This is a genomic window from Lysinibacillus sp. IITD104 (assembly GCF_036698265.2).
Lineage (GTDB): Bacteria > Bacillota > Bacilli > Bacillales_A > Planococcaceae > Lysinibacillus > Lysinibacillus boronitolerans.
Map to the genome: position 1 here is coordinate 1147839 of NZ_JBAHYH020000001.1, position 57671 is coordinate 1205509.

The following is a 57671-nucleotide window of genomic DNA, read 5'->3' on the forward strand; positions in this document are numbered from 1 at the left end:
AAAGAACAACGGGAAGTAGCTCAGCTTGGTAGAGCACTTGGTTTGGGACCAAGGGGTCGCAGGTTCGAATCCTGTCTTCCCGACCATTTCCAAAAATTATGGGGCCTTAGCTCAGCTGGGAGAGCGCCTGCCTTGCACGCAGGAGGTCAGCGGTTCGATCCCGCTAGGCTCCACCATAAGTAAATTAACCAGTATAAAGATCCTGGCGGCGTAGCTCAGCTGGCTAGAGCGTACGGTTCATACCCGTAAGGTCGGGGGTTCGATCCCCTCTGCCGCCATCTTAAAGGACCTTTAGCTCAGTTGGTTAGAGCAGACGGCTCATAACCGTCCGGTCGCAGGTTCGAGTCCTGCAAGGTCCACCATTTATATATTGTAACGGAGGTATACCCAAGTCTGGCTGAAGGGATCGGTCTTGAAAACCGACAGGCGGGTAACACCGCGCGGGGGTTCGAATCCCTCTACCTCCTCCAGTTTTAAATTTTTATAAATGGTGCTTTAAAAACTCGAAACATATAAAATTATCGCGGGGTGGAGCAGTGGTAGCTCGTCGGGCTCATAACCCGAAGGTCGTTGGTTCAAATCCGGCCCCCGCAACCAAAAGGTCCCGTGGTGTAGCGGTTAACATGCCTGCCTGTCACGCAGGAGATCGCCGGTTCGATCCCGGTCGGGACCGCCATTTTTAAAATCAAAGTCATGAGAAGCAAAAGAGTGAGTAAGCTTAGCATGGACGAAATGGGTCAGTAGCTCAGTTGGTAGAGCATTAGATTGAAGCTCTAAGTGTCGGCGGTTCGATTCCGTCCTGACCCACCATTTATGCGGGTGTAGTTTAATGGTAAAACCTCAGCCTTCCAAGCTGATGTCGTGGGTTCGATTCCCATCACCCGCTCCAAGGGCCTATAGCTCAGCTGGTTAGAGCGCACGCCTGATAAGCGTGAGGTCGATGGTTCGAGTCCATTTAGGCCCACCATTATTCCGAAGTAGCTCAGTTGGTAGTAGCACCTGACTGTTAATCAGGTTGTCGCAGGTTCGAGTCCTGCCTTCGGAGCCATTTTTTATTTTGGGGAAGTACTCAAGAGGCTGAAGAGGCGCCCCTGCTAAGGGTGTAGGTCGGGTAACCGGCGCGAGGGTTCAAATCCCTCCTTCTCCGCCATGGCCCGTTGGTCAAGTGGTTAAGACACCGCCCTTTCACGGCGGTAACACGGGTTCGAATCCCGTACGGGTCATACTAAGTGCAGTAGATGAATTTACATCTACTGCACTTTTTAATTTACTGGATACTTAGATTAATAACATACCTCTATTAAATGAAAGCCTACACAGATTAATCATTCTGTGTAGGCTTGTTGTTTTTCAAATTAGCGATTAAATTTTTCGTCCTTTTCCATATGGAATGCAAAGAGGTGTACCAAATATGGGATCTGCCTTCATTTGGCAATCAAGGTCAAACACATGACTAACTAAATCAGTTGTCATAATTTCTTCTGGTTTCCCTTGACGATAGACACCGCGGTCACGCACTGTAATAATATGATCGGCATAGCGACATGCAAGATTAATATCATGCAATACCATAATAATTGTTCGCTTTTGCTGTTGGTTTAAGTCATATAGTAAATCTAATACGTCTATTTGATGGGTTAAATCTAAGTATGTCGTAGGCTCGTCTAAAAGAATGATATCTGTATCTTGAGCAAGTGTCATAGCAATCCAAGCACGTTGACGTTGTCCTCCTGATAGCTCATCCACTGGTCTATCTTGTAAATGCTCGGTACCTGTAGCTTTTAAAGCGTTTAAAACGATTTCTTCATCCTTTTCAGTCCATTGTTGACGCCAATTTTGGTAAGGATAGCGGCCTTGTTTTACAAGTTGTAAGACAGTTAAGCCTTCTGGTGCAACAGGAGATTGGGGAAGAATAGAGAGGTTTTTAGCCACTTGCTTAGTTGATAATTTAAAAATATCCTCACCATTTAATAAAACGGAGCCTTTTTTAGGTTTTAATAATCGAGCAATGGAGCGCAAGAGTGTGGATTTACCACAGCCATTCGCTCCAATTAATACAGTAATTTCATTCAAAGGAATAGATAAATTGAGATCTTCGATAATATTGAAATCACCATAACTTAATGTTAGGGATTTGGTTAATAAAGATTCAGTCATGTAGTATAGACTCCTTTATTTATTTGGGTTTCTAAATAATAAATAGATAAAATAAGGTGCACCGATGGCAGCAGTAAAGACGCCTGCGGGTACTTCTAATGGGCTAAATGCTGTGCGACCTATAATATCTGCAACCATTACAAGTAATGCACCAATTGCTGCGGATGCTGGAATAAGTACCCCGAATGATGAACCAACGATGCGTCGTGCAATATGAGGAGCCATTAATCCTACAAACCCAATGGCGCCAGCAAATGCTATAGCACTCGCTACAAGACTGGAACATAATAGAATTAAATAAAGGCGTGTTTTTTGGACAGATTGCCCTAGGCTTGATGCTGTATCATCACCTAATTCTTGAACATTTAACTGTCGTGTAATAAATAAAGTGATAAGTAGAAGCATGATGATCAAAGGAACAACGATTTGTACTTGATCCCAATCTGCACTTTTGACACTCCCCGTAATCCACTTATTCGCTTCACTTGCTTGATAAATTGGGCCGATAATCATTAGCATTGTAGTAATTGCTTGCATGAATGCCGACACGCTAATACCAATTAAGACAAGACGATGTGGTGTGACACCATCTTTCCAAGCAAATAGGTAAACTATACATCCGACGATAGTAGCCCCTGTAAATCCTGCTAATGGCAACCATTCTATACTAACAGTTAAAGAGTGATTGGAATCACTGAAAATGGCTAAGAAACCAACAACCGCTGCCCCACCACCAGCAGATATGCCGATTATATCAGGTGAGGCAAGTGGATTTTTAATGATTCCTTGTAAAACTGCACCTGCTACGGCTAATGCCATTCCAGCAAACAAAGCCATGAAAATTCGAGGCATTCGAAAATCAATAATGATCAGTTGATCAAAATCTGAGCCGTAACCAAAAAAAGCTTGTAAAACTTTTAATGGATTGATGAATGAATCACCAAATGATGCACTAAGAAAGAAAACAGCAAGAGCTAGTAGGCAAATCACTATTAATTTTTTTATAGCTTGTACATCTAATAAAAATGAAATTTTTTGTTGAAGTAGACGAATTGTTTTTACATGTTTCATTATTTTTTTCCACCTTTTCGCGCAAGGTAAATAAAGAATGGTGTGCCAATCATAGCTGTCATGACTCCTACTGGAACTTCTTGAGGCATGATAATATAACGAGCCGCAACATCAGCAAGCAATAAAAGGATCCCCCCAAGTAAAGCAGCCATAGGAATAAGCCATCGATGATCGGTGCCGACAAACTTGCGCGCAAAATGGGGAACGACAATCCCTATAAAACCAATGGGGCCAGCAATTGCAACTGCTCCACCAGCTAAAAAAATAACAATAAGACCTACTAATATCTTCATAAGTCCTAAACGTAAACCAAGACCTCTTGCTACATCATCACCTAGAGCGAGAATATTCATTTTAGGGGAAATGATGAGAGCAGCAATCCATCCAATTACTAAATAAGGTAGAACAGAAAGTAGAATTTCAAGTTTTCTACCTTGTACAGAGCCTGCTAACCAAAACAAAACTTGATCAAGCTCTGCTTCATTTGTAGCGAGTAAACCTTGTGTAAATGATGCAAATAGGGCACTAATGGCAGCACCAGCTAAAGTTATTTTTACTGGAGTAACAGCATCTCTACCTGAGAAACTAATCCCATAAACGGATAATGCAGCGATTGCTGCACCAAGAAATGCAATCCATGCAAAAGATTGCAAGCTTGAAATGTGGAAAAAAATCATAGCAAAAACAACAGCAAAGCCTGCTCCTGCATTAATGCCCAAAATTCCAGGAGAGGCTAATGGATTTTTCGTTAAGGTCTGCATAAGCACGCCTGTAATGGCTAACGAAGCACCAACGCAACTGGCTATAAGAGCTCTTGGAATTCGAACATTTTGAATAATAAGATGCTCATTTGAATTGTTAAATTGTTTAAAAGATTCATACGTAGTTTGAATAGAGGTATTTGCATAACCGTACACAATACTGATCCCCATACAAAGAAGTAATAGTATAACTCCTACTAATAAAGCAATCATCTTGGAATAATTATTTTGTAATATCATATTTAACGTGTACTCTTTTCTTGGGAAATTATTAAATTAGTTATTGACATTGATAGATACATCCAATACGATTAATATCGTTCTTAGACAAATGAAAGTGATTTTCATTCTCGTCTAATATGCTTAAACATTTTATCATATACAATGGAGGAAGAAAAGGTGCAAAAAGCATTTCAAAAACTATTAGTTTTGCTGGCTGTGGTTGCTATTTTTGTTCTGGCAGCTTGCGGTAATTCTAAGGATAATACCAAAGAAGAAAGTACAAAAGAAAGCAATGCTTACAGTGTTGACCATGCAATGGGGACAACTGAAGTAAAAGACACACCAAAACGTATTGTTGTTTTAACTAATGAGGGAACAGAAGCATTATTAGCTCTAGGTATTAAACCAGTAGGTGCGGTACAATCTTGGACAGGCGATCCATGGTATGATCACATTAAGGATCAAATGGAAGGTGTGGAGGTTGTCGGTATTGAACATGAAATTAATATCGAAAAAATAGCTTCTTTGAAGCCAGATTTAATCATTGGCAATAAATTACGACAAGAAAAAGATTATGCTAAACTTAGCAAAATTGCTCCAACTGTATTTTCTGATACATTACGCGGTGACTGGAAAGAGAATTTTAAATTATACGCAAAAGCAGTAAATCAAGAAACAAAAGGTGAAGAAGTGCTAAAAGCTTACGAAGATAAGCTACAAGCACTGAAAGAAGAACTTGGAGAACAAACAAACCAAGAAGTTTCATTTGTACGCTTTATGGCCGATAAATCTCGTATCTATTACACAGATTCATTCTCAGGTGTGATTTTTGATGCTTTAGGATTTAAACGTGTTGCAGCGCAAGCAGATTTATTTAAAGATAATGCAAAACTAGGAAACTTAGCGATTGAAGTAGGGAAAGAAGCGATCCCTCAAATGGATGGGGATGTTATTTTCTACTTCACGTACATGCCAACAGGTGATGACTCAGCATTAGCAACTGAACAAGAGTGGACACAAGACCCACTATGGAAAAACCTAACGGCTGTCCAAAAAGGCAATGCACATAAAGTGGATGATGTCATTTGGAATACGGCTGGAGGCATTTTAGCTGCGAATATTATGCTAGATCAAGTGGAAGAAATCTTTGTTAAATAATTTTCTCATAAACTATACATTTATCGGTGTTCGATGAATGTATAGTTTTTTTTACTTCCTAATATATACTCTCCTGGTACTTTAAAGTTAGATAGACTATGATGTAGATATTGACCGTAAATTGAGGGGGATATCGATGAACGAAAAATTAAGGTGGGTTTATAATCAGCATTATTTAGAGCAAGACAATGTAAAACAAGCAACAGCAATACTTCCCTATTTCTCACTGGACCAAGTAAAGAGGGTTAGTCAGTTTCAGCGTACATATGATCAATTTGAGAAGACACCTCTCCATCAACTTGATGCACTTGCTTCATGTATGGATGTAGAAAAGATCTTCGTTAAAGATGAATCTTATCGATTTGGTTTAAATGCCTTTAAAGTTTTAGGCGGTATTTATGCAATTGCGCAATATGTTGCCAATAAGCTTGGGAGGAATATAGAGGAGCTATCGTTTGATCAGTTAAAATCTCCAGAAGTAAGAGCGCAAGTAGGCAATTTAACATTTATTTCAACGACAGATGGTAATCATGGTCGTGGTGTGGCATGGGCAGCCAGAGAACTGGGTTTTCAAGCGCGAATATATATGCCAGCTGGCAGCGCGGCTGAGCGTCTACAGCATATTAAAAATGAAGGGGCTTTTGCTGAAATTACGACAATGAATTATGACGATACTGTTCGTTATACCTCACAGCTTGCACTAGAAAATGGTTGGGTATTGATTCAGGATACAATGTGGGAGGGCTATGAAGAAATTCCATTATGGATTATGCAAGGGTACACAACCCTTGTACAGGAGATTGTTGAACAGATTCAGCAAGCCCCAACACATGTATTTTTGCAAGCTGGTGTTGGGTCCTTTGCAGGATCGGTTGTAGCATTTTTACAACAATTCTATGAGCAGGAAATTACATTTGTCTTGGTTGAGCCACATGTCGCTAATTGCTATTATGAAAGCTTTAAGAAAAATACAGATCAATTTGTCACTGTTGGTGGGGAGATGCAAACTATAATGGCAGGTCTTGCTTGTGGTGAACCGAATCCACAGGCTTGGCAAATCTTAAAAGCCTACACAAAAATAAGTATCTCCTGTGAGGAAGAAATAGTAGCAACAGGTATGCGCGTTCTAGGAAATCCTTTAGCTACAGACACTCGCATTATAGCAGGTGAATCAGGAGCGGCGCCATTTGGTTGCTTTTATGAAATAATGGTAAATGATCAATATCAAGAATTAAAACAAGCCTTGCACCTAAATGAACAGGCGAGGGTGCTGTTTATTAATACAGAGGGTGATACAGATAAAGAGAGTTATCAACAAATAGTATGGCATGGGAAATATGCGAATCAATAGCAAACTAGTGATTTACTAGTTTGCTATTTTTACTTTTGTAAAAGGAATTGAAAGTATAATTAAGTTTAATTAAATTTTTTTATTTTGCTCTTGACCTTAACGTTGCGTCAAAGCTTACAGTAGCATTAGTGGAGGTGATGAGATGGAATATACCATTCAGGAGCTTGCTCAACTATCGGGTGTTAGTACAAGAACATTGCGTTATTATGATGAAATTGGATTGCTGAAACCAGCAAGAACCAATGAGGCAGGTTATCGATTTTATGGCCAATGGGAGGTCGATATGTTGCAGCAGATTTTATTTTACCGTGCTTTGGATATGAAATTAGCGACAATTCAGGCTATTATTCAAGCACCAAACTTTCAGCATGCTGAGGCGCTCAAAACACATAGAGCTGCTTTGCTTCAACGCAAAGAGCAGTTGGAAACGATCTTACAGACAATAGAAAAAACAATACAATCCATTGAGGAGGAACAACCAATGTCTAATGAAGAAAAATTTAAAGGCTTTAAAGAAAAGTTAATTGAGAATAACGAAAAGCAGTACGGCAAAGAAATCCGTGAGAAATATGGGAATGAAACAGTGGATGCATCCAATGCTAAGCTTATGAACATGACGGAGCAACAATATGAAGCGATGCAACAGCTAGAACAGCAAATGTTTGAACGCTTAGCAGAGGCAATGAAACTTGGAGATCCTACAAGTGACATTGCAATGGAAGTTGCAGAGTTGCATAAACGCTGGCTGAACTTTACGTGGAAAGAGTATTCCAAGGAGGCACATGCAGGGCTGGCACAGATGTATATTGCTGATGATCGTTTTACAGCTTATTATGATGAGCGTGGTGAAACAGGAGCAGCGCAATTTTTACATGACGCGATTATAGCTTATACAAGTTAATAGATAGGTCTTCCTTATGCTGACATGTTTTAGAAATCGTAAATTAGGAAAAAATGAAAGCATGAGGAGGAGATTATTGTGAATCAACAAGTAATGCAACAATTAAAAAGACAACTAGAGCAAGAATTACAAGAAATAGAACAACGAATAGAGCAATCAGAGCGACCACAAGCGACAGAACTATCAAATTATGATAATCATCCAGCTGACAATGCTAGTGATTTAACGGATCAGCTTACAGAAATGGCTATCGATGAGCATCGTGGTGATAATGCTGAAGAAATAAAAGAAGCTCTTCAGGCAATGGCAGACGGTACATATGGCAAGTGTGCAGTCTGTGGTAAAGAAATTCCGATTGGTCGCTTAGAGGCAATGCCACAAGCTCTGACATGTGTGGAGCATGCAGAAAAGAAAGAAGACAATTTACGCCCAGTGGAAGAAGATGTTCTTTCTTCAACACCAAAATCAGATGATTTTATTGAGCTGGAGGAATTCGGCTCTTCTGATACACCACAGGATAAAATTTAGTAAGTTTTTCCTCGCAGAAGCAGTATAATAACTGTAGAGGTGAGGATATGAAGATTATTGATTTACATTGTGATGCGCTTTTAAAGTTAACTACTCTTGAAACGGCCAATTTTGCTGATGATGTGCGAATACATGCTAATCAAAAAAGATTGCAATTAGGGCAAGTAGAGGCTCAAGTGTTCGCTATCTTTATTGACCCAACAATCCCACAAAGTCTACAATTTCTTGAGGTCATGCGCCAAATCGAAGCGTTCCATACTCACGTATTACAAACAGAGGGCATGGTGCATATTACAGATTGGGCACAGTTAGATCGATTAGCTCCACACGAAATAGGAGCCATTTTAAGCCTAGAGGGCTGTAGTGCCATTGGCGAAGATTTAACAAAGCTGACAGCTGTACTTGATGCAGGGGTGAAATTAGTAGGTTTAACGTGGAATGAAGAAAATGCTGTGGCCCATGGTGCTGAACAGGATGCAACTCTTGGATTGAAGCCATTTGGTAAAGAAGTTATACAATTATTAAATGAACGCGATATTATTATTGATGTGTCCCATCTAAATGAGCAAAGCTTTTGGGATGTCTTGCCGCTTGCGAAGCATATTATTGCAAGTCATAGTAATGCACGTGCACTATGTGACCATCCGCGTAACTTAACAGATGCACAGGCAAAGGCACTTGTAGAGGCTGGAGGACATATCCATGTAGTTTATTTCCCACTCTTTATTGGCGAAGATGCAACACTAGACCATCTAGTGGGGCATGTAGCGCATTTAGCGAAACTGGTAGGCGTGGAGCATATAGGATTAGGCTCCGATTTTGATGGGATTGATAGGACTGTCAGTGGCTTAGCACATGCAGGAGAGGCACAAAATTTACTAGAGGCATTACGTACACGCTTTTCAGATGAAGAAGTGTATGGTATTGCAAGCCAAAATTTCCGATGCTATGTAAAAAAAGCAGCAACCCGTTAAGGCTGCTGCATCTTAATAAAAGAAATAATGAATTAATAAACCGATTCCTAATAGGAAGCCGAAGAATGTATTTGTTTGCGCTGTATATTTCATCGCAGGCATTACCTCTTTGGCTTCTTTTTTGTCTCGGAAAATTTGAATGGCACGTAATGGTTTTGGAATGCTTAGGAAGATGATTAATGCCCAAAACGTAATGCCATCAACGGCTACAAGAGCAATCACCCATAAATAGGAGACGATAAAAAAGCCTGATAATACGGAAATTGCATTGTCTCGTCCTACCAAAATAGCCAAGGTTTTTCGTCCGCCTTCTGTATCGCCAACAATATCACGTATATTGTTCGATAGCATAATGGCACCGACTAAAATCATGCTTGGTACAGAAAGCAAGACAGCATCCAATGTTACTGTAAGCGCTTGAATATAGAAGGCAATTAATACAATGCCCATCCCCATTACTGCGCCAGAAACAATTTCACCAAATGGCGAATAGGCGATTGGGTACGGTCCACCTGTATATAAAAAGCCAATAAGCATACAAACAAGTCCGACAGCAGCTAACCACCAAGATGTGGAGGCACATATGTAAATGCCAAGAAGCATGGCAATAGCATAAAAGCTTAATGCAATCATCATAATTGTTTTTGGCTGTACACCATGACGGACAATTGTTCCGCCAATCCCGACGGAATGCTCGTTATCTAATCCTAATTTGTAATCATAATATTCATTGAACATATTCGTTGCTGCTTGTATAAGCATACTTGCAATGAGCATAGCAAAAAATAGTCCAAAATCAATTGTTTCTTTTTCAATTGCTAAGGCAATTGCTGTTCCTAGGAATACAGGAACAAATGAAGCGGTTAAAGTATGTGGACGTGTTAAATGCCACCACACTTTAAAACCCCTATCAGCTTCAATGACTTTGGTCATAAGGTCTTTCTCTCCTTCAAATGTTGTCGACTCTTCTTATTTTAAACGAAGATTGAGAAAATGGGTAGGTTCACAGCTTATTACATACTGTTTAATGAAAAAAAGTGATACAATAGAACATGCATTTATGAACTGAAAATAAAAAAGAACAATTAGCAACAGTACGAATAACGTGTTGCCAACTAAAATATGATGTGTTATTTAACCATCATTCATTATGTACATTGCAACAACGGAGGTAATTTTCATGCAACAGAAGTGGTACCAAGCCACAGAAGTAGAAGTGGACTCTTTGGGCCAAAGCCTTCATTTTTATATGGAAACAATTGAAGTAAGTCGTCTATCTGCACTGGCGTTCTATGCAGCTGGCGAGGAATGTTATAAAGGTGAACGATTTTATTGGCAAAATAGAGAAAAAACAATGATATTAGTTGGGCTAGGACATGCTCATACTATTCAAAACAACGCTAAAGAAAACCGCTTTGATGCAGTTGAAGCGGAATGGAAAAACATAACGAAAAACTGTCCAAAAGGTCAACAAGCGTTACAACCAATTTTGTTTGGCGGTTTTACATTTGATCCTCAAAATAATGTAGACGGGGAATGGACGGATTTCCCAGAGGCTTATTTTGCATTAGCAACGTTTCAACTGGTGATACGCGATGATAAAGCATACGTAAGTATTCACCTTTTGACACAAGACCAACAGGCTGAGGATCAGTTCGAAGCGCTAAGAAAAGAGCGCGATCATTTAATCCATGCAGCTCAGGTTAAAGAAGTGAAAACGTATACAAAACCTGAAATCATAAGTTATTTTGAACCATATAAAGAGCCTTATTTAGCCTCAATCGATCAAGTGACAGCATTAATTAAACAGAAAAAGGCAGATAAAGTGGTCATTGCACGATCACTTGCTTTGCAATTTAAAGAGTATGTATCCGCACCACAAGTACTTTCTCAAATTATTCATGAACAACCAGAAAGCTATTTATTTGGTTTAGAGCATAGACATTTATTATTTTTCGGAGCATCACCTGAACGACTTGTGAAAGTAGAAGATGGTCGAGCATTTTCTTCTTGTGTTGCTGGCTCAATTAAACGAGGTAAGACTGCAGAGGAAGATGAGGCTTTTGGACAAAGTTTATTAAATGACCCTAAAAATGGCGGAGAACATCAGTATGTTGTGGATATGATTGCGGAAACATTCCGTAAAAATTGTGTGGACATGACGGTGCCAGATAGACCACGCTTGTTAAAAATACGAGATATTCAACATCTGTATACGCCTGTTGAAGGTCAGTTAAATCAGGATGCAACAATCTTACAATTGACTAAATCATTACATCCAACACCCGCTTTAGGTGGTGTACCACGCAAAGAAGCATTGGCAGCCATCCGTAAATATGAGCCGATGAATCGGGGACTGTATGCTGCGCCAATAGGCTGGCTAGATGCAGAGGGTAACGGTGAGTTTGCAGTTGCCATACGTTCAGCAGCCTTACTAAATGATAAAGCTTATTTATATGCAGGCGGTGGAATCGTCGCAGATTCAGAACCGCAATCTGAATATGAAGAAACATTAGTAAAATTCCGTCCAATGCTTCGTGCGCTAGGGGGACAATTACATGAGTGAACGAAAAATACTAACAGATTATGTTTATAAAATGGTCGCATCGCTAGTGCAAGCTGGTGTAGAGAATGTTGTCGTTAGTCCAGGCTCACGTTCTACACCGCTTGCTTATGCGGTTGCTTCTACTAAACAAGTAAAAATGTATCGGCAGGTAGATGAGCGCTCAGCAGCATTCTTTGCGCTAGGGCTTGCTAAGGCAACTACTAAGCCTGTGGTTCTTTTATGTACATCTGGTACAGCAGCAGCAAACTATTTTCCTGCGATTGTGGAGGCAAGTTATGCACGTGTACCATTGATCATTATAACTGCTGATCGCCCACATGAATTACGTGAGGTAGGCGCTCCACAGGCTATCAACCAACCCAATTTATATGGTTCACATGTGAAGTGGAGTGTTGACTTTCCGTTAGCAGATGGTGCTGAACCAACATTGCCTTTTATTGAGCGTCATCTTGCTCGTGCGGTAGCCATTGCAACAAGCGCACCATTTGGACCAGTACATATCAATGTACCTTTCCGTGAGCCATTATTAATTGATTTGCAGCAGGACCTACCAGCAGTGTCGTTTAAGCACAGCAGTATGGGACAATTAATCCCAACACGCGTGGATCAGCAGGAACTAGCCTCTATTATACAATCAACTAAAAGAGGCTTTATGATCATTGGTGAGTTAGCTCTTGGTACAGAATTATCCATTGTTTGGGAATTTGTTCGTCAGCTGAAGTGGCCTGTCATTATTGAAAGTTTATCGAATATGCGTACATCCGTACCAGAGGATTGTTTACCATATATCGTGACAACCTATGATGCTATTATGAAGAGTGATGACTTCAAAGCACTGGTGCGACCAGATACAGTAATCCGAATAGGGGCACAACCGGTTTCAAAATTTATGATGCAATTTATCACAAAGTCACGTCCAAATGCGTATGTGATTATCGATGAAGACCCGATGTTTAGAGATGCTACAGGCGTATCTACGCATTTTATTCATGCGAATGTCGATCAGTGGCTAACAGAATTAGCTATCACTGAAACAGCTATCGAGGAAGCATACTTAGCTGAATGGCAAAAAGCGAATCAGCTTGCCTCTATGTATATTGAGCAATACGCAGAGGTAGAAAAGGATGAAGGGGCTATAGTCAGTCGTTTACTCAAAATGATTCCTGACGGTAGTGATATTTTCGTTAGCAGTAGTATGCCAGTACGAGATATTGATACATTTTTATTGGCTACCCCGAAAGATTTACGTGTTTTTGCCAATCGAGGAACGAACGGGATAGATGGTATCGTATCAACAGCAATCGGTTTCAGTCAAGGAAATAATCGAGAAAGTTATTTACTAATTGGTGATTTAGCCTTTTTACATGATGTGAATGGACTCATTGCTTCCAGATATCAGGAATGTAACTTAACGATTATTGTGATGAATAATGATGGTGGTGGTATTTTTTCATATTTACCACAGTCAACTGTTGAAGATCACTATGAGGATTTATTTGGCACACCAACAGCCCTTGAATTCCGTGATATTGCACATATGTATGAAATGGACTATATACGCGTCGAAACAATCTCTGAGCTTTCTGAGAAATTTTCAGCAAGTAAAAACCGTTCTTTACGATTAGTTGAAATATTTACAGATAGAACCGAGAATGTGAATGCACATCGAGCTCTATGGAATCGAATTAATGAGGAGTTAAAAGCATGACAAAGTGGATGATTCGTGGTCTTGAAACCCATGTGGATATATGGAATGAAGACGGTGAGTACACAGTCGTTGCGTTACATGGATTTACTGGTAGCTCGGCAACTTGGCATAATCTAGCGAAAACTCTACCCCATATTCGTGTTATTGCCGTTGATTTAATCGGACATGGACAAACAGCTATTCCACAGCACGTACAGCGTTTTTCTATGGAGGAGCAATTACAGGATTTAGAAGAACTATTTTGCCAACTTCATTTAGAGAAATTTACGCTGTTAGGCTATTCAATGGGTGGAAGAATCGCTTTATCCTATGCTATTACGTATCCAGATCGCATTCATCGACTCATTTTAGAGAGTGCATCTCCTGGCCTGCGAACAATCGAAGAGCAAAATGAACGTTGTAAGCGAGATGAAGCATTGGCGCAAAAAATAATGACAAATGGTATACTGTCCTTTGTCAATGCATGGGAAAACATACCGCTTTTTGCTTCACAGCAACGTCTACCTAAAAGTGTAAGAGAAGCCATTAGAGAAGAGAGATTGTCACAGAAGGAAGAGGGACTCGCTGGTAGCTTGAGAGGTGTTGGGACAGGCGTTCAGCCCTCAAATTGGGATAGACTGGCGCAACTAGAAATACCTGTCCTGCTAATTACTGGTTCATTGGATGAGAAATTTTGTAAAATTGCACTAGAAATGAAAGCGCTATTAAATACTGTTAAGCATTTAACAGTAAATGACGCTGGACATGCAATTCATGTGGAAAATCCCGCTGAGTTTGCTACAATAGTAGAGGAGTATTTAACGTAATATATGATTACGTTAGCGCCTCGCTAGAAACGAGACGAATTTAATGATATAGGAGGCAATTCAATGACACGTCAATGGACTACATTACATACTTATGAAGACATTAAGTATGAGTTCTATAACGGTATCGCAAAAATTACGATTAACCGTCCAGAAGTGCGTAATGCATTCCGCCCAAAAACGGTTATGGAAATGATTGACGCATTCTCACGTGCACGCGATGATAAAAATATCGGTGTTATTATTCTAACTGGTGAAGGTGAACATGCTTTCTGCTCAGGCGGAGACCAAAAAGTTCGCGGTCACGGTGGCTACGTAGGGGAAGATGAAATACCACGTCTAAACGTTCTTGATTTACAACGTTTAATCCGTGTCATTCCAAAACCTGTCGTAGCAATGGTAGCTGGCTATGCAATTGGTGGAGGTCACGTTTTACATGTTGTTTGTGACTTAACAATTGCTGCTGACAATGCTCGCTTTGGACAAACTGGACCAAAAGTAGGTTCATTCGACGCTGGTTATGGCTCAGGCTATCTTGCTCGTATTATTGGTCATAAAAAGGCACGCGAAATTTGGTACCTTTGCCGTCAATACGATGCACAACAAGCACTTGATATGGGCTTAGTCAATACGGTTGTGCCTTATGCGCAATTGGAAGATGAAACAGTTCAATGGTGTGAAGAAATGCTTCAAATGTCACCAACTGCACTACGCTTCTTAAAAGCAGCGATGAATGCAGATACAGACGGTTTAGCAGGTCTTCAACAAATGGCTGGAGACGCTACACTTCTTTACTACACAACTGATGAAGCAAAAGAAGGTCGCGACGCATTCAAAGAAAAACGTCAACCAGATTTTGGTCAATTCCCAAGATTCCCTTGATTAATAGAGGATTTAAAGCTCGTATCTTTTTGGAGATACGAGCTTTTTATATGTCTAGAGAAGATTGGTGGATAGAATGCTAAAAGAAGGGGATAGAAGCAGCTAAGAGGTGGATAAAAGGCTTAAACTAGCGGATAGCACCTAAAATGTGAAGGATATTGTAGGGCTTGCGATAGGAGTAGCATTCCTAAAGTAACAGACTGACATGCAAATGGACAAAATATATGATAAAACGTTAAGATGTAGGTGAATGGAGTGACAAAGATGTATCCTAACTGGATTTTACAACGAGCTTATTTAACACCATTACGCAAGGCACTTACTTTTAAAAAGCAAAGCTGGACTTTTCAAGAATTAAGTGATGAATCGATAAAGCGTGCCCGACAATTAGTGACACTCGGTATACAACAGGGTGATCGAATTGCTATCATGGGGCCAAGTAAGCCTGAATTAGTTATCATGATGTATGCCTGCATGCATTTGCAATGTGAGATGGTCATGCTTAATCGCAGACTTTCACAGGATGAGCTAGCTTATCAGCTAAAGGATTCAGAGGCTGTAGCAGTGTTGATTGCCGATGAGGATGTAGAAAAGCTACCATCTGAAACAACCTATCATTTATTTTCAGCAATTGAAGAGGGTGCAGAGGGTGCAGTAGATATTGTCAAGGAATGGCCTCTTCATCAAACAACAACAATTATGTATACTTCGGGTACAACGGGCTTTCCTAAAGGTGTTCGCCAAACAGTTGGAAATCATCAGGCTAGTGCGACTGCCTCTGTTTTAAATATTGGGCTACAGGCTCAGGATGTTTGGCTATGTGCGGTACCTTTATTCCATATTAGTGGATTTTCCATACTAGTGCGATCACTACTATATGGTAATCAAATCTTTTTATATGATCAATTTGATGTGGAAGCTATCGCACAAAATATTATGGATGGGGATGTCACCCATATGTCTGTTGTAGCGGTGACCTTGGAACGAATTCTACATACGCTAGAGCAACGCAATGCGAAAGCTTCCTCTTATTTTAAGCTGTTGTTAGCAGGAGGTGGGCCTGTTCCCGTTGATTATTTAGCAAGAGCACATGCATTAAATTTAGCTGTCGCACAAACGTATGGAATGACTGAAACCTCCTCGCAAACAGCTACATTGGCAAGTGAAGATGCTATGCGGAAAATTGGTTCTGCTGGAAAGCCTTTATTTTTTAATCAAATAATGATTGCTGAGCCAAATGCTAAGGGTGAAGGGGAAATTTGCATTCGAGGGCCCCATGTCACACCTGGCTATATTGGACGTTTTGCACAAAAAAATGCAACGAAGGCTGGCTGGCTTCATACAGGTGATATTGGTTATGTGGATGAAGAGGGTTATTTATTCGTCATTGATCGAAGGGCAGATTTAATCATTTCAGGGGGAGAAAATATTTATCCTGCAGAAATAGAAAACGTGCTACTCACACATCCAGCTGTCAAAGAAGCGGGTGTATGTGGTATGCCTGATGAACAATGGGGGCAGGTGCCCATTGCATTTATCGTGCTAAATGAGCAGCTATCTGTTGAGCAATTACAAGCCTTTTGTTTACAGAAACTTGCTAAATATAAAGTGCCTAAGGAAATTATTATCACAGACAGTCTACCACGCAATGGTGCGGATAAATTGTTGAGACGGAAATTATTACAATAAAAATTATGTGAAAGAAGTCTTCTTAAAAGGAAGGCTTCTTTTTTATTTAAACTTTTAGCATGAAATTAATCATTTATTAACATAATAAAAAAAGAGAGGCATAAACTATTTAGTAAAGGAGAATGACTCATATGAGGAAATATATATATAATGTTGTCATTATATTATTTGTTCTACAAATGAGTCATGTGCAAGTATTTGCAAACTATGAAAAAGAAGATGTAGCAACAGCTCATTCAATTGAAACACTACAATCTCTCATTAATAAAGAAGTTATGCAACTATCATCCGAATTCTCGATTCGTTATACTGGTGACATAGCCGAGATAAAAGATGAACTAACAGAAATTACTAAAGATGCAATTGAAAACTCTTATATTTATACTAATATTTCAAGTTTCCAATGGAAGTACGAAGGTTATAGCAATAATATTGTCATTGCATTTGCATTTACGTACCATCTATCCCAAACGGAGGCATTATTTGTAGAGCAAACGTTGGCGAATATTATTGCACCTATGCATGGATTAAGTGACATAGAAAAACTACAGGCTGCACATGATTTTATTGTCTTGTCCGCGGAATACTCTAAGGAAACGGAAGGAAGTCAATATTCTCCTTATACATTATTAACGGAGAATAAGGGCGTCTGTCAGGCATATGCTTTAGTGTTATACCGAATGTTAGAAATGTTGGGCTTTGAGGTACAATATGTACCTGGAAAAGTAGGAGAACAGCTACATGCCTGGGTATTAGTGAAACTTGAGCATGCTTGGTATCATATTGATGTGACATGGGATGACCCTTTGCCTGATCGTAAAGGGGAAGTGCGCTATCAATATTTTTTAGTGTCGGATCGCCAATTAGCACAAGATCATACCTGGGATTATGCAAGTTTCCCTGCTGCAACAAGCGAGAAATATATAGATTTGCAGGAAGAAACGAAAAGACAAAGTTTAGCAACGCCTATACAACATCGTTTCAATCAAAATATGGGATTATCAATCATTGGAGAAAATAGGTTAGCCGTACAACAATTAGTGGAACAGCCGATGAAGCTTGTTACACAAAAAACAGATAAACAAGACAATCTAGTTCAGTTTGACTTTACTGAATGGGCACCGATGCTAGTAGAAAGTAGTATAACGGCTTTTGTTACAATTCAGCCAAAAGTTAAGCATGTGACTAAGCAAAAAACAATGAAGTGGCTAGCTTCTATTTATCGAACGGAAAAACGAATGCCACAAGAAAAATACGTCATAATAAAGGAGGTGTCCCATCCATTGCGGGGCACCTCCTTACTCATATCATTGAACGCTTAAAGCTTTTTCTAATGTGTCAATATTTTTTTGCATCAATGTGAAATAGGTTTCCTCATTTTTTTCATCATCAGCTGTTAATACGCTTAAATTATGCAAGACAAGCGATTCTGCACCAACTTCTTTTTGAATAACCTCTGCTAATTTGGAAGAGACATTCTGTTCAAATAAAATATAATGAATGTGCAATTCATTTGCTTTGTCTACAATCTTTGTTAATTCTTTTTGAGATGGCTCATTTTGTGAATTCAAGCCAGCAATCGGCACTTGAGTTAAGCCGTATTGACCAGCAATATAGCCAAATGCAGCATGGGATACAAAGAATGTTTTATTTTGTGCTTTGTCAGTCATTGCTTTGAAATCTTGATCTAAATCCTGTAATTCTTTTACTAATGCCTCATAATTTGTGTTAAAAGTTGCCTCCTGAGCTGGCATTTTTTCAACGAGTGTGTTTTTGATAGACAGTGCTAAGTCTTGACTAATTGTAGGAGATAACCAAACATGCGGATCGATATCGCCATGCTCATGCTCATCATGTCCATGTTCTTCAGCTTCATGTTCATGATCGTCTTCTGTGGCACCATGCTCATGATCGTCATGAGCGTCTGCTTCATGTTCATCATCCTCTGCATGAACATGTCCTGTGCTTACCGCTAATTTTTCATCTGAAACATCATCAGCAGTTGCCACCATTGTGACATCTTCGTTCGCTAAAGTTTTTTTAGCGTTTTCTACAAATCCTTCAAGTCCTAAGCCAATATAGAAAAAGATATCAGCATCTGCTAATTTCATCATATCTTTTTGAGTTGGCTCGAAGGTATGTTCATTCGCACCAGCTGGGTAAATAGAAGCTACTTCAACAGCATCTCCACCAATGCGCTGTGCAAAATAGCTTAACGGATAAACTGTTGTATAAATACTTAACTTATCTTTTTCCTCAGTCTTTTGTGATGTAGACGATTTGTCTCCACAAGCAGCAGTAAATAAAGCAAGAACTGCGACTAACAATAATAAATACAGTTTTTTCATATAAGTAAGATACCTCTCTTAAATAGTAATCATTACGATTTATTTTTTTAGAACAGTTATTATGATAACGCACAACTTAAAAAAGTACAAGAAAAAAATGCCCTCCGAAAATTAATTCTTTTTCGAAGGCCATTTTTCAGGCACAGGATCAAAGCCACCAGGATGAAATGGATGGCATTTAGATATACGTGTAATGGTTAAGAGGAAGCCTTTGAATGCACCGTGCTTTTGAAAAGCTTCGAGCCCATAAGAAGAACAAGTAGGATGAAAACGACAGGTTGGTGGCGTCATCGGTGAAATGAATTTTCTATAAAATTGGATGAGCCAAATAAAGGGGTATTTCATCGCTGCTCTTCCTTTTGCTGAGACGTAAGTTGTTCAGGCTTTGGATCAATTGTTTGTGTAAAGATATTATTTTTTTTCTTCATAATGATAATGACAGAAACACCAAACATTAGCATCATCATCGCAATCATAATGATAATTGGTAAAGGTACGCCCATTTCTTTCACTCCAAATTTAAGTATTGATAATTAATTCTCTTCTTGATGATAGCTTTGCTTCGGTTTTTCATCAACAGTATGTTTAAAGGCATAGGCACGGTTGACACTGATAATCGTCGCAACCGTGATAAAGATAACGATGATAACTGCGACTATTAAGAGCGTAGTTAAACTCATAGTATCCACTCCGTTCTTTATTCATCATACCTATTATAAATTATCTGGTCCTATTAATTGTGAAGGAAGTTTGACATAAAAGCGAATAAAACAGCACCTATCACTCCATACTATGGAAAAAGGAGTGAATCGTAAAGATGGATCGTCAGCGCGTATATTTTTCACTTGCTAATAGAACGTATTATACCAACCCATATGCAGGACCGTGGAATTTCGAACTGAATGTAGATCGACAAGCATTAGATGTATTTGAGAGGATCTTTCAGCAAATGCAACTGTTAGAAATTTCGAATGCATGGCGTGCACAGTTACCGTATATACAGTATCACTTGGATAGAGAAAATGATGAAATAGATAAAAGATTAATGAAAATCTATGCACTTGTTCATGAATATGGGGATGATGATACGAAGGCATTCGTTGAGCAGCTTCCTTATTTTAATAAGCGTGTCTAGTGAATGAGGGAAAAGGTCACTGCTTTAGAAGTGACCTTTTCGTCTATTAACAAATGGCTTTTAAAATTGTAAAAACTGCTTCTCGAGGGACAATGATGGGGATAGTGAGTTGATCTTTAATCATGTTTTTCATCGTTGTGGAATAGCCCATGCAATCAAGAATAAGCAAATCGGCTCCTTGCTCTTCTAATTGTTGTGCTTTTGACAATAAATGTTGGTTATCAAAGTGGTACGGGGAGCTTGCTGAAAAAGTTACATCGAACTGTGCTTTTTGCCATTTCTCTGCAACCGTTCGTTGTTGTTCGGGTTCGGGACCTATTAAACCAATGGCTAATTTTGTATGTAACCCCTTCACTAAATTCGTCATCATACGATCAGGTAATAAAAGATTTTTATAGGATAATTTATTCGTAAAATCTCCTGTACACATAAGTAGTATCCATGTGAATTCATGTAGATCATCAATGCATCTTTGAATATAAGGCATGAGTTTTTGTTTACTGAGCTTTACTTGTCGACCATTAGTAAGTAGTGTTACTAACACATCTGAGTCCTCATGAGAAGGCGAAAGGGTGGCAATTTCCTCTGAGGAAAGTGAGTCCAGTACACCGAATTCATGTACGTGTAAACCAGCTTCTCTTAATTGCTGTATATCCTCTGCCATATCTTTACGTGGTGCCTGACCAATTGTTACAACGGCAATTTTCGAATGTTGCATTGCGCTCACTCCGCTTCGTAATATTTTTGTCCATTTACATAAGTTTGTAAAACCTTTGCTTCTGTTTCAAAAATAGGGTGCGACCAAACAACAAAATCAGCATCTTTGCCTTCCTCAAGGCTACCAATGCGATGATCTAGCTGTACGAGCTTAGCTGCATTGATCGTAATACTTTTGAGGGCTATGTCTTCATCTAAACCATAACGAATCGCCTCTGTCGCACAATACTTTAAGTATTGAATTGGTACAAATGGATGATCTGTCATGATAGCAAACGGAATATTATGTTCTTTAAAAATGGCAGCTATCGCTGGTGTAGAATGACGTGTTTCATATTTAGACGGCGTTAACATATAAGGGCCAAGCGTCGCATGGAATCCACTATCTTTAACGGCATCCACAATGAGATAGCCTTCTGTGCAGTGCTCTAAATGAAGCTTCACATTAAATTCTTTGGCAATTCTAATAGCTGTCATAATGTCATCTGCTCTATGGCAGTGAAGGCGAAGGGGCATGTCGCCTCGAAGTACCTCAATAAACGGGCGTAACTCAGCATTTTGTTTAATCTGCTCAGTTTGTTGTTGTTCATTGAGTTGACTTGCACGTTGGAAACCATCCCGTAAAAGCTGTGCAATGGCCATGCGAGTCATCGGCTTGCGTTTATACTGATTGCCAAAGACGTTTTTCGGATTTTCCCCTAGGGCCCCCTTTAAACCGCTCCGCTCTACTAAAACACGAGAGGAAAGGGTAGGTCCTGCTGTTTTAAGAATGCTCCAAATGCCACCAATAACATTGGCACTACCTGGACCAGTTTGCACAGTGGTTACGCCACCTTCTAATGCATGTTGAAAGGAAAAATGTCGGATATCTACACTGTCTAAAGCGTGCATAAGAGGTGTAAAGGGTTCGCTATATTCATTGGCATCATTAATGTCTTCGGTGACTTCAGCCCATGTTCCAACATGAGCATGAATATCAATTAACCCCGGTGTAACATAGGCTCCCTGTAGATCAACTAGCTCTGCTTGTGGGGGAAATTCTTTGGCTGGTCCAATATAGACAATTCGTCCATCTTCGATCCATAACTGTTCACAAGTATCGTTTTGCTCATTGACTGTAAGAAACTTTGCATGATGATAAATAATCATTGTGTCAACCCTTCTTCCCGTGCATAAACTTTTGTTCCTTTAATATAGGTTGCGACAACCTGTGCATCTAGATTTAATGGATGCTTATCCCAAATAACAAAATCAGCAAGAAGACCATCACGAATCGCGCCTGTTTTATGGGCGATCCCTAGAAAGTTTGCAGCCCCTGTTGTGAGAGCATATAGCACGTCCTGGCGTGCCATACCTTCTCTTACAGCTAAGCAACCTTCTAATGTTAGATGAGAGGTGCTACTAACAGGATGATCCGTACAAAAAACGAAGGGAATATTGTGCTTAAACAGTTGATGATACAGTTTTGGTGATAGTGCCATCATCTCATTGTGCTCAATATATCGAAATGTAGGACCAGCTATAACCGTATTAAAGGATGTTTCATGAAGGAATGTAACTTCAGTGCCATGGATAATATGAAAATCAAAAGTTGAGCCAAATTCTTCTTGAAGGCGGCTAATGAATTCAAGATCAACGGCTTTGTGCGCTCGAATAACGATTTTCGTAATGGACGGCTCTTGTTGCTGAATTTGTTGTAATGTTTCTCTTAAAATTTTGGCGATGCCCATACGCGTGAGTGGTTTTTTCTTTTCAGCGAAAAATGTACTTTTTGCCTGATGTCCAATAGAGAAGGAATATGCCACATCTTTTGAAATAACCATTTCATCAACCGTTGTATGTGTATGGTGAATAATAGCCGTTTTTGCACCAATCAGGCTCTTAGGAGATGGAACAATATGAGATGCTGTCACCCCATGAGAAACAGCCTTTTGAAAAGCAGTATCAAATGGGTATATGCCATCAACTACAGAATATTGCAAATGTGAGTCAAATTCATAGCTATCATCACCTTCCCAACGAATTCCTATTTCAGCTAGACCGATTTGTGAGCAGCTATCGATAAAACCTGGTGTAATATAGTAGCCATCTAAATCTAACTCTGTTTCGGGTGTATTAGTAGCGGGTTCAAAGTATTGCCCTTGCACTTGAAAAGATTGCTTATTAAAGCTACGAGTCTCAGAATTAAAAACAAGTCCATTTATATAGCGAGTCATCGGATCAAATCTCTCCTTATGAAGAGAAAAGCGGAGACTAGAATCTCCACTTTTCCAGTTTAATTATTTAGTAATGGATACGTTTGTGCCGTTTGGATGTACAATTTGTACGGAGTTATCAGCAGAAACCTCAAAGCCCTGTACTTTTTTGTTTACACCTGCAACCGTTTGTGTTGCCTCTAATTCAATACGTGGAACATCGGCTAAAATCAGCTTTAATGCTTCTTGGTATAATTTTGCACGTTCCTCTTGCACCACTGTTTCTGATACGGCACGTTCTAATAATTTATCCACTTCTGGATTGCTGTAGCCTTTACCATTTCCTAACGCACCAATTTGATTTGTGTGGAATAATTGATAAAGGAAGAAGTAAGGATCTGGGTACCAAGTCCAGCCACCAATATTCATTGGCGCATTACCCTTTGCCACAGTATCACTGTAAGTACCCCATTCAAGCACTTTTATTTCCACATCAATATTTAAGTTTTTCTTTAACTGACTTTGGAAAATCGTTGCGTAAGGAACACGTGCTTCTGATACGAAAATCTCTGTCTTGAAGCCATCAGCGTAACCAGCCTCTGCTAGTAATTTTTTTGCTTCTTCTGGATTATATTTTGGTACCATATCAACTAACGATTGATCATATCCCCATGAACCTGGTGGTAATGGTAAATAAGAGACATCACCGCCACCCCATTGGTTAACGCCAGAAATAATTTCCTCTACATTTGTTGCCATATAAATCGCTTCACGAACGCGTTTGTCAGCAGTTGGACCTACTTTGTTATTAAGATCAAGATAAACAATCGATAGACCTGGATTTGTTAAAAGCTCAAGGTTACTATCTTGGTTGATGATTTCTCGGTTTTGACCTTTAACGTCCATGGCAATATCAATATCACCAGAACGTAATGCGTTTGTCATCATATTTTGATCGGAGATAAACTTCAATGTTAAGTTATCGACATTTGGCTTATCGCCCCAGTAATTCTCGTGACGAACTAATTTTACTTCTTGGTCTTTTTTCCATTCTGTTAGTTGGAATGGACCTGTACCAACAAAGTGTTCAGAAAAATTATCGCCCCATCCTTCAACTTCTTCTTTTGGAATAATAATATTCCCTGCATCCGTTAGCATAGCAAGTAGGGCAGCATTTGGTGTAGCTAAGTGAATCTCTACTTCATAATCCGATAACACTTTCACTTCTGTTACACCACTTAAACGATTCATAGCAGATTCTTTAGCAGAGCGTTCTAAAGAGTATTTCACATCTTCAGCTGTCATTTCACGGCCATCCTGATACTGACCTTTTTGGAATTTAACACCTTCGCGTAATTTGAATGTGTAGACTAACATATCCTCTGATACATTCCATTCAGTCGCTAACGAAGGGATGATATCAGATAGATCTTTGTTATAAACAACTAACGTATCACCCATTTGGCGCATCACCTGTGATTCATAAACCCCTGTATATTTGATCGGATCAAATGTTTTTGCATTGGCTGACAGACCAATATTTAATGTGCCTCCAGAAGTAGCTTCTCCCTCTTTTTCATCCGTTGAAGTACTTTTCTCATTGTTTCCACCACAAGCAGCTAAAACACCAATTAGTAAAGTTAAAAAGAGTAGTAGTAAAGACTTTCTTACGTTTAATTTCTTCATATGCACTAGCCTCCTTAGTTTTTGTTTCACAATATGAACCGTTGATTCAAAAATGGTAGGTTCGAGATTAAAATTAGCACACTTGTAAATAGAAAGTAAATATAAAATTACAAAGATTCAGAAAAAAATATATTTACAAACAATTATTAAGTGGTGTACTATGTGGTTATTCACAATATGAACCACTGATTCTAATAATGAAAAGGAGGTCTTGCTAAGATGGGCTCATTTATTTTAAAAAGGTTAGTTAACCTCATCCCCACACTGCTAGTAGTAGGGATTATCGTCTTTATTATTACGCGAATGATTCCTGGTGACCCGGCTTCAGTCATGCTTGGACCACAGGCGAGTGTAGAAGATGTAGAGAATTTAAGAGAAGAGCTAGGATTAAATAAATCCATGCCTTCGCAATTTATTTCATATGTAGGAGATCTAGCACAGTTAAATTTAGGATATTCCTATTCTTATAGTGAGTCTGTCATCGGACTTATTCTCGAAAGGTTCCCTAATACAGTGATATTGGCATTGGCAGCGCTGTTAATAGCAGTCGTGATTGGCATCCCAGCAGGAATATTTGCAGCGAGAAAGCAAAATACCATCATTGATTATGTTGTAATGCTTGTGTCATTAGTTGGTGTATCTATGCCAATTTTCTGGTTGGGCATCATGCTTGTTTTATTCTTTAGTGTTAACCTTGGTTGGTTCCCTGCGACTGGAATGGGGAATATCAGCGATGGCCTATGGACCTATTTGAAGCATTTAATATTGCCAGCATTTGCTTTAGCAACGATTCCAATGGCGACATTTGCACGGATTACCCGTTCAAGTATGTTAGAGGTTATTTCGCAAGATTATATTAAAACTGCTCGTTCTAAAGGTATTAAAGAATATTTAGTAATTGGTAAACATGCATTTAAAAATGCACTGACACCGATTTTAACCGTGTTAGGAATGCAGATTTCTAATTTACTGGGCGGAGCGGTTTTAACAGAAACGATTTTTAGTTGGCCTGGTATGGGTCGATTAATTGTAGATGCCATTGATAAACGTGACTTTGTAGTCGTACAAGGTACTGTTATTTTCATTGCGTTTATCTTTGTGCTTGTTAACTTAGTGGTCGATGTACTTTATAAAGTGGTCAATCCTAAGGTCAATTTAGAATCGGATGGAGGGAAAAAATAACAATGACTCAAGCAATCGTCAATGAAACGAGAAAAAGAAATACGTTATTGCGCAAGTTGCTAAAAAATAAATTAGCGACAATTGGGTTAATCATTGTCACTTTAATGGGTATTGTTGCTATTTTTGCCCCATTGATTGCTACCCATCCACCGAATGAAATGATTGTCGGTAAATCATTTTTACCGATGAATACAGAAGGACATTTATTAGGAACAGATAACTATGGTCGTGATCTGTTTAGTCGCTTAGTTTATGGTACACGAATATCGATGATTGTTGGGATTGCGGCAGTGCTATTTGGTGCTGTATTTGGCACACTGTTAGGCTTAGTGGCAGGGTATTTTGGTGGACGCATTGATTCGATTATCATGCGCACAATGGATGGTCTTTTCGCTTTCCCGTTTATTTTACTGGCTATTACATTGATGACGGTATTAGGGCAAGGACTTGTCAACGTTATTGTTGCGATTGGTATTGCTAATATTCCAGGTTTCGCACGACTTGTTCGAGGACAGGTTTTAAGTGTAAAAGAGGAGGAATTCGTTGAAGTAACACATTCTTTAGGTGCTACACATACGAGAATTATTTTTAGTCATATATTACCAAACTGTTTAGCTCCTTTAATTGTCTATGGAACGATGAGTACAGCTGGCGCTATTATTTCAGAAGCTGCCCTTAGCTTTTTAGGATTAGGCGTTCAACCACCGACAGCTTCATGGGGCAGTATTTTAAAAGATGGTAAAGACTTTTTAGTATTAAATCCCCAAATGGCGACATTTTCAGGCATTTGTATTTTGTTAACAGTTCTTGGAATTAACCTATTAGGGGATGGATTGCGCGATGCATTAGATCCGAAAATGAAAGTTTAATGGAAGGGGGTGGAGTCATGACTGAACGTTTACTAGATGTAGAAAACTTAACAGTAGAATTTAAAAGTGGCGGCTCTACAATGAAAGCTGTTAATGGAGTAAATTTACAATTAAATAAGAAGGAAACACTAGGTATTGTGGGAGAGTCAGGATCTGGAAAAAGTGTCACAGCAACTGCTCTCATGCGTTTAATTCCATCTCCGCCAGGAAAAATAACGAATGGAAAAATTCTATTTAATGGCCGCGATTTAATAGAAATTTCTGAAAAGGAAATGCGCAATGTCCGAGGCAATGACATCTCAATGATTTTCCAAGATCCTATTACAAGTTTGAATCCAGTATTAACAGTGGGCAATCAAATTATTGAAGTCATTCAAGCACATGAAACAATATCGAAGAAAGATGCAGCTATCAAAGCCGTTGATATGTTAAAAATGGTTGGGATTCCTGAGCCAGAGAAACGATTAAAAATGTATCCTCACGAATTTTCAGGAGGAATGCGCCAACGTGTCATGATTGCTATTGCCCTTGCTTGTAACCCGAAACTACTCATTGCCGATGAGCCAACAACTGCACTGGATGTAACTGTACAAGCTCAAATTCTTGATTTAATGAAAAAATTACAACAAGAACACGATACAGCCATCATTATGATTACGCACGATTTAGGTGTGGTTTGGGAGCTATGTGACAAAGTAAATGTTATGTATGCAGGTCGTACAGTAGAGTCTACTACAACAAGACAGCTCTATGAGAAACCTTTACATCCCTATACGTGGGGATTATTAGAGTCTCAAATTACAATGGGGACACAAGAGCAACAAAGGCTGCCGGCTATTCCTGGTAGTCCACCAGATTTAACAATGCCACATAGTGGCTGTCACTTCTCAGCACGATGTCCTTTAGCGACAGATATTTGTCGTAGTACTGTGCCTGACTTAGTGGAAGTACAGGACAACCATTTTGTAGCCTGCCATTTACAAGCAAAAGATCAAATTGTCCCTAGGAAGGAGGGAATTTTTAATGCAACAGTACAATGAACTTGTCTTAAAGGTAAGCAATTTAAAAAAGCATTTTCCCATTAAAAGTTCAATTCCTTTTAAAAAACCAACACAATTTGTGAAGGCGGTAGATGGTGTAAGTTTTGAGTTATATAAAGGTGAGACACTGGGGATTGTGGGAGAGTCGGGGTGTGGAAAATCGACGGTTGCCCGTTTAATCAACCAGCTAATTTCACCAACAGAGGGAATAGTTGAATTTAATGGAACGGATTTAGCAAGCTTAAATTCAAAAGATATCCGCTCTGCTCGAAAATCCATCCAAATGGTTTTCCAAAATCCTTATGCATCACTCGATCCTCGTAAAACGATTGAATATCTTATTGCTGAGCCATTAGTGATCCATGGGATTGGTGATGAGGCATCCCGTAAAAAGCGAGTGGTTGAATTACTTGAAACAGTCGGATTAAGTGCCTACCATGCAAAACGCCATCCACATGAATTTTCTGGTGGACAGAGACAACGCATTAATATTGCTCGGGCTCTTGCACTGAATCCAGATATTGTGGTGTGTGATGAACCTGTTTCCGCACTAGATGTCTCTGTACAGGCTCAGGTTATCAATCTATTAAAAGATTTACAAAAAGAATTCGGCTTAACCTATATTTTTATTTCACATGATTTGAATGTCGTGAACTACATGTGTGATCGAATTGCTGTCATGTATTTAGGAAAAATAGTGGAAATTGGCACATACAAGGAAATTTATGAAAACCCTCAGCATCCTTATACACAAGCCTTGTTGTCAGCCATTCCTAAGGAAAATCCTTTTGATAAAAAGGAACGCATTATTTTAACTGGTGATGTTCCAAGCCCAGTAAATCCCCCGAGTGGCTGTGCATTCCATAAGCGCTGTCGTTTTGCTACAGAAAAATGTGCAGACGTCCAACCGACACTTGATACAGTATCAGCTACACATCAAGTATCGTGTCATTTATTTAAGTCGATAGAGCAAGAAGTATCATCCATTTAACGAAAGATAAAATTTATTGAAGCAGAAAAAGGAGCGGACTGATTATGTCATTGAAGCATGTTATTGAATTATACGAGGTAATGGATAGTATTTATGTAAACGGAGACACGATTAAAGAGTATTTACACAATATTGATTCCGCAGCAGATGTCAAGGTAAAAACTATTCAAGGCGAAAGCGGCTCAACTGATTTTGTTCGCGTCCTTGTGAAAGGAAAGAACGGCAAGTCCTCAGGCGGGAATGCACCTACATTAGGAATTATTGGACGATTAGGTGGTATTGGAGCGCGCCCTGAAATGACAGGCTTTGTATCAGATGGAGACGGCGCACTGGCCTGTCTGGCAGGAGCAGCAAAAGCTATTGATATGGCCTTAAAAGGTGATCAATTAGAGGGTGACGTTATTTTCTCCACACATATTTGTCCAACAGCTCCAACCTTACCACATGAGCCAGTGCCATTTATGAACTCGCCAGTGGATATTAGTGTCATGAACGAAAATGAAGTAGAAGATACAATGGATGCTATTCTATCCATTGATACAACAAAAGGCAATCAAGTATGTAACCATAAAGGATTTGCTATAACGCCAACTGTTAAAGAAGGTTACATATTAAAAATTAGCGATGATTTATTGCACGTATATACACAATCTGCTGGTATTTCTCCAGTTGTCCTACCGATCACGATGCAAGACATTACACCATATGGTAATGGATTATTCCATATCAATAGTATTTTACAACCGGCTGTTGCAACATCTAGCCCTGTTGTAGGTGTGGCGATTACAACTGAATCTGTTGTAGCAGGCTGTGCAACAGGTGCAACACATGTCACAGATGTAGAAAATGTTGTGCGATTTGTGTTAGAGGTAGCAAAAACTTATGGTGCTAATAAATGCTCTTTCTTTGATGAAACACAATTTTCACATATGAAAGGCTTATATGGTAGCATGAGTCATTTACAAACGAAAGGAAACGAGGTACACACACATGAATGATTTACAAGCACTTAAAGCTCAATTAGTAGATGCAGTTGAAAATCATCAAGAGGAATTGTTAGCGTTTTGTTCAAAGCTCATTCAAATTCCAAGTGTCAATCCTCCTGGGGATACGACTGAAATAACAGCTTTTATCGAAAACTATTTAAATGATGTAGGCATTACTTATCAAAAATATGAAGCTGCAGATAAAATGTTTAATTTAGTAGCATCCATTGGAAATGGGGAAGGAAAAGAACTCGTTTATTGTGGTCATACCGATGTTGTACCTGTTGGTGATCTATCGAAATGGGATTTTGATCCATTTTCAGGAGAAGTGAAGGATGGCTGGATGCTTGGCCGTGGGGCAAGTGATATGAAAGCCGGTTTAGCGGGTATTATTTTTGCAACAAAGCTATTAAAGAAACTGGACATCGAACTACCAGGAAAATTAACTTTGGCAATCGTACCAGATGAAGAAACAGGCGGCGAATTTGGTGTTCCTTGGCTGTTAGAGAGAGGCTATGTGCAGGGAGATGGTTGTTTAATCGCTGAGCCCTCTTCACCTTTAAATCCAACAATTGGACAAAAGGGCTCTTACTGGTTTGAATTAGAAGTGCGTGGGGAACCTGGACATGGAAGCCTATCACCATTGGCTGGACAAAATGCCATTGTCGATGCAATTCGAGCTATTCAAGAGATTCGTACACTATGGGATGTAGAAATTACGATTCCTGAAGAGGTACAGCCACTTATCGAGGTATCAAAAAAATACATGCGTGAAGTGGAAAAAGATCGCTTGAAATATCAAGAAGTTTTAGAGAAAATTACTGTAAATATTGGTACAATTGAGGGAGGTACGAAGTCAAACGTAATCCCAGATTACTGTAAGGTTCAGGTCGATTGTCGTTTACCATTTGGCATTACACAAGAGGAAGTAACAGAAATCTTGACAAATAAACTAGATGGTTTGGCTATCGATTATTCAATCCAACGTTTTGGCTTCAAAAGTGTAGCCAATTATACACCTGCTGAAAATCCTATATGCCAATCGATAGTGGAAAATATTTCTTATGTTACAGGGCAAGAGGCATATGGTGTCATGCAGTGGGCAAGCAGTGATGCTCGTCATTTCAGACAGTATGATATTCCTGTATTGCAATACGGCCCAGCTTATTTACCAAGTATTCATGGTTATAATGAAAAAGTGCGTGTTGAGGATATCGTACGCTGTGCAAAAGTTTATATAACTGCTGCTGTTGATTTCCTATATCAAAAGTAAGAGATTAGCTACTCTCTTACTTTTGATAAAGTGATATCAGGTGCTGACGGCTGCTAAATCTATCGATTATTTCCCCCTTAAGAGAGAGATTTGCAGCCGTTTGTACAGATAAATAGATCAGAAGGATGAGAGATATGCTAAAGACATTAAATTTATCAATTGCGGTTTTAAAAATGTTTACAAAGGAAAAGCCCACATGGGGTGGTCGAGAGTTAGCACTGGCGATGAATATGAATCATACAAATTTATATCGCATTCTTGAAACCTTCGAAAATAATGGGTTTATTACAAAAGATCCTATAACGAAAAAATATTCTCTTGGTATTGCATTATGGGAAATAGGTATGAATATGTATGATTCATTAAACATAGATCAGCTATGTATGCCAGTTCTTGAGAAATTAAAGGATGTCACTGGTGAAACAGCTATTTTTACCGTACTGAATGGACTGGAAGCGTTAACATTACTGAAAGCAGAACCTATAAATAAGGTGAAATTCACAGTTTCAAGAGGTAGTAGATCGCCACTTTATGTAGGGGCATCTTATCGTTCAATGCTTGCTTTTTTAAATGAAGAGCAAATTGCAAAGGTTATAGATGAACCATTAACAGCTTATACAAATAATACAATGACAGATGCCACAGAAATACGGGCAGAGCTAGAAAAAATTAGATCATGTGGCTATGCACTTAGTAATAGTGAGTATTCGGTCGATGTATTGGCGCTAGCTATGCCTATATTCAATAGTGAGGAACAGGTCGTAGCATCCATTACCGTTTCTGGACCAATTTATCGTTTTACAGAGCAACGTGTTCCGGAGTTTTTGGGACCTTTAACGGAAGCTAGAAATGAAATAGAAGGAATTATTCGTAGATATCATTTGAATTTTAATTAAGGAGTCCTGTTATGCAGCATTTACATGACATTGCACTAAATGTTTTAAAAGGCAATTTAAATGTTCAATCATCAGAGTCACTATTAATTTTGACAGATCATCACAAACAAGACATCGCGAAAATTTTTTATGAAGCTGGACTATCAATTACAGCAAATACAATGTTCATGGTGATGCCCCTGTTAGAGAAATCTGGTCAAGAGCCAATCCAAGCAGTTTCTGAGCTTATGGCGAATGCCGATGTTACACTGTGTATTACCTCCCATTCCCTAACACATACAATGGCTCGTAAACATGCCTGTGAAAAGGGCGGGCGTGTAGCAACAATGCCAGGTGTGACATTGGAGATGCTAGAGCAAGGTGCTCTTCATGCTGATGCAGAGGAGATCGAAGCTATGGTAGAAAAATATGTCCTTTTACTTGATACGGCAAAAGATATTCGTATTGTCAAGGATGGCCATGAGCTCACGTTTAGTGTAGAAGGCCGTTTAGGAATTCGTTCCACTGGTGTTATTCGTCAACCAGGTGAGTATGGAAATATTCCTTCAGGAGAATCATATATTGCGCCAATAGAAACATCTGCGAATGGAGAGATTTTAGTAGATGGCTCTATTGCAAATATTGGTGTCTTAAAGGAGCCATTATTATTAAAAATTAAGAATGGTCGCTTAGAAGAGGCAATCGGTCCTGATGGTGCACGTCTACTTGCTTTACTTGGGGAAGGTAATGGTAGAATTATTGCCGAGTTTGGCATTGGGGCCAATAAAAGTGCCATCCTATGCGGCAATGTATTAGAGGATGAGAAGGTATTTGGGACAATACATATTGCTTTTGGCAGTAATGCACCATTCGGAGGAGCCAATGCGTCAGATGTGCATATCGATTGTGTTGTGAAAAGCCCAATTGTCTACTTTGACGGTCAGCAAGTCATCTAAAGAAAAGCGTGTCTTCTTTTGAAGCACGCTTTTTTCATGCTTTACAAGACTGTAGTTAAGAGTTGCTTGTCATTGTAGGATTACACTATAGTTAATATAGATAGGAATAGGAATGATGATTAAATTCTGTCCATAAAATAGAAGCAATGATGAAAAAAAGTAACTTTTGTTTTGCAACAAGAAAGAACGTGAGGTTGAATAGATGTTAACATTTACAGATTTACATGGCCTACAAGTAGATTTGAGTTTTACAAGAGGTGAATTTAAAGTAGAACCTAAACACGTCCTTGTCCTTTTAAAGCATAAGAATAAATGGTTATGTACTGTCCATAAACGACGAGGTGTAGAAGTGCCAGGGGGGAAGTTAGAAAAAGGTGAAACATTAGAGGAGGCGGCAATTCGAGAAGTTTTTGAAGAAACGGGTGTTCATGTAAAAAATCTTCAATGGTTCGCAGAGTATGCAGTGCATGATGAAATCGTTTTTTGTAAAACCGTTTACACGGCACAATTTTTAGCGCAAGAGGACATAGAATTTGATTTAGAGACATCAGGCATGCTTTGGTTAACCGATGAAGAATTTGCTCAGCATCCTAACTTGAGCTTTCACATGAAGGATGAGGGGATGAAGAAAATGCTGGAGGAGTTGAAAGACCGTGACATACAATGGTGAAATTGTGGAAAAACGTGCCTATCCCTCACCCAATCCAGCAATACGACTAACAGAAATAACCTATCTATCACAGGGCTTGCGTATAAAAGGGTTATTAGCGGAACCAAAAAAAGAAGGTACATATGATGGCTTTTTATATTTAAGAGGCGGTATGCAAAGCATTGGGATGGTAAGACCCTCTCGTATTGCACAATTTGCTGCGCAGGGCTTTATCGTATTTGCCCCATACTATCGTGGGAATCGTGGGGGAGAGGGACGTGACGAATTTGCAGGGGCAGACCGTTACGATGCGGTCTACGCAGTAGATGTACTCAAACAATTTTGCAATGACAATATCCATGTTTTTGGTTTTTCGCGAGGTGGTATTATGGCTCTGTGGACAGCCATTTTAAGAAAGGATATTACTTCTGTTGTAACATGGGCAGGTGTTTCTGATGCAACGGCCACTTATTGGGAACGTACAGATATGCGCAGGATGATGAAGCGCGTTATTGGAGGAACACCGAACCGTGTACCAGAAGCGTATGATGCAAGAACACCTCTTTTTGAGATAGAGCGGATAACAGCCCCTGTACTTATCATTCATGGCTATCGTGATGAAAATGTAGATATAGAACATGCCAGACAATTGGCATTTTTTTTAGAGGATGCAAATAAATCATTCGAAACTTGGTATGATCTTAACTACGCACATCAATATCCACCAGCAAAAAATCGTGAAACTGTCCGTGCTCTTTGCAAGTGGATGAAGCAACAATAAAGCTTAGAGAAAACAAAAAAGACAAAGGGAACGAATAAGTTGTTCCCTTTGTCTTTTATTTAGTCGTTATTTTAATGGGCCACCAAGTGTAGTGATGGCTTCAGAAACGTTTGAGAATTTCTTGAAGTTTTCATTGAATAAGCCTGCAAGCTCAGCAGCTTTTGCATCGTATGCAGCTTTATCTGCCCATGCTTCACGAGGGTTTAACACTTCTGAAGGTACACCTTCAACTGCTGTTGGAATGTGTAAACCAAACACAGCATCTTGTGTCGTTTCAACATCTGCTAATTTACCATCAATTGCTGCACGAACCATTGTACGTGTGTAAGAAAGTTTCATACGGCTACCTGTGCCATATTCGCCACCAGTCCAACCAGTGTTCACTAGGAATACTTGTGCACCGTGCTCGTCAATTTTTTGTCCTAACATTTCTGCATATACTGTAGCAGGAAGTGGAAGGAATGGAGAACCGAAACAAGTAGAGAAAACTGGTTCTGGCTCAGTTACACCACGTTCTGTTCCTGCAAGTTTAGAAGTGAACCCGCTTAGGAAGTGATACATTGCTTGTTCTTTTGTTAATTTACTGATTGGAGGTAACACGCCAAATGCATCAGCTGTTAGGAAGATGATTGTTTTTGGATGACCTGCAACAGAAGGATCAACGATATTTTCGATATATTGGATTGGGTAAGCTACACGTGTATTTTCTGTTAGAGAACCGTCATCATAGTCACAAATACGAGTTTCTGGATCAACAGCTACATTTTCTAATACAGAGCCGAAGCGAATTGCATTGTAGATTTCTGGTTCTTTTTCAGCAGAAAGATTGATTGTTTTTGCATAGCAACCACCCTCAATGTTGAACACACCATTATCAGACCAACCGTGTTCATCGTCACCGATAAGCTTACGATCTGGGTCAGCTGATAACGTCGTTTTACCAGTACCAGATAGACCGAAGAATAATGCCACATCGCCAGCTTCACCTACGTTTGCTGAACAGTGCATTGAAAGGATACCTTGTTGTGGTAATAAGTAGTTCATGATACCAAAAATAGATTTTTTCATTTCACCAGCATATTCAGTACCACCAATTAAAATAATTTTCTTTTCAAGTGATACGATAATGAATGTTTCAGAGGCAGTACCATCAACCGCAGGATCTGCTTTAAAGTTCGGAGCTGAGATGACAGTGAAGTCGGCAACATGAGAAGCTAATTCATCTGCTGTTGGACGGATAAATAATTGATGAGCAAAAAGATTGTGCCATGCGTATTCATTAATAACTTGAATGCTTAATTGTGAATCTTTGTCAGCACCTGCAAAGCCTTTGAATACGAATAACTCGTCACGTTCTTTTAAATATTTTATTACTTTTACATATAGGTTATCGAACACTTCAGAAGAAATTGGTTGGTTGACTTTACCCCAGTCAATTTGATCTTTTGTGCTTTCTTCTTCTACCGTATATTTATCTTTAGGTGAACGACCAGTGTATTTGCCAGTTTCTGCACGAACTGCGCCATCTACTGTTAACATTGCTTCACCACGAGATGTAGCTTTTTCTGCTAATTGTGGTACTGAAAGTTGAACATTAATGTTACCGCCGTTTAATAATTCCTTCAGTTCGTTTGCAATTTCTACTGAATTCATCGATTAAATACCATCCTTTTTTATAGTATTCCCTTGATTTAGAGGGATTTTTTCTTAATTTCAAAAATAGTATAACACAATTGCTTAAATAATCTATACTAATTAAGAAATTATTTTAGAGTTTTTACCACTTTTCAATAAACTGACAAAAAATAATGTTTTTCGAGTAGAATACCATCAATCCTACTGTAATTAGGCATGAAAATTGAGCCACACATATGTTACCACAAGTAGCTAGGTATGTTGTAGGGATTAATTTGCTTCTATTTACATCATCATCCAAGTATGAAAAGTTTTTGTGTAATAGGTTCTTTCCTTTCTATACAGTAATACATAAGAAAATATTTGACAACGTTCGACCTTTTGAGTAACATGAAATTGAACGGATACTCTTATCCCGAGCTGGTGGAGGGTCAGGCCCTGTGAAACCCGGCAACCTGCATGAACTATTTCACGACATGCGCTGGTGCCAACCTGATGCAAGGGAACATCCCTTGAACGATAAGAGTGAAAGGTTACGCAGTCATTATTCCTTTCCTCATGTAAAGTAACGTGAGAAAAGGATTTTTTTATTGTTAAAAATCAATGTAAAGGTAAGTATATGTAGTTCTTTCCTTATTATAATGACGGATCTTTCGAAATCCTCGTGTTAAAAGCAGCAGTAACGGCTTGAGAGTTCAATCCTTAGGAGCGGACTTGACATGGGTAATGAGTACCGTATTCATACACAACTACTTATTGTAAGAGTATTTAGGAGGAAAACCAAATGACAAACCGTCGACTGTTTACATCAGAGAGTGTAACAGAAGGACATCCAGATAAGATTTGTGACCAAATCTCGGATGCCATTTTAGATGCTATTTTAGCAGAAGATCCAAATGCGCGTGTAGCATGTGAAACAACTGTAACAACAGGATTAGTATTAGTAGCAGGAGAAATTACAACTTCTACTTATGTTGATATTAAAGGTATCGTTCGTGATACTGTAGCAGAAATTGGCTATACACGTGGTAAATATGGCTTCGATGCAGAAAACTTAGCGGTGCTTGTGGCGATTGGTGAACAATCACCTGATATTGCACAGGGTGTTGATCAGGCATTAGAGGCACGTGAAGGCTCTATGACAGATGCTGATATTGAAGCAATCGGTGCTGGTGACCAAGGCTTAATGTTTGGCTATGCATGTAATGAAACACCAGAGCTTATGCCATTACCAATTAGCTTGGCTCACAAATTAGCACGCCGTTTAACAGAAGTACGTAAATCAGGTGAACTTGCCTATTTACGTCCTGATGGTAAAACGCAGGTAACGATTGAATATGATGACAATAATGTACCCGTTCGCGTGGATACAATTGTTATTTCAACACAGCATGATGAAGAAGCAACACTTGAACAAATTCAAGCGGATTTAAAAGAATTTGTTATTGCACCCGTTGTACCGAGTGAATTATTAGATACTAACACTAAATACTTCATCAACCCAACTGGCCGTTTCGTAATTGGTGGACCAAAAGGCGATGCTGGATTAACAGGACGTAAAATCATTGTTGATACATACGGTGGTTATGCACGTCACGGTGGTGGTGCCTTCTCAGGTAAGGATGCAACCAAGGTAGACCGCTCAGCAGCATATGCGGCACGTTATGTAGCAAAAAACATCGTAGCAGCTGGCTTAGCAGAGCGTGCTGAAGTACAACTTGCCTATGCGATTGGCGTTGCTCAGCCTGTTTCCATTGCTGTCGATACATTTGGCACAGGTAGAGTAAAAGAAAGCGAGATCGTTGAATGGGTACGCGAGCTATTCGATTTACGCCCAGCAGGTATTATTAAAATGCTTGATCTTCGTCGTCCAATTTATAAACAAACTGCTGCGTATGGACATTTTGGTCGTACAGATTTAAATGTACCATGGGAGCAAATTGATAAAGCCGACGCACTACGAGAAAAAGCACGTTTATAAACTATTGAACTAAAGTAATGAAGTCATTAGAAAATTATTCTAATGTATTAATAAACAAAGGAGCAACATTGCTCCTTTTGTTTTTTTTACAAAAATACCTCGCTAGGATTCGTGAACATATTCGGTACACGAAAACGCGAGGGATTTTTTCGTTAGTATTGATTTTTTGTGTAGGTTATTTATTTCTGAAGTGATTTATAATATTGACCTTTTTCTGCGTATTCTCGTACGATGCGTTCCATATCCTCTTTATCTTCAGCATTTAATTCTCGGACAACTTTTGCTGGACGACCTAATGCTAAACTATTTGGAGGAATGACTTTACCAGGAGGTACTAGGCTTCCAGCTCCAATAAATGCACCTTCTCCAATCTCAGCTCCGTCTAAAATAATGGATCCCATACCAATTAAGGCATTTTTGCGAATTGTACAACTATGTAAAGTGACTTGGTGTCCAACTGTTACCTCATCTTCAATAATGAGCGGATATTTTGGGCTTTGGTGTAAACAGCAAAGATCCTGAATACTGACACGTTTACCGATAATCGTTGGGGAAACATCACCACGAATAACCGTATTAAACCAAATGGTTGTTTCGGCGCCAATTGTTACGTCGCCCGTAACAGTTGCGTAATCAGCAATGAAAACAGACGGATCGATCTTTGGCGTTTTATCTTTAAATGGATAAATCATGAAAATCGCCTCTTTTCTTTCTATAATGTAGTATTATCGTATCAAATACGCAACTTTATGGAAATATAAAATTAAAATGTGCTATTTATTTCGATATAATCAAAGTGTAATTATTTTTTAGGAGGACTATGTAAATGTGGAAATGGGAAGCTGATGGACAAGCAAAAGCTGTGATTGCTATTCTTCATGGTGCTTATGAAAATCACCGTTGGTATGCATGGCTGATAGAGAAATTAAGATTAGAAGGCTTCCACATAGTCATGGGGGATTTACCGAATCATGGTGGTAATGCAAGATTTGCTAGAGTCCATGATGAAGACTTCAAATTGTACAATAAGTATACACGAAACCTGATTGAAAATGCTTTTTCATATAATTTACCAACCTTTGTAATAGGGCATGGACTAGGTGCAACATTAATCCTCCATACACTGCAAAAGAGACAATATGAATGTGCAGGCATTATTTTAACATCACCTTGGTTGCAACTAAAGCTATTACCAGGTAAATTAACAAATGCTTTAACAAGTCTAAGTGCGTTAACAGCCAATGTTAAGTTGACACATGATATTACATTAGAGAAATTAACGCGTAGTGTTGAAGGCAGAGAAGAAATGAAAGATGATGTACCGCTCATGTCTGTTGTTTCTGTGAAATGGTATCGAGAACTTCAGCAAATGATGAAAAATTTAGTGATGCTGCCTAAAGGTGAAATGCCTAATATGCCTATGCTAATTATGACAGCTGAGAAGGATAAAATTACGGACACTCGCCAAACCCGAAATTGGCTTCATCAACAGGAATTCACAGAATTTCAGTTTAAAGAATGGGCAAATTGTTATCATAATTTATTTCATGAGGGAGAGCGCGAAGAAATTTATATGTATACACGAGATTTTATTAATAATGCTCTTCGAAGAATTGGTTATATAATTAAATAGGTTTATCCCCTTCCATTTACTAGGTTACTTACTTAAATATTGTTACTCAAAAATAATATTGTAATTTTCTGAAAAGTGTAATACTATAATGATCTAAAGTAAGGTATTTTAAATTGGAGGGGTAAAATGGATGTAATTGTGGAGAAGTTGAATGGTATTTTATGGGGACCATGGTTTATTTATGGTATCTTATTGATTGGGTTATTTTTCTCAATTATCACAAGGTTCCTACAGGTAAGGCACATTAAAGATATGTTTGTTTTAATGTTTAAAGGGGAGAAATCGGAAAAGGGAATATCCTCTTTCCAAGCAATGTCTATCGCATTATCAGGACGTGTAGGTACAGGTAATATTGCTGGTACTGCGACAGCAATTGGAATGGGAGGACCTGGTGCTGTCTTTTGGATGTGGGCAATCGCTTTCATTGGTGCGGCTACCGCGTATGTAGAATCAACATTAGCTCAAATCTATAAAGAAGAGAAAGATACAGAATATCGTGGTGGACCGGCCTTTTACATAGAAAAAGGAATGGGTCAAAAATGGTTTGCAGTAATTTTTGCTGTGGCGGCTTTGATTGCGATGTTAATCTTAATGCCTGGCGTCCAATCAAACGCCATTGCAGGTGCTGTTGAAAACGCTTTCGGTTTGGAAACTTGGATAACAGGTCTTATTATTGTTGTTTTATTAGGCGCAATTATTATCGGTGGTGTTAAATCTATTGCAAATGCAGCCCAAATCATTGTACCTTTTATGGCATTAGCATACATCATTATGGCTATTATCATTATTGTTATGAATATCTCTGAAGTACCAACAGTATTTGCATTGATTTTCTCAAGTGCCTTTGGTGCCCAAGAGATTTTTGGGGGCATTATTGGTTCTGCCATTGCTTGGGGTGTTAAACGTGGAATTTATTCCAATGAAGCTGGTCAAGGAACGGGTGCTCACCCTGCAGCAGCAGCGGAAGTATCGCATCCTGCTAAGCAAGGAATTGTTCAAGCGGCGTCTGTGTATATTGATACATTACTAATTTGTTCTGCTACGGCATTTATGATTTTATTTACAGGTATGTACAATGTACAAGATGAAAAGGCAGCTGAAGGAGCAGATCCATTTATCCATATTGGACAATTTAATAGTGGTGGATTAGCAGGCGATGAGCAAATGACCTTTGCGAAAAGTATTGAAGCAGGTGCAGCCTATACACAATATGCAGTTGACTCATCATTACCTGGCTTTGGTGCTCCATTTGTAGCCATTGCGTTATTCTTCTTTGCCTTTACAACAATTATGGCTTACTACTATATTGCAGAGACAAATGTCGCTTATTTATTTAGAGGTAGCACAGAAAAGATTTTCATTTGGATTGCAAAGATTGCTATTTTAGTTGCAGCCTTCTATGGTACAATCCGTACGTCTGGTCTAGCATGGGCAATGGGAGATGTAGGTCTTGGTCTAATGGTTTGGATTAACGTTCTGGCTATTTTAATTATTATGAAACCAGCTATTGTTGCATTAAAAGATTACGAGAAACAGAAAAAAGAAGGAAAAGATCCAGTCTTTGATCCTCGTAAACTAGGCATTAAAGGTGCAGATTTCTGGGTTGAATATAATGAAAAACGTAATAATAAATAGATAAAGTGCAAGGCGATCAGCTAGTTTACTAGTTGGTCGCCTTTTAGCTTGTCCTCAACAATACTATTAAATAGGGTATTCTTTCATTTTTTCTAATGCAATGACGAAAGGCGGATCATTTTGTTGATTAAGAAATGCATATTTTAAGACATGGACATATTTTTGCGGAAGTTGACTTACATAATCAATGACCTTATCACGTTCTTCTTTTCCACCTGGATGACCATGATAAATAACAAGAACAATCAATCCTCCCACTTTTAAGAGCTTTAATATATTTTCAATAGCTTGGATTGTTGTATGAGGCCTTGTAATAATATCATGGTTGCTGCCAGGTAAATAGCCGAGATTGAAGATAGCTGCAGCTACTGGCTTGTGTACATATTGCATGACTTCCTCATGCCCTTTATTTAAAACGACTGCCCGATGTTCTAAACCATGATCTAAAAGTCGAAGGAGTGTCGCATCAACCGCCTCTTTTTGGACATCAAAGGCATAAACTTGTCCTTCATCCCCAACAAGCTGTGCCAGAAATAATGTGTCATGACCGTTTCCTGCAGTCGCATCAACCGCCGTATCTCCCTCTTCTATACTATCTTTTAATAACTGCTGGGCATATTGTAAAACACGTTGTAATTTCATTTCGTAACCTCTGCCTTATACAACTTCCCTTGCCAACTAACTCGACGTTCAAGCTCAGCGTCAATACCATTCAACACTTCCCATTTATTGACACTCCACATTGGTCCAATCATTAAATCAATCGGTCCATCGCCTGTAATACGATGAATGACCATTTCAGGTGGTAGGATTTCTAATTGGTCTGCTACTAGTTTTGTATACACATCTTGGTCTAAAAATTCTAGCATACCTTTTTCATATTGCTTCACCATAGGCGTTCCTTTTAATAGATGAAGTAAGTGGATTTTAATGCCTTGGACATCTAATTGTGCAACTGCGCGTGCCGTTTCCATCATCATGTCATAGTCTTCGAGAGGCAATCCGTTAATGATATGTGAGCAAACTCGAATGCCATGCTTACGCAATTTTTCAACGCCTTCCACATACGTTGCATAATCATGGGCGCGATTAATAAGATTGGCAGTTTTCTCATGCACCGTTTGAAGACCTAGCTCAATCCATAAATATGTTCGCTCATTTAATTCTGCTAAATATTCGACAACATCATCTGGTAAACAATCAGGACGAGTAGCAATAGAAAGACCTACTACACCTTCTTGCGCCAAAGCTGCTTCAAATTTTTCTTTTAAAACTGGCAGCGGGGCATGTGTATTTGTGTAGGCTTGGAAATAAGCCATGTATTTGCCATCCTTCCATTTCTGATGCATTTTGTCTCGGATTTCAGCAAATTGAACATCAATTGGATCTACCTTATTGCCAGCAAAATCACCAGAACCTGCAGCACTACAAAATGTACAGCCACCAAAAGCGACTGTGCCGTCACGGTTAGGGCAATCAAAGCCTGCATCTAACGCCACTTTAAATACTTTATGACCAAATTGGTCACGTAAATAGCGATTCCATGTATAGTATCTTTTCCCCTCTGAGGGAAAAGGAAAATTTGTCTCTGTCATTTATTTCACTCCTCTAACGCTCTATTCTATCATGTGCTTTTCGTTCCGTCATGGGGGAAGGGTATTATCATGTTATGGATGCAGAAAAATGGTAAGAAACAAAAATAAAAACGAATGAAAATAGGGTAGAAGTCTTGTAAAAAAGGTAAAATTATTTTCCTTGTGCTTTTAAGTATTTCAGCATACACTAACTATTTAGAGAAGCGAAATAATGGAGGTCATCCTATGCCAAAACGTGTTTGGTTTTTAATTATCGGAATGCTTGTGAACACAACAGGCAACTCTTTTTTATGGCCTTTGAATGCCATTTATATGCATGATTATTTAGGCAAATCTTTAGCAATGGCTGGTTTTGTCTTAATGCTGAATTCTGCTGCTGGAGTATTAGGTAATCTATTAGGTGGTTACTTATTTGATAGAATTGGTGGCTATAAAGCTATTATGCTTGGCATCCTGTTAACGATTGCTTCATTAATTGGCTTAACAATTTGGCACGGCTGGCCACATTATGTGTGGTTTTTAACGATACTAGGCTTTAGTGGAGGCATTGTTTTCCCAGGTATGTTTGCCTTAGCTGGGGCTGCCTGGCCAGAAGGTGGACGTAAGGCTTTTAATACTATCTATTTAGCACAAAATGTCGGTGTTGCCGTAGGTCCTGCCCTTGCCGGTATTGTGGCAGATTATCAATTTGACTATGTGTTTAAAGTGAATTTAGGTATGTATATTTTATTCTTTTTCATTGCCTTATTTACATTTAAGCGTTTGGAAGTGGGCAGTATTGCACCTAAAAATGTCTTGAGCGAAAGTAAACGAATCGTAAACAAGGCACCTTTTTATGCTTTGTTAATAATTAGTGCATCCTCCGTTTTATGCTGGCTAGCATATTCTCAATGGAGTGCAACCATTTCATCCTATACACAAGATTTAGGGTTAGGATTAAAGCAATATAGCCTACTTTGGACAATAAATGGTCTTCTAATTGTCATTGGGCAACCACTCATTGCACCGCTCGTAAAGCGATGGGAACACAATTTAAAACGTCAATTAGTATTTGGTGTAACGCTGATTGCTCTTTCCTTTGGCATTATTGCCTTTGCAAACGATTTTAAAATGTTTGGAGCAGCGATGCTTGTCTTAACATTTGGCGAAATGTTTTATACGCCAGCATTACCAACGATTGCTAATCAATTGGCACCAAAAGGTCGACAAGGATTCTATCAGGGGATTATCAATAGTGCTGCTACTGGAGGACGGATGATTGGTCCACTATTTGGTGGTATTATGGTAGATCAATTTGGCATGATTCCTCTCGTTTTAACATTGGTGGTCATCGTACTATTGGCGATTATTCCATGTTTAACATACGATTATCCTTTAAAGAAGAACAAAATAGTAGCAGATTAATAATGTTGCAATCAAAGAGCAAAATCGAGTGTCAAGTCACTTGATTTTGTTCTTTTTTTATAGTAGATATTGAAAAATTGCTGTGACAGGATTACAATCATACATATTCAAATATTTGAATATGTAGTTATATGGAGGGGTTTTTTTATGGAAGAGGGCTTACAACAGTTTAAAGCGGATTTTTTCAAAGCATTAGCACATCCGTTACGCATCAGAATACTTGAACTCCTTGTAGATGGTCAGAAAAGTGTCAATGAGATTCAAGATTGCTTAGAGAAAGAGGGTTCCGCTGTTTCTCAGCAATTAAGTGTATTGCGTGCCAAAAATATTGTTTATGGGGTGAAGGAAGGAAAAAAAGTTTATTATTCTTTAAGTGACCCAATGATTGGTGCATTACTTGGGGTGGCAAAGGATATTTTTAATAACCATTTGGTTCATACCATTTCGAGATTAGAGGAAATGACAAATAATGAAGGTGACGAAGAGAATAAGTAAATCAATGATGATGAAAAATTGGGCTTTGCGTATTATTTCGAAGGGAAGATTTATCTATGAAGTCACTGTTTACAGGACGCTTTGAAGGGTATTCAGTTCATCATGTAAAAAAGGATTTATTGTCAGGGATTATTGTCGGAATCGTTGCTATTCCACTTGCCATGTCCTTTGCCATCGCATCAGGTGTGAAACCTGAATATGGGATTTATACGGCTTGCATTGCAGGTATTCTTATTTCTCTTTTTGGAGGTTCTAAATATCAAATAGGTGGGCCTACGGGGGCGTTTGTGCCAATTCTATTGGGGATTGTTCTTACCTATGGCTATGAAGATTTATTACTTGCGGGTTTAATGGCAGGGGTATTGCTTTGTATCATGGGCTTTTTTAAGCTAGGGACTTTAATTAAGTTTATTCCACGACCTGTAACAGTTGGCTTTACAGCAGGGATAGCAGTGATTATTTTTACAGGTCAAATCGCTAACTTTCTAGGGCTGACAAATGTTAAAAGGCATGAATATTTTATCGCCAACATACAGGAAATCATTAAGCAGCTAGGTACGACAAATACGTATAGTATTCTTACTGCTGTCGTATGCTTGGTGACAATAGTGATAACACCAAAGTTTTTTCCAAAGGTTCCTGGAGCATTAGCGGGTATTGTTGTCTCTACACTTATGGCAACTTTCCTCTTTTCAGGACAAGTTGCTACCATTGCAACGGCTTATGGTCAAATTCCTAATACATTACCTCATTTCGCCTTACCGAATATCACGCTCGAACGATTACAACAACTTATTGGTCCAGCGTTTGTTATTGCAATGCTAGGTGGTATTGAGTCTCTATTATCGGCAGTGGTGGCGGATGGGATGACAAATAGTAAGCATAACAGTAATCGTGAGCTAATTGGGCAGGGGATTGCTAATATTGTGACGCCTTTATTCGGTGGTATTCCAGCAACAGGCGCCATTGCACGCACAGCGACCAATATCAAAACAGGCGCAGTATCCCCTATGTCGGGTATCATTCATGGTGTGTTTGTTCTAATCACATTATTGTTATTAGCTCCATATGCATCTCATATTCCGTTAGCAAGCATGGCTCCGGTACTGATGGTCGTAGCTTGGAATATGAGTGAACGACATCATTTTTCACATATCGTAAAATTAAAATCAGGCGACTCACTGGTATTATTGATTACCTTTTTATTAACGGTATTCACTAGTCTTACATTAGCAGTTGAGGTAGGGCTTGTGCTGGCTGTGCTATTATTTGCGAAACGTATGAGTGAAAAGCTTGTTGTTACAAAAGTACTTCCGGATCATTCAAATAAAAGTGAGAAGGTACAGCCACATGTAGTGCATCAGCAGCATGATTGCCCGCAAATTAGTATGTACACAATTGAAGGGCCGTTGTTTTTTGGTGCTGCACAAATGTTTGAACAAACGATTGAAAGTACTTTGCATCAGCAACCAAGAGTTTTGATATTACGGATGGGGAAAGTGCCCTTTATGGATTCTACTGGAGAAGCATATTTTAACAATATCATAGAAAATTATAAAGCACAGGGCGGTACTATCTTGGTAACGGGTGTGCAAGGTGATTTAAAGGATGCTCTTCAACACAATGGTCTTTACGATAAAATAGGCGCGCAACATTTTTTTCAGCATACAGGAGAAGCAATTACAAAAGCTTTCCATTATTTGAACGCCAATCAATGTATTGGTTGTCAGCACTTTGCTTTTCATGAATGTCAGGATTTATCAAAGTCTAAGGAAGAAAAGGATTTAATTGTTCAGTAATGGGTAAGCTGTAAACAAAGGCTTGTGCTTTTCAATACTTTCCATTAGAATAAATGCAATATCATGTAAAGACTGTGATGAGGAATAGTAGATTTGTGGTTCTTTTTAGAGAGCTAGCGGTTGGTGGGAGCTAGTAAGAATGCAAATTGAACTCGCCTTCTGAGTCTGCCCGCGTGAAACAGCGTGTGTCGTTTCTTCCGCGTTAAGGAAGCTTGAGCCGAGTGTAATCACTAATTTGGGTGGTACCGCGGGAGTACAAATTCTCTCGTCCCTTCTATAAGAAAGGGGCGAGTTTTTTTATTTTTTAAATATTTTGTCAATTATGATGGAGAGCAGCACGATCAATCGAAGGAGGAAAAGAAATGAGTTTTAATCATGAACAAATTGAAAAAAAGTGGCAGCGATATTGGGCTGATAACAAAACATTTAAAACTGAAAATGAAACAGCAAAGCCTAAATTTTATGCATTAGATATGTTCCCATATCCATCTGGCGCAGGACTTCATGTTGGCCATCCAGAGGGGTATACGGCAACTGATATTCTATCACGCTTTAAACGTATGCAAGGCTATAATGTACTTCATCCAATGGGCTGGGATGCTTTTGGTTTACCAGCTGAGCAATATGCACTCGATACAGGGAATGATCCGGCTGAATTTACAGCTAAAAATATTGCGACATTTAAACGTCAAATTCAAGAGCTAGGCTTTAGCTATGATTGGGATCGTGAAATTAACACAACGGATCCAGAGTATTATAAATGGACACAATGGATTTTTATCCAGCTTTATAAAAAAGGCTTAGCTTATGTGGATGAAGTAGCTGTTAACTGGTGTCCAGCACTTGGCACGGTATTAGCTAACGAAGAAGTAATTGATGGGAAATCAGAGCGTGGTGGTCATCCTGTAGAACGCAGACCAATGAAGCAATGGATGCTTAAAATTACAGCCTATGCTGATCGTTTAATCGATGACTTAGAAGAAGTTGATTGGCCTGAGTCTATTAAAGATATGCAACGCAATTGGATTGGCCGTTCAGAAGGGGCTGAAGTGACATTTGCCATTGACGGTTCAGATCAAAACTTCACAGTTTTCACAACACGCCCTGATACATTGTTTGGTGCTACATACTGTGTGCTTGCACCAGAGCATAAATTAGTGGAACAAATTACAACAGCTGACCAACGCCAAGCTGTTGAGGCTTATTTAGAGAAAGTTAAAATGAAATCTGATCTAGAGCGTACAGATTTAGCGAAAGAAAAAACAGGCGTATTTACAGGTGCTTATGCAATAAATCCGATTAACGGTAAAAAAGTGCCGATTTGGATTGCTGATTATGTGTTAGTGTCTTATGGTACAGGTGCTATTATGGCGGTGCCAGCACATGATGAACGCGACTATGAATTCGCAACTGAATTTGGCTTAGACATCGTTCCTGTACTTGAAGGTGGAGATATCAGCAAAGAAGCATTTACAGGTGATGGTCAACATATTAACTCTGAATTCCTTAATGGCTTAAATAAAGCAGATGGCATTGCGAAAGCCATTGAATGGTTAGAGGAAAAAGGTGTAGGGGAGAAGAAAATTTCTTATCGTCTACGTGACTGGTTATTCTCCCGTCAACGTTATTGGGGTGAACCAATTCCAATGATTCATTGGGAAGATGGCACGATTACGCCAGTTCCAGAATCAGAATTACCATTAATGCTACCAAAAACAGATAATATCCGACCATCAGGTACAGGTGAATCACCATTAGCAAATATTGAAGAATGGGTAAATGTTGTCGATCCAGAGACAGGTAAAAAAGGACGTCGTGAAACAAATACAATGCCGCAGTGGGCAGGTTCGAGCTGGTACTTCCTACGCTATATCGACCCGACAAATACAGAGGCAATTGCAGACCCAGAGTTACTAAAACGCTGGTTACCAGTTGATATATATATTGGTGGTGCGGAGCATGCAGTATTGCATTTACTATACGCTCGCTTCTGGCATAAAGTTCTATATGATTTAGGCGTTGTGCATACAAAAGAGCCATTCCAAAAATTATTTAACCAGGGAATGATTCTAGGTGAAGGTAACGAGAAAATGTCTAAATCTAAGGGCAATGTCGTCAACCCAGATGAAATCATTACGTCACATGGTGCCGATACATTACGCTTATATGAAATGTTCATGGGCCCACTAGAGGCTTCTGTTGCATGGTCTACAAATGGTTTAGATGGAGCACGCCGCTTCTTAGACCGTATCTGGCGTCTATTTGTCAATGAAGAAGATGGCACAATTTCAGCAAAAATCCAAGTGTCTAACGATCAATCACTTGAAAAATCATACCACCAAACAGTGAAAAAAGTGACAGAGGATTATGAAGGCATCCGCTTTAACACAGCTATTTCACAAATGATGGTCTTTATTAATGATTGCTATAAAGCTGATGTGATTCCAACGGCTTATGCTGAAGGCTTTGTGAAAATGCTAGCACCAATCGCTCCGCATATTGCAGAAGAACTATGGCAACTATTAGGTCACAATTCAACACTTTCTTACGAGCAATGGCCAACCTATGATGAAGCAAAGCTTGTGGATGATGAAGTAGAAATTGCTGTACAGGTTGCTGGTAAAGTACGTGCGAAGATTGTTGTAGCAAAAGATGCGTCAAAAGAGGACATCGAAAAAGTAGCACTTGCTGATGAAAAGATTCAAGAATATATGGCAGGAAAGAGCTTAGTGAAAATCATCGTTATTCCAGGCAAACTTGTCAATATTGTCGTCAAATAAAGAGCTATAAAGTAAAAATGTACATTACTAAATTCAATTTTAGTAATGTACATTTTTTAATTTGGCGTTATATAAGCGATAAAATAAGGACTGCACCCATCTAACTGAGTGCAGTTCAATACAATTTAAATAATCAATCCCACAATAATAGCTGTTAGGATACTTACGAGTGTAGCACCGTACAACAACTTTAAGCCAAAGCGGGCAACGACATTACCTTGTCTTTCATTCAAACCTTTTACAGCTCCCGAAATAATACCGATGGATGAAAAGTTGGCAAAGGATACAAGGAATACAGAAATAATGCCTAGTGTACGTTCACTCATGGACGCTGAGACGTCGCCAAGGTTAATCATGGCAACGAATTCATTCGTTACTAATTTAGTTGCCATAATACCGCCAGCAGCCACAGCATCTGCCCATGGAATACCCATTAGGAAAGCGATTGGCGCAAAGATATAGCCTAATATTTCTTGGAAGGATATACCAATAATCATATCGAATAATGAATTGATTAAATCCATTAATGCAACGAAACCAATAAGCATTGCTCCAACAATGATGGCTACTTTAAAGCCATCCATAATATATTCGCCAATCATTTGAAAGAACGCTTGCTTCTGTTCATCTTCAATCGTTAAGATATCTTCTTTTTCATCCACAGTATATGGATTAATGATAGAAACAATAATAAATCCGCCAAACAGGTTTAATACAATGGCCGTTACGACATACTTTGGCTCAATCATCGTCATATAAGCACCAACTACTGACATCGAAACAGTCGACATAGCAGAAGCGCATAACGTATACATACGTTGTGGTGCAATCTTATCTAATTGCTTTTTAACAGTGATGAATACTTCAGATTGGCCAACCATAGCAGAAGCAACAGCATTATAGGATTCCAATTTCCCCATGCCACTTACTTTACTTAAAAATAAACCTACCCATTTCATTAAAAAAGGAAGTATTTTAAAATGCTGCAAGATCCCAATCAGAACAGATATAAAGACGATCGGTAATAAAACAGCTAAAAAGAAGGGTGATTCTCCTTCATTTGCTAAGCCTCCAAAAACAAATGATATACCCGCATTTGCATAGGACAATAAGTGATCAAATACTTTGGTGATTCCTTTAATTAGCACATAGCCAACCGTTGTATTGAGTAGTAAAGCTGCCAATAAAAATTGGATGATCAACATAATCACTATATATTTATATTTTATTTCTTTTTTGTTTTTACTCATTAATAAAGCTAAGGCAAAAACAAGTAACAATCCACAAAAGGATATTAAGTATCTCATAAGTTCCTCCATAAGTATCTGTGATATTTTGTCCTGATGTTCCAATTTCAGAAGAACAGCTAAAGATCTTAATTAGTCAGACGTCAGACAAACAATCTCACTATAACAGTTTTTTCGCTAGGTATTCAATAGATAATAGAAAAAAAGTATGCAACACAGCATACAAATAAATTCAGTCTAAAAATGTACATTATTTCTTTAGGAGTGACTATTCATAATTAAGGTTGCCAGAATAATTCATTATAAAATACTCTTTTATTGTGTGAAGTTTTTCTCAATTTATGACGATCGTGTTCATGAAACTTTTTGATTTTTTTTGAAACCAACTAAGATCGAATGACGACTATAGGGTGAATGTTTAGAGGAGGTGTTTGGGTGAGTGAGCATTTAGTAGCCATTATGGAAGAACACGGAGAATATTGCTTACGAGTGGCTTATCTTTATGTAAAGGACTGGGCAATTGCTGAAGAAATTGTACAAGATGTCTTTTTTTCTTATTATCGGCAGCAGGATCGCTTTGAACATAGAGCATCTCTAAAGACCTATTTAGTTAAAATCACGGTACATAAAAGCCATGATTATCTTCGAAGTTGGAAAAATAAACGCCATCTGCTATTGGAAAAATTACATATTGGGGCAAGTAAACGGACACCGGAAACGATGTTAATAGCACAGGATGAGCGGAAAACATTAACGAATGCGTTATTTGAGTTACCTATTACTTATAGAGAAGTCGTCATTCTTTATTATTATCAAGAATTAAAGGTTAGAGAAATTGCAGATATTCTTACATGTGCAGAAAATACAGTTAAAACCAGATTGCATCGGGCAAGGAAAATGTTACAGGAGAAATTAGCGACTAGTGAGTGGGAGGTGTTAATGGATGACAGCTTTTAAAGAAAAATTGGATCAAGAACTTGGCGAAGCACCACGATTTACGGAATCCTTACAGGAGGATATTTTACGGCAAGTGCAACATGAAAAAAAAGCAAAACGCTGGTCTTATCCATTGATCATCGTAGGCACGATCATCATGTTTCTATTAATAATAGAAATCGGTCCATTAGGGCAGATAGAGCAAACGCAACATGCTTCAATTGTTCAATTAGCACAGCAGCAATCAATAAAAAAATATACAATGATTTATAATTCGGATGAGGAGATTTTTAAGGCTGGGAGACCTGGGTGGGTTATTGGTCAGCAATTAATGGAGCAAAGTTCAGAAAAAGAGCTTTTACAACAATTATTACAGCAAGCTACTATGACGCATATGAATGAGGATATTCGATTTAGATTACAACGTGATGTCTGGGTAGAGTTTGAAAAGGGGCAGATAATTAAGCTAAAAATGTTCATCGGCGAAGAGTATATCATAATTGTTGATTATAACAACAAATCATCTTACAAAGTAGAAAATAAAGATCTGGCAAAGGCTTATATAGATCTTGCTCTCAATGATGATGCTAAATTTGGAATGTCAGGTTTACTCGTTATGCTAGTTTTTATCATAGCTATCCAAATGCTTGTCGATAAACTAATGAGGAAAAAATTTAATATACCAAAGGAATATGTTAATAGTGGACATCGACGTGCTGTTTGGGCTATTAAAATGTTGAATATCATTATGCTTCTGGTGATCGTAATTAAAGGGTGGATTTTATTTACTGTTATCATTGGAGGATATTTAGCGGTCATCCTTTTCAGCTCTATATTTATTGACTATTACTATGGTCGAGAGGAAAAAAGACATTATCTTTCCATTAGTTCGGCCATTGTTGGATTGCTATCACTCATCCTATTCTTCTTTTATATCAGTTAAATAAACGTATAAACCTGAACCCGAAATAATCTCGAGTTCAGGTATTTTTTTCTATCGTTTCAGTCTGAAGCATTAATTGATAAATACTTGAGATGATAAAGCTGGTAGCTAAACCATATAGCGTATTAAAGCTTAAACCAATACCAATTCCAATGATGATGGATAGAAAAATGACAAGCCAGCTATGTTTATGAATATGGCGATTCGTAAATAAAAGGATTAACATAAACGGTAACATGGTAATGTGCAGGAAGGCAAAAGAATAAATAACACCTAAAATCGTTAAATCGATAGATAAGAAACAGGTAAATAAAATTATCATCAGACCAATCAAATAGAAATAATAGGGTCTTTTCGTCACAAAAAAACGTTTCGTTGCCCGCATGTCTACAAGCAAGGTTGTGACAATGGCTAATAGGACAATGACGAGAAAAGCAAATGTAAGAAAGCCTGGCTGCACTTCATATAAAAACGTAAAAATCAATACTTGGAACTGGCCAAATGATCCGCTGTATAGGGCAATCATTAAAATCGCTGTAAATGATAGCGTTAATAACGCTAAAATTAAACCTGAGGAAAACAGACTGCGGCGTACTTTTTTAGGTTTTATAAAGGCAATTAAATACCATGTCGATTTATCAAAAAATACTTGTCCTAAAACGGCTAGTTGAATAATGACATAGAATAGCAGAATTTCGCTATTTTTAAAATAAAATAAATAAGGGTGATATAAGCGAATCCCCTCATATACAGTGTTTGCCCCATTTTGAACAAAGTAATAAATAGGGATAAAAATAAGTAATGAAAAAAGAGCAATAATAAATAAAATTTCCAACCAGAGTATACTTTTCACTGACATGATGCGATCAAGAAATAAGATGCCGATTAAAAAGAAAAAAAGTGTAATAGGTACTGGAATATTTAACATAATTTCAGATAATACACTAATGCTTATTAATTGAATAAGCCAAATTTCAATACCTGTCAGCAGGTAAAATAGCCGTATAACCTTTAAATTCATACCAGACAATTTACGCTGTATGGTAAAGAGCAAAAAACTTTGTGTATGCTGATTTTGTGTGTAATCGCTCTTATTCAGCAATGAGCCAAGTATAATAAACGAAAGAGCTGTTGCTAATGTATAACAAATGCCCGCCATAAAACCAAAAGAAATAAGGGCTGAGGGAGAGGACAATAATAAATTACCATTAATCCATCTCGCTAAAAGAATAATGACTCCTGCTGCTGTGCTTAAACTTGCAAATGGAACGAGCAATGAATATTTCCTTAACATACGATTAAAGGCCTTTACTCATTTTAGAGGATTTATATTGACGTGGTGATTGATTGTATTTTTTCTTAAACGCAACACTAAAATAGTGCTGACTATTAAAACCACAGCTCTCAGCAATCGCAGACATACTTGTGTCTAGATTTTCATTGATTTTCTTTACGGCCATTTCTAAGCGATAATTATTAATATACTCATTAATGCCAATAGACTGCTCCTCCAAAAATTTACGACTTAAATAGCTCGGATTCAAATGAATTTTTTCAGCAATAATATTGAGACTTAGTTTTTCATAATAGTTTTCATGAATATAGGAAAGTGCGCTTTGAATCGCATCATGGTTAGAACTCCACACCTTATATTTCTCCACGATAGCATCTAATTCACTTGCAATGACCGGTTTTGTAAGATAATCCTTTACCCCGATACGCAATGCCTGTTGGGCATATTCAAAGGTTTGATAAGCTGTTACCATGATGATGTCTACCTCATAAAGCGCTTTTAATTCCTTGCTCAACGAGATACCATCTTTCCCAGGCATTTGAATATCCAAAAAGGCGATAGTCATACGATGCTTTTTAGCTAATTGCAGAGCCTGTGAGGCATCTTGGGCAGTATGGAAGGTCCAATTTGGAAAATGTGGCTTTAATAAATAAATCATTTGCTCAAGCTCTAATGGCTCATCATCTGCGATTAAAATATTCATGGTGAGATTCTCCTTTCTCCTTCCAGTTGATAGAAAGCCTATGCGGGAACATGGATTGTAACAGTGTAATGCTGTTCATTGTTTTGAATCGAGAATAAAATATTTTCAAGCCCATAAATGAGCTCAAGTCGTTTTCTAATATTTTCGAGACCATAACCTTGCTGCAATTCGTCTACTACCTGTTCAATTTTTTCTAATGGCTGTGTATTTTTAATTTCAATTAATAAGCTAGTATCCATTTTTTTGATTATAATGGAAAGCTCTGCAGGTCCTATATGTTTTTCAAAGCTATGTTTATATGCATTTTCAATAATGGTCTGCAGAATAAATGGAGGTATTTGGACAGATAGAGCTTCATCATCAATATATTTATTTACAGTCAAACGATGGCCAAATCGCAATTGTTGAATATTTAAATAACTATCGACAAATTGGACCTCGTTCTTTAACGCAATTAACACCTCGTGATTATTGTATTTAAATTTAAAAAATGTTGCCAAAGCCTCAATGCCCGCAACCAAATCTTCCTTTCGATTGATGCGAGCTAGGCTTAATAATGAATTTAATGCATTAAAAAAGAAATGTGGCTGTATTTGCTGATTCAACTGGAGAATATTCGCTCTTTGTAAATCCTGCTCAAGCTCTAAATTTCTTTTTTCCTCCTCAAGGCTATCGATTTGCTTTTCGAAAATAAAGATAAAAGTAAGCAGAAAAGCTCCAATAATTGGAGCAATTACACATAGGAGAATATATATGTTGAAGGTTTCTGGTTGTAACATAATGACCTCTCCGATTATTTTATAAGTGTAAGATACATTAAACTAAATTTTCTGCGAAATGGCAAGCTACCTTATGTGTTGCAGTGATCGCTCGTAAAGCTGGCACTTCTGCTTTACATTTATCTGTTGCGAATGGGCAACGTGTGTGAAAGCTACAGCCAGTAGGAGGATTAAGAGGTGATGGTAGGTCACCTTTTAAAATAATGCGCTCCTTACGATGCTGCTTATCAATGACTGGTATAGAAGAAAATAGTGCTTTTGTATAAGGATGATGTGGCTGTGTGAAAAGGGAATGCTTATCAGCAATTTCTACAACCTTTCCAAGATACATCACCATAATACGGTCTGAAATATGTCGAACAACACTTAAATCGTGTGAGATAAATAAAAAGGTTAAATCTAAATCTCGTTGTAGTTGCTTCAGTAAATTGAGTATTTGAGCTTGAATGGAAACATCTAGGGCAGAAACAGACTCATCACAAATAATAATTTTAGGATTAACAGCAAGGGCTCTTGCAATGCCAATCCGCTGACGCTGACCACCAGAAAATTCATGTGGATAACGCTCTAAGTACTCAGGACGTAACCCAACAAGGGACATTAATTCGAGCATGCGTGCTTCTTGCTGCTCAGGTGGTACAATTTTTTGAATAGACATGGCCTCTGTTAACATTTTACGAATGGTTCTTCGTGGGTTAAGGGATGCATAGGGATCTTGGAAAATAATTTGAATGTCCTTGCGTGCAGCACGAAGCTCTTTTTTGTTCATATTCACTAAATTTTTACCAAATAACAATACCTCTCCAGCAGTAGGCTCATCTAATCTTAAAATAGAACGACCAGTCGTTGATTTACCACAGCCAGATTCTCCAACAATGCTGAGTGTCTCACCAGGCATGATATCGAAAGAAACACCATCCACAGCTTTTACAACTTGCTGTGGACCGAAAAGCTTTTCTTTTTTTAAGAAAAAATGCTGCTTTAAATCATTTACTTGTAATAGTGGTTGGGTGTGTTGTGCTGTTGTCATACTGTCAGCTCCTTCATGAGTGTTTCTCCTTGCCATTCATTACTGTACATCCAGCATCTTACCTTTTTTCCTTGCTCGACAGTCAAAAGTTCTGGCTGTTGGTCACGACATAAATCTGTAGCAAATGGACAACGTTCTGCATAACGGCAGCCAATTGGGTAATTATAGGGACTTGGGACAGTTCCGTGAATAGTAGATAGTTCTTCTTGGTCTTCGTATAGCTTTGGTAATGATTGAATTAATCCGTTTGTATAAGGGTGTAACGGTTTTTCAAAAAGACTTTCTGTTGTGCCTTCTTCTACAACCTGACCTGCATACATAACGGCAATCTTATCGCAAATTTCTGCTACAACACCTAGATCATGGGTAATGAAGATAATGCTCATGCCTAATTGTTTTTGCAGGTTTTGAATAATATCAATAATTTGGGCTTGAATGGTTACATCTAAAGCAGTTGTCGGTTCGTCAGCAATTAAGACATCTGGTGTACAGGCTAGTGCCATGGCAATCATAATGCGTTGTCGCATCCCACCACTTAACTGATAAGGCTCCTGCTTCGCTCTTTTTTCTGGTGCAGGAATCCCAACTAGGCGAATCATATCGACAGCCTTTTGCCATGCTTCTTTACGTGATAAGCCTTGGTGCAATCGAATGGATTCAGCAATTTGCTCTCCAACGGATAATACAGGATTTAAGCTTGTCATAGGCTCTTGGAAAATCATCGATATTTTATTGCCCCGAATTTTACGTAACTCTTCATCTGAGAGCTTCAAGATATCAGTATTATTTAATAAAATTTCGCCATTGATGATTTTACCAGGAGGCGACGGTACTAAACGAAGTAATGACAGCGAAGTCATGGATTTCCCACAACCAGATTCACCAACAATGCCCAGTGTTTCTCCTTTTTGAAGAGTAAAGGACACCCCATCTACAGCTTTGGCAACCCCTTCACTCGAATAAAAATAGGTTTGTAAATTTTTTACTTCCAGCACGTTTTCTTGTTTCATCCGTTTTTCCCCTCCTTAGTTTAAATCCATTCGTTTATTAAAGAATCGATACAAAATGTCTACAAAAAGATTAATGAAAACAAATATTAATGAGGCAATAAGTACGCCACCTTGTACGACTGGTATATCACGTGTTCGAATGGCATCTACAATCATTCGTCCTAATCCGTTTACAGCGAAAACAGATTCAACTAAAACTGTTCCGCCAAGTAAACTACCAAACTGTAAGCCTACTACTGTAATAACTGGAATCAAGGCATTGCGTAATGCGTGCTTTAAAATGATGATGTACCCTTTTAAGCCTTTTGCTTTCGC

Annotated in this window: 54 protein-coding genes, 13 tRNA genes, 1 riboswitch and 1 other annotated feature (1 of these 69 only partly in view); of the genes, 44 read left to right on the forward strand and 23 right to left on the reverse strand. The window is 38.5% G+C overall.

Going from position 1 to position 57671, the window contains the following annotated elements:
- Window positions 1–9: 9 nt before the first annotated feature.
- From V1L66_RS05870 to V1L66_RS05930, 13 genes are all read left to right on the forward strand, one after another.
- Window positions 10–86, forward strand: a tRNA-Pro gene (locus tag V1L66_RS05870).
- 14 nt (window positions 87–100) lie between these two features.
- Window positions 101–176, forward strand: a tRNA-Ala gene (locus V1L66_RS05875).
- 28 nt (window positions 177–204) lie between these two features.
- Window positions 205–278, forward strand: a tRNA-Met gene (locus V1L66_RS05880).
- Between the two features lie 7 nt (window positions 279–285).
- A tRNA-Ile gene (locus V1L66_RS05885) sits at window positions 286–362 on the forward strand.
- A gap of 15 nt (window positions 363–377) precedes the next feature.
- Window positions 378–470: transfer RNA gene (locus V1L66_RS05890), tRNA-Ser, on the forward strand.
- Window positions 471–522: 52 nt separating this feature from the next.
- Window positions 523–597, forward strand: a tRNA-Met gene (locus tag V1L66_RS05895).
- A 3-nt stretch (window positions 598–600) separates the two neighbouring features.
- A tRNA-Asp gene (locus tag V1L66_RS05900) sits at window positions 601–676 on the forward strand.
- A 58-nt stretch (window positions 677–734) separates the two neighbouring features.
- Window positions 735–810: transfer RNA gene (locus V1L66_RS05905), tRNA-Phe, on the forward strand.
- A gap of 5 nt (window positions 811–815) precedes the next feature.
- Window positions 816–889: transfer RNA gene (locus V1L66_RS05910), tRNA-Gly, on the forward strand.
- 1 nt (window position 890) lies between these two features.
- Window positions 891–967 (forward strand) — tRNA-Ile (locus V1L66_RS05915).
- A gap of 4 nt (window positions 968–971) precedes the next feature.
- A tRNA-Asn gene (locus V1L66_RS05920) sits at window positions 972–1048 on the forward strand.
- 11 nt (window positions 1049–1059) lie between these two features.
- Window positions 1060–1150, forward strand: a tRNA-Ser gene (locus V1L66_RS05925).
- 1 nt (window position 1151) lies between these two features.
- Window positions 1152–1223 (forward strand) — tRNA-Glu (locus tag V1L66_RS05930).
- 139 nt (window positions 1224–1362) lie between these two features.
- Here the strand turns inward: V1L66_RS05930 and V1L66_RS05935 are convergent.
- The 3 genes from V1L66_RS05935 to V1L66_RS05945 are packed head-to-tail and all read right to left on the reverse strand — an operon-like array spanning window position 1363 to window position 4229.
- A complete protein-coding gene (locus V1L66_RS05935; RefSeq protein ID WP_016992508.1) occupies window positions 1363–2157 on the reverse strand; it encodes an ABC transporter ATP-binding protein in 795 nt (264 codons plus the stop codon).
- A 15-nt stretch (window positions 2158–2172) separates the two neighbouring features.
- The gene (locus V1L66_RS05940; protein WP_333005385.1) at window positions 2173–3228 is read right to left on the reverse strand and encodes an iron ABC transporter permease; all 1056 of its coding nucleotides are present in this window, start codon (window positions 3226–3228) and stop codon (window positions 2173–2175) included.
- Window positions 3228–4229, reverse strand: a complete 1002-nt coding sequence (locus tag V1L66_RS05945) for an iron ABC transporter permease (RefSeq protein ID WP_036078504.1) — start codon at window positions 4227–4229, stop codon at window positions 3228–3230. Before V1L66_RS05945 ends, V1L66_RS05940 begins: the two co-directional genes overlap by 1 nt.
- A 144-nt stretch (window positions 4230–4373) precedes the next feature.
- On the opposite strand from V1L66_RS05945, the gene V1L66_RS05950 reads away from it, so the two are divergent.
- The 5 genes from V1L66_RS05950 (at window position 4374) to V1L66_RS05970 (ending at window position 9123) form a co-directional block, all read left to right on the forward strand.
- The gene (locus tag V1L66_RS05950; protein WP_036078502.1) at window positions 4374–5369 is read left to right on the forward strand and encodes an ABC transporter substrate-binding protein; all 996 of its coding nucleotides are present in this window, start codon (window positions 4374–4376) and stop codon (window positions 5367–5369) included.
- Between the two features lie 136 nt (window positions 5370–5505).
- Complete coding sequence (locus V1L66_RS05955; protein ID WP_333005389.1) at window positions 5506–6720, forward strand: diaminopropionate ammonia-lyase; 1215 nt, start codon at window positions 5506–5508, stop codon at window positions 6718–6720.
- A 142-nt stretch (window positions 6721–6862) separates the two neighbouring features.
- On the forward strand, window positions 6863–7621 hold the full coding sequence (locus V1L66_RS05960; RefSeq protein ID WP_333005391.1) for a MerR family transcriptional regulator: 759 nt from the start codon (window positions 6863–6865) through the stop codon (window positions 7619–7621).
- Between the two features lie 78 nt (window positions 7622–7699).
- The gene (locus V1L66_RS05965) at window positions 7700–8149 is read left to right on the forward strand and encodes a TraR/DksA C4-type zinc finger protein (RefSeq protein ID WP_036078497.1); all 450 of its coding nucleotides are present in this window, start codon (window positions 7700–7702) and stop codon (window positions 8147–8149) included.
- Window positions 8150–8196: 47 nt separating this feature from the next.
- Window positions 8197–9123, forward strand: coding sequence for a dipeptidase (locus tag V1L66_RS05970; protein ID WP_036078495.1), 927 nt, complete (start codon window positions 8197–8199; stop codon window positions 9121–9123).
- 12 nt (window positions 9124–9135) lie between these two features.
- Here the strand turns inward: V1L66_RS05970 and V1L66_RS05975 are convergent, their stop codons facing one another.
- Complete coding sequence (locus V1L66_RS05975) at window positions 9136–10056, reverse strand: 1,4-dihydroxy-2-naphthoate polyprenyltransferase (RefSeq protein WP_036078494.1); 921 nt, start codon at window positions 10054–10056, stop codon at window positions 9136–9138.
- A 247-nt stretch (window positions 10057–10303) separates the two neighbouring features.
- On the opposite strand from V1L66_RS05975, the gene V1L66_RS05980 reads away from it, so the two are divergent.
- The 6 genes from V1L66_RS05980 to V1L66_RS06005 all read left to right on the forward strand — a co-directional run bounded on the left by V1L66_RS05980 (window position 10304) and on the right by V1L66_RS06005 (window position 18096).
- Window positions 10304–11689: an isochorismate synthase MenF gene (locus V1L66_RS05980; RefSeq protein ID WP_016992516.1), complete on the forward strand. Its 1386-nt coding sequence runs from the start codon at window positions 10304–10306 to the stop codon at window positions 11687–11689.
- Window positions 11682–13397 (forward strand): 2-succinyl-5-enolpyruvyl-6-hydroxy-3-cyclohexene-1-carboxylic-acid synthase, encoded by a 1716-nt coding sequence (menD, locus tag V1L66_RS05985; RefSeq protein ID WP_333005393.1) that lies wholly within the window; start codon window positions 11682–11684, stop codon window positions 13395–13397. Before V1L66_RS05980 ends, menD begins: the two co-directional genes overlap by 8 nt.
- Window positions 13394–14203 carry a 2-succinyl-6-hydroxy-2,4-cyclohexadiene-1-carboxylate synthase gene (menH, locus tag V1L66_RS05990; RefSeq protein ID WP_333005394.1) on the forward strand — a complete coding sequence of 270 codons (810 nt, stop codon included), beginning with the start codon at window positions 13394–13396 and terminating at the stop codon, window positions 14201–14203. The genes menD and menH overlap by 4 nt, the downstream gene beginning before the upstream one ends.
- Before the next feature lie 63 nt (window positions 14204–14266).
- On the forward strand, window positions 14267–15085 hold the full coding sequence (menB, locus tag V1L66_RS05995; protein WP_004225917.1) for a 1,4-dihydroxy-2-naphthoyl-CoA synthase: 819 nt from the start codon (window positions 14267–14269) through the stop codon (window positions 15083–15085).
- A gap of 264 nt (window positions 15086–15349) precedes the next feature.
- Complete coding sequence (locus V1L66_RS06000) at window positions 15350–16774, forward strand: o-succinylbenzoate--CoA ligase (protein WP_333005459.1); 1425 nt, start codon at window positions 15350–15352, stop codon at window positions 16772–16774.
- 131 nt (window positions 16775–16905) lie between these two features.
- Window positions 16906–18096 carry a transglutaminase domain-containing protein gene (locus V1L66_RS06005; protein WP_333005396.1) on the forward strand — a complete coding sequence of 397 codons (1191 nt, stop codon included), beginning with the start codon at window positions 16906–16908 and terminating at the stop codon, window positions 18094–18096.
- Here the strand turns inward: V1L66_RS06005 and V1L66_RS06010 are convergent.
- The 4 genes from V1L66_RS06010 to ytzI all read right to left on the reverse strand — a co-directional run bounded on the left by V1L66_RS06010 (window position 18082) and on the right by ytzI (window position 19802).
- Window positions 18082–19122: a metal ABC transporter solute-binding protein, Zn/Mn family gene (locus tag V1L66_RS06010; RefSeq protein ID WP_016992520.1), complete on the reverse strand. Its 1041-nt coding sequence runs from the start codon at window positions 19120–19122 to the stop codon at window positions 18082–18084. The genes V1L66_RS06005 and V1L66_RS06010 overlap by 15 nt on opposite strands.
- 111 nt (window positions 19123–19233) lie before the next feature.
- Complete coding sequence (yidD, locus tag V1L66_RS06015; protein WP_016992521.1) at window positions 19234–19467, reverse strand: membrane protein insertion efficiency factor YidD; 234 nt, start codon at window positions 19465–19467, stop codon at window positions 19234–19236.
- A complete protein-coding gene (locus tag V1L66_RS06020) occupies window positions 19464–19625 on the reverse strand; it encodes a hypothetical protein (protein ID WP_016992522.1) in 162 nt (53 codons plus the stop codon). Before V1L66_RS06020 ends, yidD begins: the two co-directional genes overlap by 4 nt.
- 30 nt (window positions 19626–19655) lie before the next feature.
- Window positions 19656–19802 carry a YtzI protein gene (gene ytzI, locus V1L66_RS06025; protein ID WP_016992523.1) on the reverse strand — a complete coding sequence of 49 codons (147 nt, stop codon included), beginning with the start codon at window positions 19800–19802 and terminating at the stop codon, window positions 19656–19658.
- A gap of 137 nt (window positions 19803–19939) precedes the next feature.
- On the opposite strand from ytzI, the gene V1L66_RS06030 reads away from it, so the two are divergent.
- A complete protein-coding gene (locus V1L66_RS06030; protein ID WP_016992524.1) occupies window positions 19940–20257 on the forward strand; it encodes a hypothetical protein in 318 nt (105 codons plus the stop codon).
- A gap of 46 nt (window positions 20258–20303) precedes the next feature.
- Here V1L66_RS06030 and V1L66_RS06035 read toward each other — a convergent pair whose 3' ends face one another.
- The 4 genes from V1L66_RS06035 to V1L66_RS06050 form a co-directional block, all read right to left on the reverse strand.
- Entirely contained in the window at window positions 20304–20975 is a 672-nt protein-coding gene (locus tag V1L66_RS06035) for an AroM family protein (protein ID WP_016992525.1), read from the reverse strand.
- 5 nt (window positions 20976–20980) lie between these two features.
- Window positions 20981–22123, reverse strand: a complete 1143-nt coding sequence (locus V1L66_RS06040) for an amidohydrolase (RefSeq protein WP_016992526.1) — start codon at window positions 22121–22123, stop codon at window positions 20981–20983.
- Window positions 22120–23190 carry an amidohydrolase family protein gene (locus tag V1L66_RS06045; protein WP_333005398.1) on the reverse strand — a complete coding sequence of 357 codons (1071 nt, stop codon included), beginning with the start codon at window positions 23188–23190 and terminating at the stop codon, window positions 22120–22122. Before V1L66_RS06045 ends, V1L66_RS06040 begins: the two co-directional genes overlap by 4 nt.
- Window positions 23191–23253: 63 nt before the next feature.
- Window positions 23254–24855 carry an ABC transporter substrate-binding protein gene (locus V1L66_RS06050; RefSeq protein WP_333005399.1) on the reverse strand — a complete coding sequence of 534 codons (1602 nt, stop codon included), beginning with the start codon at window positions 24853–24855 and terminating at the stop codon, window positions 23254–23256.
- 219 nt (window positions 24856–25074) lie between these two features.
- On the opposite strand from V1L66_RS06050, the gene V1L66_RS06055 reads away from it, so the two are divergent.
- From V1L66_RS06055 to V1L66_RS06100, 10 genes are all read left to right on the forward strand, one after another.
- Window positions 25075–26037 (forward strand): ABC transporter permease, encoded by a 963-nt coding sequence (locus V1L66_RS06055; protein ID WP_004225947.1) that lies wholly within the window; start codon window positions 25075–25077, stop codon window positions 26035–26037.
- A 2-nt stretch (window positions 26038–26039) separates the two neighbouring features.
- A complete protein-coding gene (locus V1L66_RS06060; protein ID WP_205445122.1) occupies window positions 26040–26906 on the forward strand; it encodes an ABC transporter permease in 867 nt (288 codons plus the stop codon).
- 17 nt (window positions 26907–26923) lie between these two features.
- Window positions 26924–27946, forward strand: coding sequence for an ABC transporter ATP-binding protein (locus tag V1L66_RS06065; RefSeq protein WP_016995144.1), 1023 nt, complete (start codon window positions 26924–26926; stop codon window positions 27944–27946).
- Window positions 27930–28937 (forward strand): ABC transporter ATP-binding protein, encoded by a 1008-nt coding sequence (locus tag V1L66_RS06070; protein ID WP_016995143.1) that lies wholly within the window; start codon window positions 27930–27932, stop codon window positions 28935–28937. The genes V1L66_RS06065 and V1L66_RS06070 overlap by 17 nt, the downstream gene beginning before the upstream one ends.
- 44 nt (window positions 28938–28981) lie before the next feature.
- Window positions 28982–29935, forward strand: coding sequence for a DUF1177 domain-containing protein (locus V1L66_RS06075; protein ID WP_016995142.1), 954 nt, complete (start codon window positions 28982–28984; stop codon window positions 29933–29935).
- Window positions 29928–31196: a M20 family metallopeptidase gene (locus V1L66_RS06080; RefSeq protein WP_016995141.1), complete on the forward strand. Its 1269-nt coding sequence runs from the start codon at window positions 29928–29930 to the stop codon at window positions 31194–31196. Before V1L66_RS06075 ends, V1L66_RS06080 begins: the two co-directional genes overlap by 8 nt.
- Before the next feature lie 134 nt (window positions 31197–31330).
- Window positions 31331–32092 carry an IclR family transcriptional regulator gene (locus V1L66_RS06085; protein WP_016995140.1) on the forward strand — a complete coding sequence of 254 codons (762 nt, stop codon included), beginning with the start codon at window positions 31331–31333 and terminating at the stop codon, window positions 32090–32092.
- Between the two features lie 11 nt (window positions 32093–32103).
- Window positions 32104–33027: an aminopeptidase gene (locus V1L66_RS06090; RefSeq protein WP_016995139.1), complete on the forward strand. Its 924-nt coding sequence runs from the start codon at window positions 32104–32106 to the stop codon at window positions 33025–33027.
- Between the two features lie 202 nt (window positions 33028–33229).
- Window positions 33230–33697: an NUDIX domain-containing protein gene (locus V1L66_RS06095; protein ID WP_333005403.1), complete on the forward strand. Its 468-nt coding sequence runs from the start codon at window positions 33230–33232 to the stop codon at window positions 33695–33697.
- Window positions 33681–34457, forward strand: a complete 777-nt coding sequence (locus tag V1L66_RS06100; RefSeq protein WP_036078464.1) for a S9 family peptidase — start codon at window positions 33681–33683, stop codon at window positions 34455–34457. Before V1L66_RS06095 ends, V1L66_RS06100 begins: the two co-directional genes overlap by 17 nt.
- A gap of 66 nt (window positions 34458–34523) precedes the next feature.
- Here V1L66_RS06100 and pckA read toward each other — a convergent pair whose 3' ends face one another.
- Entirely contained in the window at window positions 34524–36110 is a 1587-nt protein-coding gene (gene pckA, locus V1L66_RS06105) for a phosphoenolpyruvate carboxykinase (ATP) (RefSeq protein WP_016994468.1), read from the reverse strand.
- Window positions 36111–36499: 389 nt separating this feature from the next.
- Window positions 36500–36618, forward strand: a riboswitch (SAM riboswitch).
- Window positions 36619–36876: 258 nt separating this feature from the next.
- On the opposite strand from pckA, the gene metK reads away from it, so the two are divergent.
- Entirely contained in the window at window positions 36877–38073 is a 1197-nt protein-coding gene (metK, locus tag V1L66_RS06110; protein ID WP_258860400.1) for a methionine adenosyltransferase, read from the forward strand.
- Between the two features lie 179 nt (window positions 38074–38252).
- On the opposite strand, the gene V1L66_RS06115 is transcribed toward metK, so the two are convergent.
- On the reverse strand, window positions 38253–38765 hold the full coding sequence (locus tag V1L66_RS06115; protein ID WP_016994472.1) for a gamma carbonic anhydrase family protein: 513 nt from the start codon (window positions 38763–38765) through the stop codon (window positions 38253–38255).
- A gap of 134 nt (window positions 38766–38899) precedes the next feature.
- Between V1L66_RS06115 and V1L66_RS06120 the strand changes: the two genes are divergently transcribed.
- Window positions 38900–39706 (forward strand): alpha/beta hydrolase, encoded by an 807-nt coding sequence (locus tag V1L66_RS06120; protein WP_269897669.1) that lies wholly within the window; start codon window positions 38900–38902, stop codon window positions 39704–39706.
- Between the two features lie 126 nt (window positions 39707–39832).
- Complete coding sequence (locus tag V1L66_RS06125) at window positions 39833–41341, forward strand: sodium:alanine symporter family protein (RefSeq protein ID WP_016994476.1); 1509 nt, start codon at window positions 39833–39835, stop codon at window positions 41339–41341.
- A gap of 66 nt (window positions 41342–41407) precedes the next feature.
- On the opposite strand, the gene V1L66_RS06130 is transcribed toward V1L66_RS06125, so the two are convergent.
- Together V1L66_RS06130 and V1L66_RS06135 are read right to left on the reverse strand one after the other, a co-directional pair.
- Window positions 41408–41983 carry a class I SAM-dependent methyltransferase gene (locus V1L66_RS06130; protein ID WP_016994479.1) on the reverse strand — a complete coding sequence of 192 codons (576 nt, stop codon included), beginning with the start codon at window positions 41981–41983 and terminating at the stop codon, window positions 41408–41410.
- A complete protein-coding gene (locus V1L66_RS06135; protein ID WP_333005408.1) occupies window positions 41980–42936 on the reverse strand; it encodes a TIGR01212 family radical SAM protein in 957 nt (318 codons plus the stop codon). Before V1L66_RS06135 ends, V1L66_RS06130 begins: the two co-directional genes overlap by 4 nt.
- Before the next feature lie 225 nt (window positions 42937–43161).
- Between V1L66_RS06135 and V1L66_RS06140 the strand changes: the two genes are divergently transcribed.
- The 4 genes from V1L66_RS06140 (at window position 43162) to leuS (ending at window position 49414) form a co-directional block, all read left to right on the forward strand.
- Window positions 43162–44340 (forward strand): MFS transporter, encoded by a 1179-nt coding sequence (locus V1L66_RS06140; protein WP_016995609.1) that lies wholly within the window; start codon window positions 43162–43164, stop codon window positions 44338–44340.
- Between the two features lie 147 nt (window positions 44341–44487).
- Window positions 44488–44835, forward strand: coding sequence for a helix-turn-helix transcriptional regulator (locus V1L66_RS06145; RefSeq protein WP_026023572.1), 348 nt, complete (start codon window positions 44488–44490; stop codon window positions 44833–44835).
- A gap of 56 nt (window positions 44836–44891) precedes the next feature.
- On the forward strand, window positions 44892–46634 hold the full coding sequence (locus tag V1L66_RS06150) for a sulfate permease (RefSeq protein WP_333005411.1): 1743 nt from the start codon (window positions 44892–44894) through the stop codon (window positions 46632–46634).
- A gap of 65 nt (window positions 46635–46699) precedes the next feature.
- Window positions 46700–46910, forward strand: a binding site (T-box leader).
- A gap of 86 nt (window positions 46911–46996) precedes the next feature.
- Window positions 46997–49414: a leucine--tRNA ligase gene (gene leuS / locus V1L66_RS06155; protein WP_333005413.1), complete on the forward strand. Its 2418-nt coding sequence runs from the start codon at window positions 46997–46999 to the stop codon at window positions 49412–49414.
- A gap of 125 nt (window positions 49415–49539) precedes the next feature.
- Here the strand turns inward: leuS and V1L66_RS06160 are convergent, their stop codons facing one another.
- The gene (locus V1L66_RS06160) at window positions 49540–50721 is read right to left on the reverse strand and encodes a NupC/NupG family nucleoside CNT transporter (protein ID WP_036078450.1); all 1182 of its coding nucleotides are present in this window, start codon (window positions 50719–50721) and stop codon (window positions 49540–49542) included.
- Between the two features lie 375 nt (window positions 50722–51096).
- Between V1L66_RS06160 and V1L66_RS06165 the strand changes: the two genes are divergently transcribed.
- Window positions 51097–51618, forward strand: a complete 522-nt coding sequence (locus tag V1L66_RS06165; RefSeq protein ID WP_016992555.1) for a sigma-70 family RNA polymerase sigma factor — start codon at window positions 51097–51099, stop codon at window positions 51616–51618.
- Window positions 51605–52540: a DUF4181 domain-containing protein gene (locus V1L66_RS06170; protein ID WP_312123748.1), complete on the forward strand. Its 936-nt coding sequence runs from the start codon at window positions 51605–51607 to the stop codon at window positions 52538–52540. Before V1L66_RS06165 ends, V1L66_RS06170 begins: the two co-directional genes overlap by 14 nt.
- Window positions 52541–52577: 37 nt before the next feature.
- On the opposite strand, the gene V1L66_RS06175 is transcribed toward V1L66_RS06170, so the two are convergent.
- The 6 genes in view from V1L66_RS06175 to nikB are tightly spaced (at most 38 nt apart) and all read right to left on the reverse strand, a layout consistent with a single transcriptional unit that may run on beyond the window.
- Window positions 52578–53816, reverse strand: a complete 1239-nt coding sequence (locus V1L66_RS06175; RefSeq protein ID WP_258860396.1) for a permease — start codon at window positions 53814–53816, stop codon at window positions 52578–52580.
- Between the two features lie 22 nt (window positions 53817–53838).
- Entirely contained in the window at window positions 53839–54537 is a 699-nt protein-coding gene (locus V1L66_RS06180; RefSeq protein ID WP_016992558.1) for a response regulator, read from the reverse strand.
- 38 nt (window positions 54538–54575) lie between these two features.
- A complete protein-coding gene (locus V1L66_RS06185) occupies window positions 54576–55316 on the reverse strand; it encodes a sensor histidine kinase (RefSeq protein ID WP_036078444.1) in 741 nt (246 codons plus the stop codon).
- Between the two features lie 37 nt (window positions 55317–55353).
- Complete coding sequence (locus tag V1L66_RS06190; RefSeq protein WP_016992561.1) at window positions 55354–56346, reverse strand: ABC transporter ATP-binding protein; 993 nt, start codon at window positions 56344–56346, stop codon at window positions 55354–55356.
- A complete protein-coding gene (locus V1L66_RS06195; protein ID WP_312123745.1) occupies window positions 56343–57356 on the reverse strand; it encodes an ABC transporter ATP-binding protein in 1014 nt (337 codons plus the stop codon). Before V1L66_RS06195 ends, V1L66_RS06190 begins: the two co-directional genes overlap by 4 nt.
- Window positions 57357–57371: 15 nt before the next feature.
- Window positions 57372–57671 carry the 3' end of a nickel ABC transporter permease gene (nikB, locus tag V1L66_RS06200; RefSeq protein WP_333005416.1) on the reverse strand. It continues 621 nt past the right edge of the window, so only the last 300 of its 921 coding nucleotides appear in the window; its start codon lies beyond the right edge, outside the window; its stop codon occupies window positions 57372–57374.

Coding starts and splice junctions, on each gene's coding strand:
- V1L66_RS05935 (WP_016992508.1), bottom strand. CDS start 2,157: ATGACTGAATCTTTATTAACCAAATCCCTAACATTAAGTTATGGTGAT.
- V1L66_RS05940 (WP_333005385.1), bottom strand. CDS start 3,228: ATGAAACATGTAAAAACAATTCGTCTACTTCAACAAAAAATTTCATTT.
- V1L66_RS05945 (WP_036078504.1), bottom strand. CDS start 4,229: ATGATATTACAAAATAATTATTCCAAGATGATTGCTTTATTAGTAGGA.
- V1L66_RS05950 (WP_036078502.1), top strand. CDS start 4,374: ATGGAGGAAGAAAAGGTGCAAAAAGCATTTCAAAAACTATTAGTTTTG.
- V1L66_RS05955 (WP_333005389.1), top strand. CDS start 5,506: ATGAACGAAAAATTAAGGTGGGTTTATAATCAGCATTATTTAGAGCAA.
- V1L66_RS05960 (WP_333005391.1), top strand. CDS start 6,863: ATGGAATATACCATTCAGGAGCTTGCTCAACTATCGGGTGTTAGTACA.
- V1L66_RS05970 (WP_036078495.1), top strand. CDS start 8,197: ATGAAGATTATTGATTTACATTGTGATGCGCTTTTAAAGTTAACTACT.
- V1L66_RS05975 (WP_036078494.1), bottom strand. CDS start 10,056: ATGACCAAAGTCATTGAAGCTGATAGGGGTTTTAAAGTGTGGTGGCAT.
- V1L66_RS05980 (WP_016992516.1), top strand. CDS start 10,304: ATGCAACAGAAGTGGTACCAAGCCACAGAAGTAGAAGTGGACTCTTTG.
- menD (WP_333005393.1), top strand. CDS start 11,682: ATGAGTGAACGAAAAATACTAACAGATTATGTTTATAAAATGGTCGCA.
- menH (WP_333005394.1), top strand. CDS start 13,394: ATGACAAAGTGGATGATTCGTGGTCTTGAAACCCATGTGGATATATGG.
- menB (WP_004225917.1), top strand. CDS start 14,267: ATGACACGTCAATGGACTACATTACATACTTATGAAGACATTAAGTAT.
- V1L66_RS06000 (WP_333005459.1), top strand. CDS start 15,350: ATGTATCCTAACTGGATTTTACAACGAGCTTATTTAACACCATTACGC.
- V1L66_RS06005 (WP_333005396.1), top strand. CDS start 16,906: ATGAGGAAATATATATATAATGTTGTCATTATATTATTTGTTCTACAA.
- V1L66_RS06010 (WP_016992520.1), bottom strand. CDS start 19,122: ATGAAAAAACTGTATTTATTATTGTTAGTCGCAGTTCTTGCTTTATTT.
- yidD (WP_016992521.1), bottom strand. CDS start 19,467: ATGAAATACCCCTTTATTTGGCTCATCCAATTTTATAGAAAATTCATT.
- V1L66_RS06020 (WP_016992522.1), bottom strand. CDS start 19,625: ATGGGCGTACCTTTACCAATTATCATTATGATTGCGATGATGATGCTA.
- ytzI (WP_016992523.1), bottom strand. CDS start 19,802: ATGAGTTTAACTACGCTCTTAATAGTCGCAGTTATCATCGTTATCTTT.
- V1L66_RS06030 (WP_016992524.1), top strand. CDS start 19,940: ATGGATCGTCAGCGCGTATATTTTTCACTTGCTAATAGAACGTATTAT.
- V1L66_RS06035 (WP_016992525.1), bottom strand. CDS start 20,975: ATGCAACATTCGAAAATTGCCGTTGTAACAATTGGTCAGGCACCACGT.
- V1L66_RS06040 (WP_016992526.1), bottom strand. CDS start 22,123: ATGATTATTTATCATCATGCAAAGTTTCTTACAGTCAATGAGCAAAAC.
- V1L66_RS06045 (WP_333005398.1), bottom strand. CDS start 23,190: ATGACTCGCTATATAAATGGACTTGTTTTTAATTCTGAGACTCGTAGC.
- V1L66_RS06050 (WP_333005399.1), bottom strand. CDS start 24,855: ATGAAGAAATTAAACGTAAGAAAGTCTTTACTACTACTCTTTTTAACT.
- V1L66_RS06055 (WP_004225947.1), top strand. CDS start 25,075: ATGGGCTCATTTATTTTAAAAAGGTTAGTTAACCTCATCCCCACACTG.
- V1L66_RS06060 (WP_205445122.1), top strand. CDS start 26,040: ATGACTCAAGCAATCGTCAATGAAACGAGAAAAAGAAATACGTTATTG.
- V1L66_RS06065 (WP_016995144.1), top strand. CDS start 26,924: ATGACTGAACGTTTACTAGATGTAGAAAACTTAACAGTAGAATTTAAA.
- V1L66_RS06070 (WP_016995143.1), top strand. CDS start 27,930: ATGCAACAGTACAATGAACTTGTCTTAAAGGTAAGCAATTTAAAAAAG.
- V1L66_RS06075 (WP_016995142.1), top strand. CDS start 28,982: ATGTCATTGAAGCATGTTATTGAATTATACGAGGTAATGGATAGTATT.
- V1L66_RS06080 (WP_016995141.1), top strand. CDS start 29,928: ATGAATGATTTACAAGCACTTAAAGCTCAATTAGTAGATGCAGTTGAA.
- V1L66_RS06085 (WP_016995140.1), top strand. CDS start 31,331: ATGCTAAAGACATTAAATTTATCAATTGCGGTTTTAAAAATGTTTACA.
- V1L66_RS06090 (WP_016995139.1), top strand. CDS start 32,104: ATGCAGCATTTACATGACATTGCACTAAATGTTTTAAAAGGCAATTTA.
- V1L66_RS06095 (WP_333005403.1), top strand. CDS start 33,230: ATGTTAACATTTACAGATTTACATGGCCTACAAGTAGATTTGAGTTTT.
- pckA (WP_016994468.1), bottom strand. CDS start 36,110: ATGAATTCAGTAGAAATTGCAAACGAACTGAAGGAATTATTAAACGGC.
- metK (WP_258860400.1), top strand. CDS start 36,877: ATGACAAACCGTCGACTGTTTACATCAGAGAGTGTAACAGAAGGACAT.
- V1L66_RS06115 (WP_016994472.1), bottom strand. CDS start 38,765: ATGATTTATCCATTTAAAGATAAAACGCCAAAGATCGATCCGTCTGTT.
- V1L66_RS06120 (WP_269897669.1), top strand. CDS start 38,900: ATGTGGAAATGGGAAGCTGATGGACAAGCAAAAGCTGTGATTGCTATT.
- V1L66_RS06125 (WP_016994476.1), top strand. CDS start 39,833: ATGGATGTAATTGTGGAGAAGTTGAATGGTATTTTATGGGGACCATGG.
- V1L66_RS06130 (WP_016994479.1), bottom strand. CDS start 41,983: ATGAAATTACAACGTGTTTTACAATATGCCCAGCAGTTATTAAAAGAT.
- V1L66_RS06135 (WP_333005408.1), bottom strand. CDS start 42,936: ATGACAGAGACAAATTTTCCTTTTCCCTCAGAGGGGAAAAGATACTAT.
- V1L66_RS06140 (WP_016995609.1), top strand. CDS start 43,162: ATGCCAAAACGTGTTTGGTTTTTAATTATCGGAATGCTTGTGAACACA.
- V1L66_RS06145 (WP_026023572.1), top strand. CDS start 44,488: ATGGAAGAGGGCTTACAACAGTTTAAAGCGGATTTTTTCAAAGCATTA.
- V1L66_RS06150 (WP_333005411.1), top strand. CDS start 44,892: ATGAAGTCACTGTTTACAGGACGCTTTGAAGGGTATTCAGTTCATCAT.
- leuS (WP_333005413.1), top strand. CDS start 46,997: ATGAGTTTTAATCATGAACAAATTGAAAAAAAGTGGCAGCGATATTGG.
- V1L66_RS06160 (WP_036078450.1), bottom strand. CDS start 50,721: ATGAGATACTTAATATCCTTTTGTGGATTGTTACTTGTTTTTGCCTTA.
- V1L66_RS06170 (WP_312123748.1), top strand. CDS start 51,605: ATGACAGCTTTTAAAGAAAAATTGGATCAAGAACTTGGCGAAGCACCA.
- V1L66_RS06180 (WP_016992558.1), bottom strand. CDS start 54,537: ATGAATATTTTAATCGCAGATGATGAGCCATTAGAGCTTGAGCAAATG.
- V1L66_RS06185 (WP_036078444.1), bottom strand. CDS start 55,316: ATGTTACAACCAGAAACCTTCAACATATATATTCTCCTATGTGTAATT.
- V1L66_RS06190 (WP_016992561.1), bottom strand. CDS start 56,346: ATGACAACAGCACAACACACCCAACCACTATTACAAGTAAATGATTTA.
- V1L66_RS06195 (WP_312123745.1), bottom strand. CDS start 57,356: ATGAAACAAGAAAACGTGCTGGAAGTAAAAAATTTACAAACCTATTTT.